The sequence below is a fragment of the Paenibacillus woosongensis genome (genome assembly GCF_030122845.1).
In the GTDB taxonomy this organism is placed as follows: domain Bacteria; phylum Bacillota; class Bacilli; order Paenibacillales; family Paenibacillaceae; genus Fontibacillus; species Fontibacillus woosongensis_A.
In genome coordinates this window covers 2303092-2360762 of sequence record NZ_CP126084.1, presented here as the reverse complement: position 1 = coordinate 2360762, position 57671 = coordinate 2303092, and the positions used below count along the sequence as shown (strand labels likewise).

The following is a 57671-nucleotide window of genomic DNA, read 5'->3' as shown; positions in this document are numbered from 1 at the left end:
TATTGCCTGCAAACGAACGGCTCCTGATGATCGGAGAGCTCTCTCTCGATGGCCTGCTTCGCCCCGTCTCCGGCGTCATTTCTATGGTTGATTTGGCCAAACGGCAAGGCTTTGATGCCGTGCTTCTTCCCTGGGAGAATACGGAGGAAGCAATGCTGCTAGGCGGAATTTCAATTTACGGCTTGAAACATTTAAACGAATTATCGCCTGTTGAAAATGTGCACTCCAAACCGCATTGTCCTTCGGCCCAGACGAAGGAAGGCCCGCTTGTTATATCATCGTTTGCCCACTTAAAATGCTCCAGCAACGAGACAAGCCGTCCGTCCCATACACCGGGCCTCTTGACGGAGGACTACAGCGATGTCTTGGGACAGCTGCACGCCAAGCGGGCCATGACAATTGCTGCCGCGGGAAAGCATAATATTATGCTCATCGGACCGCCAGGCACCGGCAAAACGATGCTAATCCGCCGCCTCCCCTCCATTCTGCCTGAGTTAAGCCAAGATGAAGCGCTGGAGGTGACGAAAATCTACAGCTCCGCAGGGAAATTCAAAGGAGCGGAATCCACACTAATACGCAGCAGACCTTTTCGCTCGCCTCATCATACGATTTCGGCGGCGGGACTCGTCGGCGGCGGCGGCATCCCGCGGGCTGGGGAGGTCAGTCTGGCTCATCACGGGGTTCTGTTTCTCGACGAGCTGCCGGAGTTTGCCCGCAATGCCCTGGAGGTGCTGCGCCAGCCGCTGGAGGAACGAAAAGTTACGATTAGCCGGAGCCGGGCAGCCTTCACTTTCCCAGCAAATTTTCAGCTGGCGGTTTCACTAAATCCTTGTCCGTGCGGATTTTTTGGAGGCCAGCCGCCGCTCCCTCGCTGCACCTGCAGCCCCTATAGGGTAGCTCAATACCGGGAGCGCATTTCCGGCCCTCTGCTGGATCGTATCGACATGCATGTTGAAGTTCCACTACCGGCAAATTGGCTGAACGATAAACAGCCCCTTAGCTCGGAAGAAATGAGAAAGGCAGTGCTTTATGCACAGGAGCTGCAGCAGCAGCGTTACAAAGGGCTGGAGATCTCCAGAAATAGCGAGCTAAGCGGCAAACTGCTGCGGAAATATGCGAGGTTGAACCGGGAAGCAGTGCAGCTGCTGGAAGCCACTTTTCAATCAATCGGCCTCAGTATGCGCGCCTACGACCGTATCATCAAGCTGTCCCGCACGATCGCGGATTTGGAAGGGGCAGACTGTATTTCTGCTGGTCATGTCGCCGAAGCGATTCAGTACCGCCAGCTTGATCATAGAATCGCCGATGCGAATGGATAAATCGGTTTATCCATAAATAAAACATAGCCTTGCCGTCTTCAGAAGGGTTCGAGGAATCTGATCTCTCACCGATGCTATGACAGCAAGGCTATATGGTTTTCATTCTGTGAGACAAAGCAAGCTGCCGATAAATGCGTTCTAGCTTCATAGATGTTTAAGGGCCGCAAGAGGCGGTCTTATTAGAAAGCAGCGGAGATGTGCTCAATGGAAATCATCTCATCCCCTCTCATCTGCACGGCTAGAACGTCGAAGCGAACCTGCTCGTTATATTGCTGTGTCCTATGCAGATATACGGCAGCAGTCTCTCTGATTTGCTTCATTTTACGAGGTGTGATAGATTCCGCCGGCGTCCCGAACTGTTCATTATGTACGCTTCGGCTTCTCACTTCTATGATTACAATTACACCCTCTTGTTTTGCGATGATGTCGATTTCTCCTGAACGGCAGCGCCAATTGCGCTCAAGCAGCTCGTAACCTCGTTCCTGCAAATAGCGGGCTCCGGCTTCCTCGGCCAATCGGCCTCTTGCCTTTCTTCCATCCAAAGGGCGTATGCGCTTGCCATTTGGGTCAATATTCATGGGAAATCCCCTTCTCCGCCATTTTATCTGAACGGTATATAAAGCTAAGTATTTCGGCTACCAGCGTGTACAGCTCTGGAGGAATCTGCTGATCCAGATCCAGTTTGGAGAGTACTTCTACAAGTGCGGCATCCTCCTGTACGGGCACGCCGTGCTCCTTGGCCTTCTCCAGTATTTGATCGGCCAGATAGCCGCTCCCTTTGGCCGCGACGACCGGCGCGTCGCTTTGGGATGGATCGTATTTGAGGGCGACGGCTTTTCTGATTTGGTAGGGGCGCTGATCTTCGCTGCTCTCACTCATATCCGATAATCCACCCCTTTATAGGTCGTCGGCGTATACGAAAACGGGGAACCCGGCTCATTTGCGCCCATCGTTTCAGGTTCTACGGAAGGCAGAAGGCCGCTTTTCAGGGATACCAGCTGGTAACCGGCTGTTTGCAGCGCCTCTTGAACCTCCTCCTCCCTGGACTCGAGAAACTGGCCCGTCGTCTCCGCTTCGGCATAAATTTTCAGCATGACCTTCTTGTCCAGCACCTGGACGTCCAGCATGATCAAGCCAAGCGATTTCATTTGCAGATCGAACCAGAGCCGGCAATTGGCCGCATCCAGCTCCCCTTTGCGGCCGCGGCGTGATTCGATATGAACGGCCGCTGTCTGTTCGCCATCCTCCCCAATGAAGGGCAGAAACAGCGTCACCTGTGCAAAAGGCGCAGTACGATCCGTATTCAGCAGCAGCTGCTGTCCAGTCAGCTGATGAACGAGCTGGCGGGCGGCCTCCTGCAGCGGTGCCGGCACGTCGTCCGCAGCGAGCAATTGCAGCAGTACGCCCTTCAGCGTCTCGCGGGCCGCCGCCTCTGGCAGAACGCCGGCCTGCTGCGCAACGGCCGCGCCATGCGCCTGCGCCCCGGGCGCGGCCTGGCCTGCGCCGCCCGCGGCTGCGCCCGTGCTGGCGGCCTGCAGCGTACCGCTGGCCGCCTCGCCGCGTAGCGCCGCCGCAGGCGCATGGTCCGGCGCGGCCGCAGGCGCGCTGCCGGCCTGCCCGCTGCCGCCTGGCGCCTCCGCGCCTCCGGCGGCAGCCCGCTGCGCCGCGCCTGCGGCTGGCGGCGCCTCCTGCGCGCTGCTTGGCGCAGCGCGCAGCACTTGCTGCTCGTGCTCCGCACCGAGCAGCTTGAGCACGCGTCCCACCCACGGCTCCGCCTCGGGGGCGGGACGCGTCAGCAGCGCGGGCGAAGGCCCTGCGGGCACTTCGCCTTGCGCTTGCGCCTGCGCTGCAGGCGCCGCTGCTGCCGCAGGCATAGCGGCGGCCGTGCCGGCTGCGGCGGCCGGGCTCTGCTGCGGCGCGCTGCTTGCCGCGCCGCGCTCCGCCGCAGCTGCTCCGCCTGGCGGCGATATCGCGGCGCGCAGCTCTTGCAGCACCTGCTGCAGCTTGCCTACCAGCGCTTCAGCAGATGACCCTGCGTTTGGCATTGCAGCCTGTCCACCCTGCGCCGCTTGCCCAGCTGGTAATCCGCCTGACGGGCTGCCAGCCGTTGCCGCCGCCGCATGAGCCGAAAACGACGAAGCATTGCCATCATGAGCCTGGCCTGACACAGCATTGCCTGTTTGAGCAGAAGGTTGGCCAGCCCACGCCTGCCCCTGCGCTTGAGCCGGTACCGCTCGATTTCCAGCTGCCTCCTTGGCCCCATTCCCTTCCGCCGAACGCACTAAATTACTGAGCAATTCCTCCAGCGTGGTTAACAGCTCGTGCAACGGCGGGCCGAAAACAGCCTGGTGCAGTCCCGCCACCGTCTCTCCGGTCAAAGGAAGTCCCCGTCCCAGTGCAATTCCCGCTGCTTGAATCCATTCCGACATCGGCACGGCTTGCGGTTTATGTAAAGTTAACTGCTGAAGCGTGTGCAGACTCTCTTTCGTTAAAGGCAGGCCGCTAGCCCGCATCATCTGCACCAGCTCGCGGTTTGCCGCCGTATCCTCCAGGCCCATAGCGGCCAGGGCGTTCGCTAAAGAAGCAGCGGACATCGGTGCCGCCGTGTTGGATCCGACAGGTTTTAATACGGCCAACCCGTCAGCTGACGGCTGCTGAACCTGCAGCAGCGTCGTTTCTCCTTGGCGAAGCGGCGTCTCCAGAGCGGCGTGAAGCTTCACGCCCTGCACCTGTATGACCGCTTCCTGTCCATCCTCCGAGACACTTAGCACAGTCCCTCTTACGATTTGCCCCGTTTTAAGTTCTAACGCCCGCGGTTCTCCCGGCCGGGAATCTCCCATAAGACTGCGCATCAGCGGTCCGATATTCATGAGCATCCTCCTGTATTTACATCAATGATACGGAAAACCCGCCTTACTCAAGACGGGTCTAGTAAGAAGCGAAAAACGTTGTTCAGTGCGCTTACTTTTAGAGAAGCTTACTTGCCTTTAAAACAACGTCTGTTCCTGTACGAATAAATTGCGCATAAAGCTCTTGCGATGCATGGGTGTCGGGCCAAGAGCCTGTAACCGCTCCCGATGCAGCTTAGTCGCATAACCTTTATGCGCGGCAATGCCGTATTCCGGATATCGAACATCCCACTCGCCTTCGCACAGTCGATCTCGAGTTACTTTGGCCACGATCGAGGCCGCGGCGATAGACTGGCTTACCGCATCCCCTTTGATCACCGCCAGCTGCTCGATATCGACGTCGACCTTCTCCGCATCGATGAGAAGAAAATCCGGCTTAATTGCAAGCTGCTCCACCGCCTGCTTCATTGCCAGGCGCGTTGCCTGCTTGATATTAAGACGGTCAATTGTTTCCGCATCGATGAATCCCGTGCCTACGGCCAGCGCTTCTTTCATAATCATATCGAATAATTTCTCGCGCTTTTTTGCAGTCAGCTTCTTGGAATCATTAACTTCTTCTAATATTAATCCATGCGGTAAAATAACTGCTGCAGCGACGACATCACCGAACAGACAGCCCCGACCGACCTCGTCGATTCCCGCAACATACTGGAACGAGCGCTGCCAATATTCTTTTTCATAAGTTAGTAAATCACTCATTATGCCTCCTTGTATTTGCAAACCCACCGTCCCAACAATACAACAAATCACATAAGCAAATTCCGTTCCGTGTAAGGGTATATCAGTAATATCGGAAATTGCGCTTCAATTATATAGACTTTAGGCAAAATAAAAGGCCGGGGCACTTCTCCCGGCCTGACATAAATTTAAGTTTGGATAAGGAGCAGGATTATCGATGAAAGGCAAAGACAAGTGCTAATCAGCATTAAGAACATGACCGTTTGCTGGTGGGTAAGACCCGCCCGCAGCAAGCGATAATGCACCTGGCTCGCATCCGCCTCGTAAATGGACTTTCCTTGCAGGAACCGTTTGATCACAACAAAGATATTGTCGAATATCGGCACGCCAAGCGCCAATACAGGTATAAAGAGCGATAGTACCGTAGCTTGCTTAAATGCCCCATCCAGCGCGATTACCGCTAATATGAAGCCAAGAAACGTCGCCCCGGCATCCCCCATGAAGATTTTGGCCGGTGGCTTGTTGTAGCGCAGATAAGCCAGCGTTACTCCGACAAGGGTGATTGCCATGATGGCAGAAGTCGACTGTCCTTTGGTTAAAGCAACGATAAACAGGGTAATGGCAGAAATGGCCGATAGCCCGCCGGCCAGCCCGTCCAGGCCATCCGAGAAATTAATGACCGTCGTTACTCCGAAAATCCATAGAATCGTCAGAAGAAACTGCAATATGCCCGGCAGCACCACATATTCTCCGGAAAAAGGGTTGAAAAAACCTGTAAACGAAATGCCCGACGCATATACGATCACGGCTGCCGATACTTGAACGATCAGCTTGGGAAGAGCCGGAAAATCCTTGCCTTTCGTCTTGTACCAATCATCGAGCGTGCCGATAATCAGCAGCAATACTCCGCCGATAAATATCGCCAGCGTCTCCATGTTGAATTCTCTGCCGACAGCTAAATATGTAACAAAAAAGCCAATGAAAATAACATAGCTTGCCGTAAGCGGAATCGGCTCCCGGTGCAGCTTGCGCTCCACATCCTTCCGGGGTTTATCTACGAAATCGAGTCGAAAAGCCAATCTCCCAAACGGAGGAATAAGCAAATATACGATAAGAAACGACATGATTAACGAAATTACGTATATAATGATCAACACCACCATCAAGTATAATCAACAAGATTATACAATCTTAACGGAGGATTGTCGATATTTCTAGGTAACTCGCTGCCCCGGCAGACCGTACTGCGCATCTAACAAAATAACCGCCTTCCCTTGTTGAAAGACGGTCTAAGCATGGATTCAGTATGGGGACTCCAGGGAATATCTTCCTAGCTTTCCGGCCCGAAGCTCGCGCAATAACACGCTGGAAGCTTTCTCAAGATCCACCCTTCCGCCGCTGACCAGACAGCCGCGCTTACGTCCTACGGCTTCCATCACGGCCACGATTTCATCCGGATTCTCAAAATCCCGCGGGGCCTCTTCGAGTTCGAATCGTTCAGCGAGCGGCTCCCAGTAATACTTCGCTAAATATTTTACCGCAAAAAAGGCAATATCCTCAATGTTCAGAATTTCTTCACGGATCGCTCCAGTCATTGCCAAACGGTAACCCACGTTCTGATCCTCAAATTTCGGCCACAATATACCCGGCGTATCCAGCAGCTCCATCTCCGTGCCTACCTTGATCCACTGCTGTCCCTTGGTAATGCCCGGCCGATCCCCGGTCGCCGCAATATTTCGCCCGGCCATCCGGTTGATCAGCGTAGATTTGCCGACGTTTGGAATTCCAACGATCAGCGCCCGGATCGCTCGTGGATTTACGCCCTTAGCCAGCTGCTTCTCGATCTTATCCTGAAGCAGTTCTCTGGCCATGGCCGGAATTTCTTTGACGCCCTGGCCTGTGGAAGCATCTATAGCCACAGCGGCATAGCCTTCTTGCTTAAAATAATCAATCCATTCGCGCGTAACCGCCGGGTCTGCCAAATCCGCTTTGTTGAGCAGGATCATCCGCGGCTTGCCCTGCAGTATGTCGTCAATCATCGGATTGCGGCTAGACAAAGGCAGTCTCGCATCCACCAGTTCTATTGCGACGTCGATCAGCTTCAGCTTCTCCTGAATCTGACGGCGCGCTCTCGTCATATGTCCGGGAAACCACTGTATCGTCATGTCATCACCTCAGTTCCCGTTGCTCCCGCTTTCGGGCATTCATTTATGCTTAATCACTTTAATATCCTTCAAAGGCCAGAACACGAGATCCGCTCTCCCTACAATATCCTTGTAGGGTACGAAGCCGATTCGGCGGCTATCCGTACTGTTGGAGCGGTTATCTCCAAGCACGAAGATATGACCCTCCGGAACCGTGCTCTCTGGAACGAATTCATTCGGGAAATTTCCTTCTGTATTATAAAGCTGATTATTGTTATGCTTCTCATTTACGACATCTTTAATGTAAGTTTCGTCTACGACTTCCCCGTTCACCATAACCGTATCGCCTTCGACCTGAACCGTATCGCCAGGAACGCCGATGACCCGTTTAATGAAATCACGGCCCTGCGAAGGTACATGGAATACGACGACCTCGCCGTGCTTTGGTCCACGGATGTCATAAAGAATTTTGTTAACGATGATTCTCTCGCTTGTATGAAAGTTGGGCTGCATCGACTCTCCATCCACAATAAAAGGAGCAAACAACAGCCAACGGATGACAAGAACCAGTACGACAGCAATTACTATCGCTTTTAGCCACTCCAAAGCCTCGTTTTTTTCTTTACTTGGCGGATCCTGCGCAGCGCCCGATTGACCCGTTTCCGATTGAAATTGCTGTTCCATAGTTCGCAACCTCACTTTGTCATGGAATATGTAGCGTGACGACAGTCAGAAGAAATAGTAAAGGGGCTTGAATAATACAAGCCCCCCCTTGATCGTTAACAAATTAACGACGCACTTCTTTAATTCTAGCTGCTTTACCGCGCAGTTCACGAAGATAGTATAGCTTCGCACGACGCACTTTACCACGGCGAGCCACTTCGATTTTATCGAGTTTCGGGGAATGAAGCGGGAAAGTTCTTTCCACGCCAACACCGTTAGAAATTTTACGAACTGTAAAAGTTTCACTGATTCCGCCGCCACGACGCTTAATTACAACACCTTCAAACAGCTGGATACGCTCACGAGATCCCTCGATAACCTTAACGAACACTTTCAAAGTGTCACCGGAACGAAAGCTCGGAATATCTTTGCGAAGTTGTTCTTGCGTAATCGCTTGTACGATATTCATCTATGACTCCCTCCTTCCACTCAGGTGTTCTTGCCTCTTCCGGAGAACCCATTGTTCTCCCTCATCATCCGCAGAGGACCACCGAATTCACAACAAGAAGAATTTTATCACATTTAACCAGCGTTAGCAAGTTAAATTAAGAGCTTCTGACACCTTAATCAATAAGGATAGTTTCTGCATTTTTAAATAGGACAAGCCACTTTCATTCACTAAATAAAATTGTAGAGGATTCTAACCTATCGCTTGTATTTTTTATTCATTATTGACCTTTACCTTATCCTAAACTGAAATTCTTCATTTCTATATTTGTGTAATCTTTAATGTTGTTCGGCTCGCTCTTCCAAAGAAGTTAGATTTAATGCAATGGCTTTTCCTTGAATTCGTCGAGCCAATAATTATAATATTCATTCTCCCAAGTTGTCCCATCGTAGTATTCAACCTCTTTTACACAAGAAAGGACAGTTTTAATTCCTAGGTTCTCATGAATAGACCAACCTTTGCCTTTACCGAATGTAGCATTCGTTACTATGTTAACATTCTCCGCATATCCTTCATAAGCATAATCGCCTTCAGATGAGTATTGATTTCTGATTTTCACCGGTAATCCATTAGAATCAAATCCCAAACTAACAACCACCATATTCTTAACTGTCTTATTAGATTTGTTTCTAACTATTACTTGAATCATATCAGGATACAACGCTTTATATTCGGTACTCTGGATTGTAATACTTGCTTTTTCTACAATAACCTCTTGTTTATTTTTTGCTTCTTGCATCTTTATTTTTCTTTCATTTTCAATTTGCTCTTCTTTTTTCTTTTCATAGACAGATTTTTTTGCGATTAAATCAGAATCATTTTGCATGACGCTTAATCCTTGATTTATTTCATTTAGTGCTTCTTCAAATTTATTATTGGAAGCGGCTTTTTCAGCATTTTTAAGAATAATATTCTTATATTCACTCGAAGATTTTTCAATTAAATCGTTCGCAATTTCATAATTCTTGGAATCATCCTCTGAAACTTTTTTTAATTCAACAAGTGCATCTTTAATATTATTACTTTTTATTAGTTCATTACCTGCTTTAAATGCTATTCTGGAATCATTTAAAGAGATTATTTTATTCTGAACTTCAGAAACTTTAGAAGTAAGTAATTTCGTTTTCTCTATAGTATTTATTTTGCTTATGGCATTATCAAAATTAATTTTCTCATTTTCAAAATCTTGCTGGATTTTAATGAGGTCCGATTCAAGATATGTTTCCACCTCAGTTTCCCTTTTTGTGTTTCCTTTGATTTCCTTATTGTAAATATCTATTGCATCCTTATAACTACTTTCTTGAATAGATTTCTTAAATGTATGTATAGGATTGCTATTAACCAAATATAGTACACCTGCAACCAAAATAACTACAGCTAATGAACTTGATAAATATAACCATTTTCTGTTCTTCAAAGAAAACATTTTCCGATTATTATTACTAACACCGATTTTTGACCCGCACTTGTTACAGAATAAACTTTCATCAGATAACTCATGACCACAATTATTGCATTTTGTCATGTACTACAATCCCTCCAACCTAATATTTTCCATTATCATATCACTTACGACAAATTAGGTCTATGGAATTATGCAAATAACAGAGTAGTAGTCCATAGAAACTATTTTAATGTAGCGATCATGACTTTAGAATTCTTCTTTTTTCTATTTTTTCAGTTCATATAAATGGAGTATGTTGCAGCCCCTCATTTTGTCATTGAGATGATGGGTATATTTATTAATATGTTTAAAATATGAATTAGTTAATGTAATTCTCATTGTCACTTCTCCTTCTCCTAAACGCATAGGATTATCGTTCCGACACATCGCATTTAAAAAAGTGAATGGTCACTCGTTTGCCGACAATATTTCAACATTCGTGTAATGTGATTAAGTTGAAACACTTTAATTGTAATATCTTGAATTTCTGGTTGTTCGGTTGCTTCCTTTATCGTTTTGACAGAAAAGCAGATACTTGTTGACGGTATTATTCGTTGCGCTTCCATATTGAGAAGTTCCTCTTTGGCGGTAAACTGCTGAATTTCGTCCAGTGATCGCTTATACCAATCTAAGGCATAAGATGAAACGTTCTTTACTCCGCAATAAAATCCTTTGATGCAAATTTAAGTAAAAAAAAAATCACACCCTTCTGGATTTAATAATCCCTTAGGTTGTGATTTGCAAGTGCAAAAATGAGTCTCGGGTTGACCGCTATATAAAGTTACCTTTAGATAGTGACCTAAACCCTTAATGTAAAGGATTAATCGGAGTAGCGGGATTCGAACCCACGGCCTCACCCACCCCAAGGGTGCGCGCTACCTGACTGCGCCATACCCCGATTGGATTAATATATGTATATGACAGGGTTAAGCAATGAAGACCTGAACCTAGTAAAATCCCCTCATACATGAGAAATATTAACATACTTCACAGGTTAATGTCCAGTATGCATACAGCCCTAAAGACAAAGAGCGTTTGCAGTGACCATTCTCACTGTAAACGCTCTTATTATGGTCGGACTTATCACCCTATCATCAATCATATGGCAAGTTCTCGTTCAATAATTCAAATTCCGCGTCTATGGGGTCAATTAAGTATTCACTTAACATTCAAGTACCTCCTTCGCTGCAAAAGCTAATTCCGGCGGCCGGCGTAAAATTCAAGGATATCGTCTACCGTCAGCATACGATCGTCTTCTCTTTTTCCATGATCTTGAGACTGCTGTTGCTCATTCTGCTCTGTCTGTTCCATGAAGCTCTGCCTCCCAAACGAATAATCGTGATTAGGTGCCTCTAGTTATTTAACCAGAAGCTTCAACCCTGAAACAGTACTGCCCCATCATATGATTTGTTTTCCAGTAAGAAATATACGTGCATATTCATCATATTCGGCATTCGGCAAACAAGTGTCAGTCCTGCATAAAAAATTAATGAATTGTTTACTTTTTCTAAACCTTTTCCATACCTGGTTTCATATACAATAGAGTGGCAAGTTATTGAAAAGGGAGAGTCATTATGCATCGGTTTAAGAAATATGCTTTGATTTCGCTAGCCTTCATCATCATCCTTTACGCTGTGGCTGTAGCCAATCCAGGTACCGTCCTCTCGCGCAAAGCCTGCAGCTCTTGGAGCTTGGTCAAGGATCAAGCTTTTGTAATGACTCACCCTCGTCAGGACGGCAGCCAGAAGCTTCCGGCCAATTTCTTGATCCAGCCCGGCACCGCCGAGCAGGTTCCTGTTCTTATGTATCATTACATTACGCCACAGGCCAACAACGATCAACCGGACAACAATTCGATCATCACCCTGGAAGCCTTCGAGGAAAATATGAATTACTTGCACGAGCAAGGTTACTATACGGCGACTATGGAGGAATTGGAGCAGTATGTGCTTGGCAAAACGTCCCTGCCTGCCAAAACCGTAGTAATTACGTTCGACGATGGCTACCAGAACAACTATATTTATGCTTATCCTATTTTGAAAAAATACGGCTTCCAGGCGACCATCTTCGTCATCGGCAGCAGAATACAGCAAGAGACATCGCCATTTGATCCGGCCAAAAAGAGCTTCCTCTCCTTTGAGGAAATCAAGGCCTCTTCTGACGTATTTGAATACCACAGCCACACGTATGACCTGCATCACAAAGGGTTTAAGAAATGCGGGCTGGATTATGCCACGGGATTAGATACAAAAAGCCTGACGGCCGATATCGCCAAAATGAAGGAACTTGGCATCGACAGTCCGTATTTTGCCTACCCTTTCGGCGAGAAAAGCACGCAAATGGTTTATTCGCTGCAAGAAAACAATTACCGGATGGCCTTTACCGTCCTCCAGGGCTTCGTTAAACCCGGCGATTCTCTCATGAGGCTCAATCGCCTTACGGTGACCACGGCAACCGATTTTGCGGAGCTGTTGCAAGGCGGGCATTAAGAGAAAATGTTGATCAGCGTTCTTTCCAAGAATACAAAACCACGATCAACCGCCAATTTACAATACAAAATGACCCTCGCCGCTGGCGAGGGTTTTTTCGGATGTTTTCTCCATTAAATTTCTATTCCTCATGCTCCGCTTGGATTTCATCCAGCCATTTCTGATCCTTTGGCGTAAGCTCGGCATGCTCCAGCAAATCGGGACGGCGCAGCCATGTTCTGCGCAGCGCCTCTTTCCGGCGCCAATCCGCTACGTTCGCATGATGTCCGCTAAGCAGAATATCCGGCACCTTCCAGCCCCTGAACTCCACCGGTCGGGTATAATGCGGATATTCCAGCAGCCCCGTGCTGAAGGAGTCGGTGACTGCGCTGGTCTCGTTTCCAAGCACGCCCGGCAGCAATCGGACGACGCTGTCGACGACAACCATCGCTGGCAGCTCCCCGCCCGTCAGAACGTAGTCCCCAACCGACAGCTCATCCGTGACCAGATGCTCCCTGATCCGTTCGTCATACCCTTCATAATGTCCGCAAATAAAGATGAGATGCTCCTCCTCGGCCAGCTCCTCCGCTTTGCGCTGCGTGAAGCTCTCGCCCTGCGGACACATCAGGATAATTCGGGGAGCCGGGGCATCCGCTGGCTTGCCGGACAACAAATCTTCGACCGCCCGAAAAATCGGATCAGGCTTCAGCACCATTCCTCCGCCTCCACCGTACGGCGTATCATCCACCGTACCGTGTTTATTTCCAGCATAATCACGAAAATTAACCGGATTTAAAGAAACGATTCCCTTGTCCTGAGCTTTGCCGAGAATGCTTGTTCCAAACACGCCCGTGAACATCTCCGGAAACAGTGTCAATACATCCACTCTCATGCTTACAGCAGTCCCTCCATAAGATGAACTTTAACCAGCTTCGCCTTCACGTCCACGTCAAGCACGACATCATCTATAACAGGAAGCAGGAGCTCCTTGCGGGAAGGCATTTTGACCACCCATACATCATTTGCACCCGGGCGAAGAATCTCTTCTATGACGCCAAGCTCTTCCCCTTCTTCATCAATGACGCGGCAGCCGATGATTTCATAAAAATAATACTCGTTATCCGGCAGTTCAATGGACTCCTCTTTGCTGACCTTCACATCAAACCCCTTGAATTTTTCAACCTGATTGATATTGTCGTATGCTGTAAAACGAACGATGAACGTCCCTTTATTAGGACGTGCAGAAGCCACAGTGACTTGAACCTGTTCCCCGGTTTCCGGATGAACCAGGATCAGCTGGCTTTTCGGGGCGAAGCGCACCTCCGGGAAATCCGTGCTGGAAATCACCTTCAGTTCTCCGCGGATGCCGTGTGTATTAACTATTTTGCCAACTGACAGCAATGAATCCGACATAACATCCTCCTTGATAAAAAATTTATCGCTTATTTCCTCATAACTCTATTTCCGGCTTCAGCTTCAGCATGTACGAAAAAGGGCTAGGACAGTCATCCTAACCCTCTTTCGTATATTTTTAAGATATGATATCCACGGTGACCCGCTTATCCATCTTAACGGCTGCCGATGCCACAACCGTGCGGAGCGCCTTAGCGATTCTGCCCTGCTTACCGATCACTTTCCCCACATCGTCAGGATGCACGGACAGTTCGTACACAATCAGGTGTTCCTTCTCTACGACCTCCACACGGACATCGTCCGGATGATCAACAAGAGCCTTCGCAATAACGCCGACTAATTGTTCCATAAAGGGACCCTCCGAATCAGCAATTATTTCTGCTGCTTAAGCTCATGAAATTTCTTCATTACGCCTGCTTTGCTAAGCAAGTTGCGAACAGTATCAGATGCTTGCGCACCGTTTTGAAGCCATTTCAACGCTTTCTCTTCGTCAATGTTTACTGCTGCCGGTTCAGCAACCGGGTTGTAGTAACCAATTTCCTCGATAAAGCGGCCGTCACGCGGGGAACGGGAATCCGAAACCACGATACGGTAGAAAGGAGCTTTATGAGCACCCATGCGTTTCAAACGAATACGAGCTGCCATGAAAATTCACCTCCTTCAAAGAATCAAATCAATCCTATCCTTACGGCTTAACGGAATGGAAACCGCATTCCTTTGCCGGCTTTGGCCTGCATTTGCTTCATCATTTTGGAGCCCTTGCCTTTCGGCCCCATCATGTCGGAGAACTGCTTCATCATCCGGCGCATTTCATCGAACTGCTTGATCAGCCGGTTCACGTCGGCGAGCGTTGTGCCACTGCCTGCAGCGATACGCTTGCGTCTGCTGTGGTTGATCATATCCGGATTCTGCTTCTCTTCCTTGGTCATGGAGCGGACGATCGCCTCAACACGGCCCATCTGCTTCTCATCGACCTTGATATCTTTCATCTGCTTCATCTTGCCCATGCCGGGAATCATGTCCATAATCTGGTCCAGAGGCCCCAGCTTCTTGACCTGTTCCATCTGCTCCAGGAAATCATCGAACGTAAACTCGGCATTGCGCATTTTGCGTTCCATTTCCTTCGCTTTCTCAGCGTCGATATTCGACTGAGCCTTCTCAATCAGCGAGAGCATATCGCCCATGCCGAGAATCCGTGAAGCCATCCGCTCTGGATGAAACGGCTCAAGCGCGTCAATCTTCTCGCCAAGCGCCGCAAACTTGATCGGGCAGCCGGTAACGGCTTTGACCGATAATGCCGCACCGCCGCGGGTATCGCCGTCCAGCTTGGTCAGCACAACACCTGTCAGCTCAAGCTGCTGGTTGAAGCTCTCGGCCACGTTAACGGCATCCTGACCGGTCATCGCATCAACGACAAGCAGCACTTCATCCGGCTGCGTCACCTCATGAATCTGGCGGAGCTCTTCCATCAATTCCTCATCAACATGCAGGCGTCCCGCTGTATCGATGAGCAGGTAATCATTGCCGTTGTCCTTCGCATGCTGCAGCGCCTGACGGGCGATTTCCACCGGGCTGTTGCCTTCCGGGAGCGTGAATACGGGCACCTTGATCTGTTCGCCAAGCACCTGCAGCTGCTTAATGGCAGCTGGGCGGTAAATGTCCCCGGCCACCAGCAGTGGGCGATGGTTGCCCTTCAGCAACAGCTTGGCCAGCTTGGCCGAGGTTGTCGTCTTCCCGGCACCCTGCAGGCCCGCCATCATCACGACGGTCGGCGGACGGTTGCTCTTCGCCAGCTTCGCTTGACTGCCGCCCATCAGCTCGGTCAGCTCTTTGTTAACAATATCAATAATGACCATGCCCGGCGTGAAGCTGTCCATCACTTCCTTGCCGACGGCCTTCTCCTTCACCTTGGAGATAAATTCCTTGACCACTTTGAAGTTGACGTCCGCTTCTAGCAACGCGAGCCGCACTTCTCTCATAGCTTCGTTGACATCGTCCTCCGATACCTTGCCTTTGCCGCGCAGCTTACTGAATACGCTCTGCAATCGGTTCGTTAAACCTTCAAAAGCCATCTTCGGTCACCTCCGCTTCAAGGATTGAATACTTTCAAAATGAATACTTCCGGCAAGCCGACGGAAGTCGGCTTATCTTATCATAATTGCTCAGCCTGGTCGAGCAAGTTCCTTGCTTCTTCTTTATGTACGGCGGGCAGCTCGCTACCTGCGATAATTTCTCCCAGCCGGACAAGCACAGCGCTTCGTTCCTCATGCTTATGCAGCAGCCTGAGCTTCTCCTCATAAGCTTCCAGCATGCCTTCAGCCCGTTTGATATGCTCATAAACAGCCTGTCTGCTGATTCCGAACTCGGCGGCAATTTCGCCAAGCGAGAAGTCATCGTGGAAATAATATTTAAGGAACGTCTGCTGCTTCTCTGTCAGCAGCTTCTCATAGAAATCAAACAAAAGGTTGATCCGGTTCGTCTTCTCAAGCCTATTCTCCTGACTCATATGGGCACTCCCTCCGTCAAGGAAAAACACTTTACAGCGCGCATCAACGTTCTTTATGATACATAATCAAAAGTGGGATGTCAAGTACTTTCCCTTAACATATGATCAACGCTTGGGCTGCGAGCATTTTTCAGCAGAAAAACGTGCGAAGCCGCTGTCGTTCTTACGGACAGCGGCTTCGCCGGAGTATGGATTTATTTCATGATCCACAACTATTTATGTCTTACCATTTCGGCAGCAGGTACAGTAAAATAGCGAAGAAATGCGTCACACTGCCCCCGAGCACGAACAGATGCCAAATCGCATGATGGTAAGGAAAAGCTCGCCACACATAGAATATCGTGCCCAGTGAATATAGTACGCCTCCGGCTACCAGCAGCACGATCCCTTGCGAAGGCACTGCAGCCGTAAGCGGTCCCCAGGCGATAACGATCAGCCAGCCCATTATCAAATAGAAAAATGTGGACATGAACAAAAATCGTTTGACGAAGAATGCCTTAAACAGCACGCCGAGTATGGCAATGCCCCAAATTACCCCGAACAGGCTCCATCCAAGCGGTCCGCGAATCGCCACAAGCAAAAATGGCGTATACGTACCGGCGATATAAAGGTAAATCGAGGAATGGTCGAAAAATTCGAACAAATCCTTCACTTTGCCTTCCTTGAAGCTGTGTACGAGAGTAGAGCAAACGTACAGCAGAAGCATGGTAACCCCATAAATTGTAAAGCTGACTACATGCCAGGCCGTCCCCTTCAAGCTCGAGAATACGATGAGCAGAACGAGCGCGGCCACGCTAAGTACAGATCCAATCCCATGGGTGATGGCATTGGCGATTTCCTCCCTGCGCGGATAAGTATGCGTATTAGCCATACTGTATCGCCTCCTATCCTTTTAATATGCTTCTCTCTAATCTGCCGTTACTCGCCGCTGGTTTCCGCGGCCTCTTCCTCTTCCTGTATCAGGCCGGCAAACAGGCCGTGGACGAATTGCTCAGAATCGAATTTCTGCAAATCCTCCATTTTCTCTCCAAGACCTACGAACTTTACCGGAAGGCTCAGTTCTTGACGAATTGCAACAACGATGCCGCCTTTGGCCGTGCCATCAAGCTTCGTCAGTACAAGCCCGGTCACACCGCTCTTCTCGCCGAACAGCTTCGCCTGGCTGAGCGCGTTCTGTCCGGTCGTGGCGTCCAGCACCATCAGCACTTCATGAGGGGCATCGGGAATCTCCCGCTGAATGACCCGGTAGATTTTGTTCAGCTCCTCCATCAAATTCGACTTGTTCTGCAGGCGCCCTGCCGTATCGCACAGAAGAATATCCACGCCGCGCTGTTTCGCCGCCTGCACGGCATCATACATAACCGCCGCCGGATCGGAACCGGACTGCTGCTTGACCACGTCTACGCCGACGCGCTCGCCCCATACCTCTAGCTGCTCGATCGCACCTGCACGGAACGTGTCTCCCGCAGCAAGGAGCACTTTCTTGCCCTGCTGCTTGTAATGGTGAGCCAGCTTGCCGATCGTAGTCGTTTTCCCGACGCCGTTGACGCCAACGAACAGAAAGACGCTGATTCCGTTGGGGTTCAACCTCATCTCATTATCCTCATCGCCGCGCAGCAGCTCTGTGAGCTTCTCGGACAGAATCGGCTGCAGCTCCGCCGCGTCCTCGATCCGCCGTTTCTTCACTTCACTGCGCAGTTCGTCAATCAAGGTCATCACGGTATTTACGCCGACATCCGCCCCGATTAATATTTCTTCCAATTCCTCGAAAAATTCCTCATCGATCTTCTTGCGCCGGATGACGAGATCGGCTACTTTCTCCACGAAGCCTTTGCGGCTTTTCTCAAGCCCGTCCTTAAACTGCTTCGTCACCGCCTCCGTCTTGGAGGCGATGCTATCTTTTAATTTTTTAAAGAAACTCATGAGGTTCCTCCTTAAGTAATCATCCCTGATCCAATATCAAGCTATAATCTCCCTGCTTTAATTATGCCACGGCTGGGCCGCTCAAGCAATTTCCACCGTTTCCTCATCCTCCAGCTTGACGGAGACGAGCTTGGACACCCCGCCTTCCTCCATCGTGACCCCATAGAGCACATCCGCCTCTTCCATCGTCCCTTTGCGGTGCGTCACGACGATGAACTGGGTTTGCTCGGAGAATTCGCGCAAATACTGGGCGAATCTTGCCACGTTCGCTTCATCCAGCGCCGCTTCTACCTCGTCAAGCACACAGAACGGCACCGGCTTGACGTGCAGGATGGCAAAGAGAAGGGCCATTGCCGTCAAAGCCCGCTCTCCCCCGGATAGCAGCTGCAGGTTCTGCAATTTCTTGCCCGGCGGCTGGGCTACAACGTCAATCCCGGTCTCAAGCAGGTTATCCGGATCAATAAGGACCAGATCCGCACGGCCGCCTCCGAACAGTTTGGTGAATACCGTGCCGAATTCGCGGCGAATCGCATCGAATGTCGTTTTGAAGCGCTTGGACATTTCGTCATCCATTTCCTTGATGACCTGGTACAGCGTCGCCTTGGCTTCCACAAGGTCATCCTTCTGCTCGCTGAGGAACTGGTAGCGCTCAGAGACACGCTCATACTCGTCAATCGCTCCCAAATTCACTTCTCCCAGAAGCATAATTTGGCGTTTCAGCTCTTTGACTTCCGCCTGTGTCTGCGGCACATCCTCTGGAACGGCGTAACGCTGCTTCGCAAGCTCAAAGCTGAGCTCATATTCATCGCTCAGCTTGTGCAGAATGTTGTCGAGCTCCACATCCAGCCGATTCGCTTGAATCTCCGTCTGGCGAAGCTGCTCTTCGACCGCCTTAAGGCCGACTCTCTGCTCCTTGGTTTCACTCTCGCCATCTTCCAGCTTCTTCACCAGCACGCTCCGCGAAGCGCGCTCCATATCAAGCTGCTCGCTAGTGCGCTCCTTCTTCAGCTTGAAGTCGTTCAGCTCTTCCCGCTGCTTGACGCTTTGCAGCTCATTTTGCTTCAAGTCGGCCTCGATCGCTTGTAATATACTGCGGTTCTGCTCCAGTTCCTTCTTCTGAATCTCAAACTCTTCCTGCGAACGCTGCAGCTGTTCGCGGAGGGAATGACACTCCTGATCGAGCTTGCCCTCGCGTACTTTAAGTCCGGTCAATTGATGCTGCAGCTCTTCCTTGACGGATTCATTCGCTTTGCGGGCAAACTCGGCAGCTTGAATCGACTGCCGAATCGTCTGTTCTTCCTTTTCCAGGTCCTTCAGTCTCGTTTCCGCAGAGGCTTTGCTCTTCTCCAGCTCCCCGAGCTCCTGAACATAGTGCCCCTTCTCCTGCCCGTAGAGCTCGAATTGCTCGGAGACGTGCCTCCACTCATGCTCTACTTGCTTCAGTTCACTCGTTTGAGACTGCTCTTCCGTACGCTTTCTGTCGCCAGCTTCGCGCAGCTTCTCCAACTCCTGCTCGCACTGCTTCATTTGACCGCGAACATCATTGAGTCCGCTTCTTAGCTTCTCCAGCATATCCTCGCTTTCGCGAATATCTGCGGCGAGCTGTTCGAGCTGGCGCTTTCGCCCTAACAGATTGCTATTCTTGCGATGCTGGCTTCCCCCGGTCATCGAACCGCCGGCATTAACGACATCGCCCTCCAGCGTGACAATCCGGAAACGGTATTGGCAGCGCGCCGCCATCTTGTTCGCCCGTTCCAGGTCGCTAGCGAACACGACATTGCCCAGCAGGCTGCCGACGATGTTCGCATAGCGGGGGTCGTGGCTGACAAGCTCAGCGCCGATGCCGATGAAGCCCTCGGCTTCTTCCATCGTCCTCTTATCCGCTGCGGACATCTGCCGGGGACGAATGACATCGAGCGGCAGGAAGGTGGCCCGTCCAAGCTGGCGCTGCTTCAAGAACGCGATCGCTTGCCGGGAAACGGCTTCATTCTCCATGACGATATGCTGCATCGCGGCTCCAAGCGCAGTCTCGACAGCAAGCTCCAGCTTCTCCGGCACCTGGATCAGCTCGGCTACGGCGCCGTGGACGCCCCCTAGCAGCGATTTACGCGAGGCCTTCAGCACTTCCTTTACCCCTAGGGCAAAGCCGTCGAAGTCCTCCTCCATCTCCTTCATCGTATCCCGGCGAGAAATCAGCGCTTCCCGCCGCTGCTCCCATTTACGTATGTTCGCAGAGCTTTCCTCGGCCAGCTTCTGCAGAGACTGCTGCCGCTCACTCTCCGTAATGTAACGGCTGCGCAGGTCGGAGATTTCCTTGGCAAGACGCTCCAGCACCTTCTCAAGCTCGGTTTTTCTGCCTTTCAGCCGCTCCAGTTCATCCCGCCATTTTGCGCCTTCTTCCTCCGACCGGTCCATCCGGCGCTGGACGCTTTCCTTCTGTTGATCGGCATAGCGGATCTCATTGCGTGCTTCGGCCATTTGATTCATCGTTTCGAGCAATTGCCCCTTGAGCGCTTCCTCCTGAGCCTGGCTGATCCCGCCGGTAACGCCCACAAGCTTCACTTCCTCGGCCGACAGCTCGGTTCTGAGCTCGTTCAGCTGCTTCTCAGCCTCCGCAAACTTCGCGGACAGGGCATTCAGTTCTTCCGCACGCTGTGCATAGCGCTCTTCATTGACAGCAAGCGACTGGCGCAGCTGCTCCCGGTTCTGAATCAGGTTCTTCTCGCGCTCCCGCAGCACCTCGCCGAAACCTTCGCTCTTCTCAAAGCTCTCGCTGTACTCCAGTAGCTGCCCCTGCAGCTCATCGATATGCTCCTCCAGTTGGCGAAGCGCCAACCGGTCGCTCTCCAGCTTAGCATCATGAGCGGATACGATTGTCGATAGCGCAAGCTGCTCCTCCTGCAGTTTGGCCAGCTTGTCGTTCGCCTCGCTCCAGTTCTCGTGGATTTTCTCGATTTGGTGGACATAGAGCGATATTTCCTTATGCTTCAGCTCCTCGCGGAGCTCTTTATAACGGAGCGCTTTCTCAGACTGCTCCTTCAAAGGGCCGATTTGGTCCTCAAGTTCACTGACAAGATCGTGAATACGCAGCAGGTTTTGTTCCGTATCATCGAGTTTGCGCCGTGCATCCCGTTTGCGGCTTTTATATTTCACAATCCCGGAGGCTTCCTCAAAAATCCCTCTTCGATCCTCGGAACGCGTACTTAAAATTTCTTCAATCCGCCCTTGCCCGATAATCGAATAAGCTTCCTTCCCGATCCCCGTATCCATGAACAGCTCGGTAATATCCTTCAAACGGCAGGATTGCTTGTTGATCATATATTCGCTGTCCCCGCTGCGATGAACCCGGCGGGTTACGGTAACTTCGCTGAAGTCAAGCGGAAGAGCTTGGTCCGTATTGTCGAGGGTTAATGAGACTTCTCCATAATTCACCGCTTTACGTGCGTCGCTGCCCGCAAAAATGATATCCTCCATCTTGCCGCCGCGGAGCGATTTGGCACTCTGCTCGCCCAGCACCCAGCGTATGCCATCGGAGATGTTACTCTTTCCGCTGCCGTTGGGGCCAACTACAGCCGTAATGCCGCGCACGAATTCCATTTCCGTTTTGTCGGCAAAAGATTTAAATCCTGATAACTCGATTCGTTTCAAAAACATACCTTCACGATCACCTCTACCAACTATTGTAACATACAAAAAAGCTTATGGGGACAAGCAAAAAGCCCCCGTGCAGCAAGCAGCGGGGACGATCCTTAAAACATCATATGACTGTCATTCATTCAAAGATTTCAAACGTTCTAGCGCCACTGCGGCAGCCTGCTGTTCAGCTTCCTTCTTGGAACGTCCAGTTCCCTGCCCCAGCGCCCGGCCATCCATGGATACCTGGGAGACGAACTCCCGTTCATGAGCCGGTCCACGCTCCTCGATGATACGGTACTCCAGCACGCCCATGTTGTGATGCTGGGTGAGCTCCTGCAGCTCCGTCTTGAAATCCGTCGTCTGCAGCTTCCCGTTAAGCGTGAACTGCGTGAATACATGCTGATGAAGGAAAGCATTAACAGCCTTCAACCCCTGATCCAGATAGAGGGCGCCGATGAACGACTCGAACACATCAGCCAGCAGCGCCGGACGAGTACGTCCGCCGGTTAATTCCTCTCCCTTCCCCAGCAATACGTATTTGCCGAACTCCAGGCTTTCGGCAAACTTCACAAGCGATGGCTCGCATACGATGGCTGCGCGAAGCTTGGTCAGTTCTCCCTCTGGACGATCCGGAAACATCCGATACAAATGCTCGGATACCGTCAGCTCCAGGACAGCGTCGCCCAGAAACTCCAGGCGCTCGTTATCCTGATTCTGGCTGAACCGATGTTCATTCACATATGATGCATGGGTAAAGGCCTGTTTCAACAGCTGTCGGTTTTGGAATACAATTTGAAGTTTGTGCTGTAACTGCTTCAGATCTCCACTCAACAGACTGACCCCTTATGCTTCAAATTTCTTCAGAACGATAGTGGCATTGTGACCGCCGAACCCGAAGGAGTTGGACATAGCTACATTGACATCTGCGGCTCTCGCTACATTTGGCACGTAATCCAAATCGCATTCCGGATCCTGGTTCTCCAGATTGATCGTTGGTGCAATTTTGCTGTTCTTGATCGTCAGACCGCAAATAACGGCCTCCACGCCGCCCGCTGCGCCTAGCAAATGACCTGTCATCGATTTCGTCGAGCTGACGGCCACTTTGCGCGCATGCTCTCCCAGCGCCTCTTTGATTGCGATCGTCTCGGAGCGGTCGCCTGCAGGAGTTGACGTACCGTGGGCATTGATATAATCAACCTCACTTACGTTAATGCCCGCTTCGCGAATCGCCATCTCCATGCATCGGCGCGCTCCGTTTGGATCCGGATCGGTCATATGATGCGCATCAGCGCTTAACCCGTAACCGATCACTTCCGCATAAATTTTCGCTCCGCGCTTCTGCGCGTGCTCCAAGGACTCCAGCACGAGAACCCCCGAGCCTTCGCCCATGACAAAGCCGTCGCGTCCCGTATCGAACGGGCGGCTTGCTCTCTCAGGCTCATCATTACGGGTCGACATCGCCCGCATCGAGCAGAATCCGGCGAGACCGGTAGGTCTGATCGTTGCTTCTGCGCCGCCGCAAATCATGACATCGGCATCGCCACGCTGAATTAATTTATACGAATCGCCAATGGAATGAGTTCCGGTCGCGCACGCCGTTACAGCTGTACTGTTTGGTCCTTTCGCACCGAACAGTATTGACACGTGGCCGGAAGCCATGTTCGCAATCATCATCGGAATGAAGAAAGGACTTACGCGTTTTGGGCCTTTTTGCAGCAAAATGTTATGCTGATCTTCCCAGGTTCCCAGTCCGCCAATCCCCGAACCGATAATAACGCCGACGCGCTCAGGGTCAACCTGCTCACCAATCACGAGGCCGCTGTCTTTAATAGCACTCGTAGCCGCCGCCGCTGCAAATTGAACGAAACGGTCCATCTTGCGCGCTTCCTTGCGGTCTACGTAATCTTCGGCATTGAAGTCCTTTACCGAAGCGGCGATCCGGGTCGGATATTCGCTAACGTCGAACGATTCAATCGCGGATACCCCCGATTTTCCCGCCATGAGATTATTCCAGAACGTATCCAAGTCTTGACCGAGGGATGTAACGACTCCCATACCGGTTATTACCACTCTATGCTTCAAACACACTCACCTCGTCTAGATCGCATGTGCAATACAGTAATGTAAATAACTAATGTAAATCTGATGATTTGCTAAGATGAGGAGAAGTCCCGCCTACAAAGGAGGTACGGGACTTTGAATGACATTAGGTATGAGATTGTATGTAGTTTACAACTTCACCTACGGTCGTAATCTTCTCAGCATCTTCATCTGAAATTTCCAAATCGAATTCATCTTCGAGTTCCATGACCAATTCGACTACATCCAGCGAATCAGCACCCAGGTCATCTTTGAAAGACGCTTCAAGCGTCACTTCAGCTTCATCTGCGCCGAGGCGATCCACTACAATGCGTTTTACGCGCTCCAATACATCGGACATCCGGTTCACCTCCTCCTTCGTATTATACGAAAATTAAAATCAAAATGCCATAGAAGCGAGACTCGAAATCACATATACATCCCGCCGTCTACATGCAGAGTCTGCCCCGTCATATATGACGCTGCGTCGGAAGCCAGGAATACCGCGACTTTCGCGATTTCTTCCGGCTGCCCAAGACGTGCGAGCGGAATATCGCTGAGCAGATTCTGCCGCAAATCTTCCGGCAGCTGATCTGTCATATCCGTCGCAATGAATCCCGGAGCAATGCAGTTCACCGTAATGTTCCGGCTAGCCAGCTCGCGGGCGGACGATTTCGTAAGGCCAATTACACCCGCCTTGGCCGCCACGTAGTTGGCCTGTCCGGCATTTCCTAGCACGCCCACTACAGACGAAATGTTGATAATACGGCCCGAGCGCTGCTTCATCATTGGACGGGTAACCGCTTTGATGCCGTTGAATACGCCTTTGAGATTCGTCTCGATGACGGCGTCGAACTCTTCTTCTTTCATCCGCATAATTAGATTATCTCTAGTAATTCCAGCGTTATTCACCAGAATATCGATTCGGCCCCACGTATCCAAGGTCTGCTTGACGATCGCCTCGAATTGAGCGCTATCCCCGACATGCCCTTTGACAGCGAACGCCTGAACGCCGAGAGCCTCGATTTCGGCGACGACGCGAGCCGCCGCTTCCTCATTGCCCGCATAATTGACGGCCACGTTTGCCCCTGCTTCCGCAAGCGCCAGCGCAATAGCGCGTCCAATGCCGCGAGAGGCCCCCGTAACCAGAGCTGCCTGACCACTAAGCAATTTCGTCATTGTACTCTCTCCTTTCCTAGGATATACTGAGCCGTTACAGTACTGGACCGCCTATCGCAAGCTACAGCAGCGCGGCTGCCGTCTGCTCCAAGCTCTCCAGGCTATTCACGTTATACGTTGTTACGCCTCGGTTAATTTTCTTGATCAGCCCGGTTAATACGCTGCCGGGGCCGATTTCCACGAAGGTATCTACGCCCTGCTCGATCAGCCAAGCAACGCTGTCCTCCCATAGAACCGGCGAATATACCTGCTCTACAAGCAAATGGGAGATCTCTTCTCCGCGCTGAACCGCAGTGGCCGTAACATTGGCAACAACGGGGATCGAAGCATCAACGATCGAGATCTGCTCCAGCTTGCCGGCCAGTTTCTCCGCTGCCGATTTCATGAGCGACGAGTGGAACGGGCCGCTAACTTCGAGCGGAATCGCCCGCTTGGCGCCAATTTCCTTGACACGCTGGACGACGGCATCTACGCCTGCTTTGCTGCCGGAAACTACGATTTGGCCCGGGCAATTGACGTTCGCCAGCTCAACCAGGCTTCCGCCAGCTGTAATGTCAGCGCATAAGGCGGCTAGTGCCTCGCGCTCCCCGCCAAGCACTGCAGCCATTGCGCCTTGGCCGCCTGGAACGGCTTGCTCCATGAACTCGCCCCGCGCCCGTACGGTTGCGACGGCGTCGCTGAAGCTGAGCGCTCCAGCTGCCGTAAGCGCGCTGTATTCCCCGAGACTGTGTCCCGCTACGAAGTCCGGCTTGATTCCTTTCGCCGCAAGAGCCTGATATAACGCTGCGCTAGTCGTCAGCAGCGCAGGCTGCGTATTTGCCGTCTGCTTCAATTCCGTATCCGGGCCTTCAAAAATAAGGCGAGTCAACGGAAAGCCAAGAATCTCATCCGCCTGCTCGAACAGCTGCCGGGATTCCGGCACAGATTCATAGATGTCCTGACCCATTCCTACGCTTTGCGAACCTTGACCCGGAAATACAAATGCCAGCTTACCCATAAATTCGTCAGCACTCCTTCACTCTATAAAAAGCATGCAAAGAACGTAGTTACGCTCTATCGCATCATAATCCATAGTATGATTACCAGACAAGCACGGATGCGCCCCAAGTGAGGCCGCCGCCAAAACCTACGAGAAGCAAGGTGTCGCCTTCCTTCACACGGCCTTCCTCCACAGCTTCCACAAGTGCAAGAGGAATCGATGCCGCCGAGGTATTCGCATATTTATCCACGTTTATGACGCATTTCTCCTCCGGTAGATCAAGCCGCTGCATAGCGGATTGAATAATGCGGATGTTCGCCTGATGCGGAACGAACAGATCGATTTCGCTCTTGTCCTTGCCGGCTTTGCGGAGCACTTCCTCCGTCGCCGTTCCCATGACGCGAACGGCAAATTTGAACACTTCCCGGCCGTTCATGTAAATGAAATGCTTGCCGCTGCGTACCGTCTCTTCAGACGCCGGGCAGCGCGATCCGCCGCCTTCAAGCTTGAGCAGCTCTCCCCCCGCTCCTTCGGCTCCCAGATCAAAAGACAGGAAACCTCTGCCTTCCGGAACCTCGCCGAGCACAACCGCTCCGGCCCCGTCGCCGAACAAGACGCAGGTGTTGCGATCCGTGTAGTCTGTTATGCGAGATAAGGCATCCGCCCCAATAATCAGGGCATTGTTGTACATCCCGGTCTGAATGAAGCCGTTGGCCGTAGCGAGGCTGTACACAAATCCGGAGCAGGCCGCGGACAAATCAAAAGCTGCCGCTTTCTTCGCTCCGAGCTTCTCCTGCAAAATGCAGGCTGTGGACGGAAACGTCATATCCGGTGTGATCGTCGCCACAATGATCAATTCGATATCTTCAGCGGCGAGTCCTGCCGATTTCAAAGCCTGGACAGCCGCCTCGTAAGCCAAATCCGAAGTCGCCTGATCCGGAGCCGCAATGTGACGCTCGCGGATTCCCGTCCGCGAAACGATCCATTCGTCGTTCGTCTCTACCATCGTCTCCAGTTCGGCGTTCGTTAACACCCGTTCAGGCACGTATTTACCTGTTCCGATAATGCCTACTGAACGTGATTTCATCATTCTACCACTCGCTTCCCGCTGATTTCCTGTGCTATGCTCTCCGTCAGTCGACTCTGAATTGCTGTTCTGGCCTGCCTTACCGCATTCTTGATCGCTTCGCCATCGGAGGAACCATGCCCCTTAACCACAAGTCCGCTGAGACCAAGGAGCGGAGCTCCGCCGTGTTCCTTGTAGTCGAGCGTCTTCTTCATTCCCCGAAGAGAAGGCATTAACATGGCAGCGGCCAGTTTGTTCTTCAGCGATTTGGAGAACTCCTGCTTCAAAATCGAGAATATCGTACCCGCCGTGCCTTCCAGCGACTTCAGCAAAATATTGCCCGCGAACCCGTCGCAAACCAGCACATCGCAAGCGCCCGTCAGAATATCGCGAGCCTCTACATTGCCGACGAAATGAATTGGAAGCTGCTGAATGAGCGGATAAGCCGCCTTCGTCAGCTCATTGCCCTTCATTTCCTCTGTGCCGACATTCAGGAGGCCGACGCGCGGACGGCTGATGCCATGCACCTTCTCCCGGTAAATGCTGCCCATCAGGGCGTACTGAGCCAGATGCTCCGGCTTCGCGTCCATGTTGGCGCCCAGATCAAGCGCCAGCACCCCCCGCTCGTCCACCGTCGGAATCATCGGAGCCAGCGCCGGGCGCTCGATTCCGTCCATCCGTCCTACGACGAGCAGACCCGTCGTCATCAGCGCGCCCGTGTTGCCAGCGGAGATCATCGCTTCGGCTTCGCCTTCGCGCACAAGCCGGCCCGCCACGACCATAGAGGCGTCTTTCTTGCGGCGCACCGCGCGCACAGGCTCATCATCCGCCTCAATGACCTCTGAAGCATGATGAATATTCAAATTGGCAGGCACAGCCGAATCCTTCAGCAGCGGTTCGAGCTGCGCCTGGTCACCGACGAGAATAATTTCGATATCATTCCATTCCTTGGCTGCGGCAAGGGCACCTTCGAGCGTACTCTTCGGCGCGTGGTCTCCACCCATGGCATCAATGGCGATTCTCATGCTGACTTCCTCCTTCGTTATTGTCCTCTACCGCGGAACGGTAAATGACGAAGTTCCCTTGGAACACCATCTCTTCGCCAACGTAGGTGAACACTTCGACCTTGGCCTTGCCCTTGTTGCCGGAAACTGGACGAACATATGCTTTGGCGATGCACTTCTCGCCCAAATGAACCGGACGGATAAACCGGATATCCGCCGAGAATGTGAGCGCAATCTCATCGTTAATGACTGCTACGGCCAATGAATTGGCCTGCGCAAAAATATGATGTCCCCGCGCGATGCCCGTCCGTGAAAAGACATGTTCCTTGCTTATTTCAAAAATAGATATTCCGCTCTTATCCAACTGCAAATCGACGATTTCACCAATAACCTCATGCAGCGGCAATGAACGCACCTGGTCATAGGATCGTTCCGCCATCAGCTTCATCCGCTCGCGCAGCTCAGGAATACCGAGCTCCATCCGGTCGAGCCGGATCGTCTGGATGCTCACCTTCAGCTGCCGGGTCAGCTCCTGATCTGTGACGAAAGGATTCTCTTCGATCAGTTTGACGAGCTGCTGCTGCCTCGCCCTCTTGGGCAAACGTTCGATGGGTAACACCCCCGAGTAATCACTTTTTTTATGTAAAACGAACCTCTTCGGTTTAGAACCTGGTACTAAGATAGAGTATAAAACATCTCCCTGCAAAAATAAAGAGAATTCATAATCCGTCCTGCAATTTCCATATCCAGCAATAAAAAACAGCACTCCGTGGAGTGCTGTTTAGGAGATATTATCTGGAATTAACCTTTGATAACTTCTCTTGCTTTGTATGTTCCGCATACTTTACATACGTGGTGAGCAAGCTTCAATTCTCCGCATTGTTCACATTTTACCATGCCCGGCACAGCCAATTTGAAGTGCGTGCGGCGTTTGTCGCGGCGCGTCTTGGACGTTCTCCGTTGAGGTACTGCCATGGTTCCCACCTCCTTAATGAAGTCAACCTTATTACGGTGTCACATTGTAATCTCATTTTTTGAAAAAGTCACCTAGCGCTGCCAGCCGCGGATCGATCCGCTCGTTCTTGCAGCCGCAATCCCGTTCGTTCAAGTCCGTTCCGCAGCTGGGACAAAGTCCCATGCAGTCTTCCTTGCAAACGGCAGCATATGGAAGATTGAGAAGCAATGCCTCTTCAATATATGGATTCAAATCCACCTGATCATCGGCAATCAGCCGGATGTCATCTTCTTCTTCATTCTGCCCTTCTTCTACGGGGGTGTCAATGCGTTTGAAGGTTTCCTCAAATTCGATATCGACTTTATGCTTCAAAGGCTTAAGGCAGCGGGAGCAGGACATGTCCATTTCCGCGGACAGCGTGCCTGTCATCTCAACTACGTTCCCTTCCGCGTACACAGCTGTCAAGTCACATACAAGCGGACTCATGCCGTGAATGTCATTGCGCCCTTGGACGACATGACTCATATCCAGAGCATCATGCAGCTGCTTCGGCCCGTCGTGAGAGGCCATCTGGCGAAATCTAAAATCCATGAGTATCACTCCAAACAAACAAAAATTATTATACCGATTTTAAGTAAGTTTTGTCAACAGCAAACCGGGAAACATTAGCTGCTGTCTCACCTATATTACACATACCCGCGCAAAACGTCCATGCACATGCTGCCAGAAACGCAAATCGCGTTTTTTAGCGGCCGTTATCGGCCGTTCATAACGAAATTGCCCGGCGCAGCAAAAGCCAAAAAGCTCTATTTTCTTCAAAATGCCCTGGCGAACATGGTATAGTCATAAATTATAAGCCTGTAAAGGTGGTATGCAGCATTGAACGTCGTTGGATTAATCGTTGAATACAACCCGTTTCACAACGGGCACGCCTATCATATGGCTGAGGCGAAGCGGCTTGCCGAAGCAGAAGCGGTCGTCGCCGTCATGAGCGGCGACTTCCTGCAGCGGGGCGAGCCCGCGATCGTAAGCAAGTGGGCTCGCGCCGAAATGGCGCTGCATGCCGGCGCCGACCTCGTGCTGGAGCTGCCGGTCGCCTATGCGGCCCAGCCTGCCGAGTGGTTCGCGCACGGCGCCGCAGCGCTGCTGGATGCGACGGGCATCGTGTCGCATCTGTGCTTCGGCAGCGAGGCGGGCACGCTCGCCGAGCTGCAGCCGCTCGCCCGCCAGCTGGCGGGCGAGAGCGGCGCGCTCAAGGCGGCGATCGCGGAGGAGCTCGCCACCGGGGCGAGCTACCCTGCGGCTTACGCTGCCGCTGCCGCACGCAGCGTGGCCGCCCCGCCGGGGGCGGCCCTGGCTCCGCTGCCGGCGCAGCTGCAGCGCGAGCGCTGCTGGAGCAGCCCAACAACAGCCTTGGGCTGCACTACCTCATCGCGCTGCAGCGGCTCGGCAGCGCCCTCGCGCCGCTCACGGTGCGGCGCGAGGGCGCCGGCTACCGCGACGCCGTGCCATGCTCCGCGAGCATCGCCAGCGCCACCGCCATACGCGAGCTCATTGCGGGGGAAGGCGGCCTTAGCGCCGCCACTCCCTACATCCCGCCCTATACGGCGGAAATTCTCGCCCGGGAATTCCGCTCCGGGCGGGGCCCTGTCACTTGGGAGAGCTTCGCCGCTCCCTTGTTCCATCGCCTGCTGACGAGCTCACGGGAGACGCTGGCTGAGCATCATGAAGTGACCGAGGGCCTGGAATTCCGCATCAAAAAAATGCTGCCCCAGCTTAACCAGCTGACCGTTGAGGAGCTTCTGGAGAAGCTCAAGACCAAAAGGTATACGTACACAAAACTGCAGCGTATGCTTCTCCATATTTTGCTGCAGCACGGCAAGCTTGCGATGGCGCCGGAGGCGCTGGCCCAAGGCCCAGGATATTTACGGGTACTTGCCTTCAGCAGAAAAGGCCGCGAGCTGCTCAAACGAATGAAGGCCAGCGCATCCCTGCCTATCGTGACCAGGGCGGCCGCCTTCTCCCATCCTGGCCTGGAGCTCGACATTCAAGCTGCAGCAGCATATGCGAACGCCATGCCTATCCGGAATGATTCCGAAATATTCCGGGACTTCCGCCAGCCGCCGATCACGATCTAGTTACGTGCCCGGCGGCGTTTTTACGGGCAAATCCTGTAAATACCGCAGCGCATCCTGAACATGCTTGACCGGGACCAGCTTCATCGACGTGCCGATTTCATCCGCCTTAGCCTTGGCATCCTTATAATTCGCTTCCGGCACAAAAAATATTTCCGCCTTCTCCCGGTGAGAGGCGACGATCTTGAACTGCACCCCGCCGATCGAGCCGATTGTCCCGTCCTCGGTAATCGTTCCGGTTCCAGCGACCCGATAGCCTTTGCTAAGGTCGCCCGGGGTCAGCTGGTTATATATTTCGAGCGTAAACATGAGCCCCGCAGATGGGCCGCCGATCCGGGTGTCGGCAAATTTGACTTCCTTGCTCTTATCCGCGGGCATGACCTTGCGGATCTCGCCAACGCTTACACCGAGACCGGCCTTGGGCAGCGCCTCATCCTGCCCGATTTCGACGAGCTCCACCTGCTGGCGGATTTCTTTGCCCCCGCGGCTCAGCACGACCTCAGCCAGATCGCCTGCTTTCTTGCCCTGAAGCAGCGCCGGGAGATCCTCAAACCGCTTTACCTTATGCCCCTCAAGCTCGGAAATAATATCCCCGGATTGAAAATCCCCCTTCGGAGCAAGTATCTTGGACAAGCCCACGACGAACACGTACTCAGGCACGATTTCATATTTTACGTTCGCCAAGTTGTAGGCCGCCATAATGGCATTCGATTGCGAATTGCTCATATAGAACTGCTGCTGCGTTGCATACTCCTTTTCGTTGCGGTCCGGCTCTTTGCGTACGACCTCAGTGTGGGCTTGAAACTGCGAGGTTGCCAGCATCGCCAGATTAGCATAACTTACGGATACGGTCGTCAGCATGAACGTCCCCTTCTCCTCCGGATCCCCGGAAGGGATCGTTACCATCGGCTTGATTTCCTCCGCTGTGCCCGGCTGATTGATCATATATGGCGTAGGCATATAAACAACCACATACACCACAATGGCAAGCGTAATCAGGTATAACCCCGCTTTTATGACTGCTGATCTGGATTGACGCATCTCTTTGCTCCCTCTCTTTTCACCAAGCGGTGTAACTGATGGTCTTTCAACGGACAGACGAGCATAGACATGTACTAGCCTTTCATATGCTCATAAAGAGGTGAATTCGCCCGATGAATCACGAAAGTTCTCAAAACAGCGGCTTGCTCTCTACGATTCTGCTGGGAATGACCGCCGTCTTGCTAGTTATCTGTATTATTTATGCTCCTAGCCAAGCTTTTGAAGCTTCGAGTCAAGGGCTCGCTCTTTGGTGGAGAATCGTCTTTCCCGCCTTGCTGCCTTTTCTCGTGCTTTCGCAGATCCTCATGGCAACGGGATACGCCCACGGGCTCGGCTCATTCATCGATCCGGTCACCCGCCGGCTCCTCGGCCTGCCGGGCACGCTGGGCTGGGTGCTTCCCCTTGGCATGACTGCGGGATTTCCTGCAGCCGCGGAAGCAGCAGCCGCTTTATATAAACAAGGCAAGATCACCGCATATGAAGCGGAGAAATTGGCGAGCTTTTCGCATTACTGCAGCCCCGTGCTCATCGTCATTGTTGTAGGCACCGCTTATATGAAGCAGCCTGAACTGGGGCTGTTTCTGCTCGGCATACACTGGGCATCGGGCCTAAGCGCCGCAGTAACCATGAACTGGCTCTCCTTTGGCCTTAAGCGCAAGCAAGCAGGCACGGGCCCGGATTCAGAACATACGGGCAGCCGTTCGGCTGAATCGCGGTGGAAGCTCGCCTTGCGCCAAATTGAAGAAGCGCGGCGCGAAGACGGCCGCAGCTTCGGCAAGCTTCTTGGCGATTCTGTTGGCTCGGCCGTGCAAACATTGATGGCGACGGGCGGATATATGCTCATTTTTGCCGTCATCATACAAATCGCTTCCTCTTGGCTGGCGCCGCTCCTATCGCCATCCCTGACAGCCAAGCCGATCGCCGCCCTGCTTGAAGTGCACCTTGGATCGTACGCTTTAGCCACGACCGGCTTATCCTCTCCTCTGCCGGCAGCCCTTACAGGCGCCTTGCTCGGCTGGAGCGGGCTAAGCGCCTACTTGCAGGCACGAGCAGCGCTGAAGCCGACCGGGCTTAGCGGCGTTTTTTTTCTGATCAACCGAATCATTCACGGCATCTATGCCTATGTATTAACCCTCTTGCTTTGGAAGCCGATCGCTGTAATGATGCCGCTGCCCTTCCCCGCCAACGGCAGCCTGAACGGAACCGCAGCATGGGTACCGGGGGAAGGCCTGCCGCTGATGAAATGGAAAGTCTTCTCAAGCGTCGTCTCCTGGCAGCTGTGCATGCTCGGACTGCTGATCATGCTCGTTTTGTTTGCCGCTTTTCTATGGTCAAAGCATTTCAGGACAAAACGCACTTCCTGACAAGACCATGACACTGGCGCTGGCCTCAAGAAAATTTATGCTTTAGCAGGCTTGGACTGAAACTTAGTCTTGAGCGCCTCTTCAACTACCGGCGGCACGAGGTCTGACACATCTCCTTGGAAGGTGGCGATCTCTTTGACAACACTGGAGCTTAAATAGGAATATTTGGGGTTGGTCATCATAAAAATTGTCTCTACCTGGCTGTTCAGCTTGTGGTTGGTCGAGGCCAGCTGCAGCTCATATTCAAAGTCCGTTACGGATCTAATGCCGCGTACGATGACATGGGCTTGCTTGTAGTCCATATAGTTAACGAGCAGATCCCGGAAGCTGTCGATTTCCACGTTAGGCACATGCTGCGTCGCCTTTAGAAGAAGCTCTTTTCTCTCCTCGACCGTAAATAGAGGATTTTTGCTTGTATTGTTCAGTACGGCCACGATCAGCCTGTCGAACTGGCGGGCGGCACGCTGAATAATATCCATATGCCCTTTCGTTACCGGATCGAAGCTGCCAGGGTAGACCGCGATCCGAAGCTCATGTTGTTTCTCCATGGTGATGCTGCTCCTCCTTCTCCATCAAATCCGATTCCGCCCTGTTATCTTTATCATAGACGTAAATCGTAATTCCCGTCTCTCCATAATCTGTTTTGCGAATCGTTCTAAAACGGCCAAAATGATCCTGATATTCGAAGGAAGATTCGTACTCGAGTACGAGGATCGCCTGATCCTCCAGCAAGTTGAGCTCGTCCATTCGCTCCATCAGCTTGTCCCCATGCTTCAGCCGATACGGCGGATCGAGGAACACAAGATCAAAAGACGCCCCCCGTTTGGCCAGCGTCTTAAGTGCTCTTTCCGCGTCGTTCTTGTACACTTCCGCCTGCTCAGCGAGTCCCGCGGCCTTTAAGTTTGCTTTTACCGTTTCTACGCTTTTGTAGTCCAAATCCACGAAGATTGCTCTATCCATGCCCCGGCTCAAGGCCTCGATTCCCAGCCCGCCTGTGCCGGCGAATAAATCAAGCACAGTGCCGCCCTCGAAATAAGGGCCAATCATGCTGAATAGAGCCTCCTTGACCTTGTCTGTGGTTGGTCTAGTGCCCATGCCGGGAACAGCCTTTAGCTGCCTGCCCTTCGCGCTTCCCGAAATTACTCTCATCGATATTCACACCTTATTCGGATTACCTGTTGCCCATGCTTTTTACATGGTATGTCGATATCGTACCACAATCAATGACAGATTGAAATTTGCAAAAAAACTGCTGCTATATCAGCATGTTTTCTTGAAAGAAGACGATAGATGCTTTCTTAACAATTTTTTTATCCCCCAGGTATAAATCGAACGAACCGGGACAAACTTTAAATATCGACATCACAAATGTCGTAGACAACCGCGGAGAAGACTTACGTTTCCCCATAAGCTCTTCGTCCGGTTTCTCCTCTCCCATGATGGGCGTCCCGCGAGGGGCGCCCGGACAAAAGCCTTTGTAGCGTAGAATTCTACGAGGGTTTTTGTCCTTTTTTTTGTGGGTTGGGGACGTCAAAACCTTGAATGATCCTACAAAAAAAGTCCGAAGTTATTATTCGGACTCTTATCGGGCTCTAGGGTGCTTCCGAGTCAAATAGCTGCACTCTAAAATCGCCAGACCCTGGCATATCGTGAAATTTCAAACGCTGATCTCCAGCAACATAACTATACTCGTTCGAACCTGCTTCCGCAGGATCACCTAAGGCGACCATGCTCTGTTCCAGTACATCCTTTTTGAATTCCCCCAAAGCAATATAATGAATCGTATCGACGGCATATTCGGCTACTAGCTCCAAATTATTCTCCAGATACCATATACACACTTTTGAGTCGACCTCAAAACTTTCGTCCGGTTCACCCAAAACGGAAATAGCCTCGCTTATATTCATACCACGCGTTATGCCATGAATATAAAATAAATTATCTTTTCTAACGATCTGCAGTGGATTGTTTAATACCTTTGCTTCGATTAATTTAATAATTTCTGTATGCGTAGCATCAGGAATAAAATCACCGTTTAACAAATCCTCTGCAGCCTGCATAAGTACAGAAAGGGATTGTTGTTCGAGGGAATCACTGCTTGCAGCGATGCGTTGATTCAAGGCTGGTATGTAAGTGTTCTTGTAATAATCGGGGTAATTGGCGCTAGCAAGCACGAACTCCTCTTCATTTATGTCGAACTCGTAAACATCGTCCCAGCTTAACGTGGGTGCATGGCTATACTCAGGAAAATCCAAACTGTATGTAATGATAAATTCATTGGTACTGTTATGATCTATGTCTAAGGCTTGAGGCTCTGGAATATTGCTTACGACTATATTATTGACTCTGCCTTCTTTACCGTAAGTAATGGCGAAATCACCTTGCCCATTATTGTCGTCATATGCGGCAAATGAGGTGTCAAGAATCCCTTCCTTGACCGCTTCAGGTGTAGGAATGTGATTAACAACGTCCATCATTTCCAGCTGAACTTTCGTGGAGAAAGTAAAATTGGTTGCGTACCCCCAACCGAAAATTCCTGTCACCAGCAAACCGCCTGCAATGAATGGTAGTGAATGCTTTATTTTTTTCGCTAATTTTTGTTTTCTTAACGCTGATTCGAGCTCCCTTTTCTCTTGTAACCTTCTATCCTCCTCCATCTGTTCCTCATAAAAAGCGTTCAAACGGCGTATAATCGTTTCTTCATCGCTATATTCTGCAAGTACGTATTGTTTTAATCTATCGCACCTCCTGCATTTGGATTGAGCATTAACATTTAATCTTCCACAGACGCAAAGCCAGTGACCGTTGAGATCTTTAGCGTAGTTCTTTACATCTTCTCCATCTCGACTCTGAACAAATTCCAAAAAATTTTTATTTTCGATTTTTGTCAATTCGATCTTGATGGATTCAGAAGCGCCTTTGGACCACAATGTATTGTCTTCATATAAGATTTTCACGACGTCAACTTCAATTTTTCTGGTGTTTTGGAAGCCGGATAATAAAATCTTTTTATCCGTCGCTCGTTTCCGGTTGGGGCGCAGGCCCTCTTCATATTCGACTTTGCATTCAAGTTTGTTGGCATCGCCGCCTACCGGATCACCGAACTGATCATAGCAGTGAATAATTACTTTTAAACCCTTAACCGCTTTTGGAGATAAATTATGAAAAGTCATTAAACAATAGATCTGAGAATTTGTTTTACTCGCAAACAATTTGTAATCGATTAACTCGACTGGACAATCTAAATTTACTAGCATATGGCATGACCCTCCGAATTAATCATTTAACAATATAAGCTCATCATCTTCAGGTTCTTTATTGGATTTCATATTTAATCTGTGCAACTGCTCGATAATTTCCGATAAAGCGATGAAGAATAGTCCGGATAAAAACCCTGAGACCCAATACACAAATGTCACTAGCCATAACCTTTCATCATCGTCGTCACCAATTATAATACCTGCAATTATCCCGGCTGCTATAACCGAAAGGCCAGTCCAAAGAAGTACAACGGCGATCTTATTGTTTTTACTAAACAAAGTTCTCACCACCCCGTTACAATATTTTCTTGGTTTTAATCTGTTTAAAACAACCTTACCAGCAGAACAACAATTGCAATGACAGCTGCCAGGATCAACAAATTGCTAATTTGCCGCCAGAGCCCCAGAACACCGGTGGAATGAAGCTTTTGCTGGTCAGCGTCAAACTTAAGCTTAGCGGCGTTAGGGTTCGTATAAGCCTGAAAATTCTGATCGTGCTCATTTCCATTCATATCATATCTTCACTCCTTTTAAGAGCTTCCTTTATGGAATATTGTACCACACGCCGCCTTGTTTGCCCCTTGCGAATGCAGCGACAAACAATAATCCGCCGGGCAATGCCCGGCGGACCTGCGTTACTAATACTTCAGCTGCAAGATTAGATCCAAGCGCGGGAAACGATAACCAACAGAATGAACAGTACAAGTATTACCCCAGTTGAAGTCCACAGTCCTGCTCCTCCAATTTCGCCCATAGGGATACCTCCTTTGCCTCTGAATAATATAAATATATTCATAGGCATGGTAGGAGGTTTGGGCAAGCTGTAAAGCTGTATGCTTATCCTGCATCCGGCTTGTTGAACAATCCTCTGCGGTACATGATCGTAATTAATCGGTAGAAATCATAGCTGCCTCGCTCGGGAGACTGGATCAGCGGATGCTTCTTGTCGTAATTTACGGCGGACTTCACCGCTTCTTTGGCCCAATCCGGCGTCTTCAAATTGGCCCGCTTCTCAAGCTCCGCGATTCGATTCGCCTGCCCCTTGCAAACAATAGAAAAAGTTTCTTCCTACAGTACATGATGCTGCAAAGGGGAACGCTTGGACATCACGGCCTATTTTACTCCATAACCCGGTCAGGGTCGGCCACTTTTTCGATTTTACGTTCGATTCTCGTGTCGCTGCCCAGATATATTTCTCCACAGGTAAAAGCTGCTCATCCAGCGAATAGACGAGCGGAGTTCCTGTCGGAATGTTAACCTGCATGAGCCGCGCTCAGGTTGTCCAGATATTTGACGAGCGCCCGCAAACTGTTCCCGTGAGCAGCGATAATCACTCTTTTACCTGCCAGAATTTGCGGTTTGATCTCGCGCAGCCAATAATCTTCTACCCGCACAATTGTCTCCTTCAGGCTCTCCGTTACTGGAATGAACTGGTCCGGCACATCCTTATATTTCGAGTCGTACCTGCTGCTCCCCGTATTTCTGAGCGGTCGTCAGCTTGCTGAGGCCTTGCAGCGCTCCATAATGCCGTTCGTTTAGCTGCCATGTTTTATAAGCAGGAATCCACAGCAAATTCATCTCGTCCTGAAAAAAATACAACGTCTTGATCGCCCTTCTCAAATGAGAGGTATATGCAATATCAAAATCGAATTTATGCTCTTTCAGCAGCTTCCCCGCCTCTTTAGCTTCATCGCCCCCTTTGCTCGACAAGTCCACGTCCGTCCAGCCGGTAAATAAACTTGATTTATTCCACTCGCTCTCGCCATGCCGCACAAGCGCAAGTCTATGCATAATCTATCTCTCCTTTCCAGGTTATGTTCTATGAATATCTTAACCCTATCGGGGAAACCTAACCCTGTTTCTAATTACCATAACCTATGAGGAGGATGTACCAGCATGAATCAAAACCTAAACCATCAAATTCGTCAAATCGAACAAACCATTCAGCAATTGGAACAACAAACCCGCCAAGCCTCGGCTATGTATCAGCAGCTTCTCGAGCAGGAGCAGCAAAACGCGATGCAGCTTGAAGAAATCGCCCAACGCGAGCGTAAAACTGCTCAAACGATTCAGTCTGCACTGCAAGGTCATCAAACGGCAATGCATCAATACCAGCAAATTTCGCAGCTGGCTGGGCAGCTCGAGAACATCGTAGGTTCCGGCGTGTCCCATTTCAGCAATCCTTCCAGCTTTGGTCAATCCGGAATCGGCCAACGTTCCATTGGCGGACAGAGCTTTGGCCAGCCTAGCTTTGGACAGCAAGGCTTTGGTCAGCATAACTACGGACAGCAAAGCTACGGGCAGCAAGGCAGCTTCGGTCAAGGGAACTTCAGTTCATCCCCCTCCGGTTCTTCCATGGGCCAAATCGGACAAGTGGGACAAGGGCAAGGTTCCCAAACGCGCAGCTACCAATAATAATAAGACTCAAAAAGGCAGACCAAGAAATCTTGATCTGCCTTTTTCTATTCTTTCTCCCGCCTGCTGCCTCACCAACTACCGCTGCACATCTTTCGTGGTATAATTGGAAAATAATCTTACCCACGGAGGAGAACATGAAATTTCTAATTCTCATCATTCTTTCCTGGCTTACAGGAAATGTATTCCTTTCTTTGCTTATATTTCTGGGCATTTTGTACTTTCTGGACAGGCGCTTCGTCGGCATTTTCCCCAGCTTCACCAAGCCGTTTCGCAGAACGCGCCAAATTGCCCGCTTGAAGCAGCAGCTAACCGTTAACGCCTTTGACGTCTCTTCAAAACGGGAGCTGGCTAGGCTTCTGCTAGATCAAAGAAAGTTCAAAGAAGCCTATAATCTTCTTCAAGAAGCCAAATCCTCATCCGAATCCTCAGCAGAGTTCTGGAGTGATTTGGGCGAGGCCCAGTTGGGAATGGGCCAATTGGAAGAAGGAGAACAGCATGTTCTTCAGGCTCTAGCCATCAATGAACGCGTCAAATACGGGCAGCCCTACCTTAGCCTGGCCTTCGCCTTCCGTGAGAAAAATCCGGAAAAAGCGCTGCAGTACGCCAAGCAGTTCGGCGAACATTATTCCTCTTCCAGTGAAGCGTATTATTTGCTAGGCAGCCTATACCAGTCCTTGAACCGGACGGAAGAAGCCAAGCGCTCCTGGGAGGAAGCGATTGCGATTTACCGGTCTCTGCCCAGATACAAGAAACGCGACGAACGGAAATGGGCCTGGAGAAGCTATTTTAAAAAACTAACCCGATAATCAGAATGTCCTGGCCCTCAATTTATACTTTTCAATAGCTTCTTCATCTGAAATAGGCATACACGGAATTTCGCCCATGTATGCCTATGATTTGTTCTCCCGATTACATGAAATCTTCTTCGTTCTCTTCCGTCTCGTAAGTGCAGCGAAAATATTCCGGTCCTCCGGGATACTTCGTAAATCCGGTCACCTGAAAACCGATGCTGCGGAAGAAATCAGCGCTGTCCTCATCGGTCTCTGCCAAAACGACAGCAGGCCGTTCAAGCACCATAGCATCAAGAATGATCCCCCGGCCGTACCCCATTCCCCGGTCCTCCGGGTGAACGGCTAGATGCAGCAGCTCCAGCACGCCGTTGTCTCCGCTGCGGTAGCCGATAATGCCGATGTACTGTTCTTCTTCTTCGTAAGCAAGCAGCTTGCAATCGCTGTCCGCTGCATACTGCTTCACCGCTTGGCTCAGCTCCTCCTCATCGCCATGAACCGCATATTCAAGCAGCTCCCGAACTTCTTCGCTGGCGATTCGCGGTTTAACGTCTATAAGCATGCCAAGCACCATCCTTCCTACTTCTCAATAATCTCCGTGCGTCCGTCGTCATAGCCAATGATGACCGTGCTAGCGATGCCCACAAACAAGCCGTGCTCTACAACCCCGGTCGTTGCCTTCAGTTCATCGCTCAGCTTGCCCGGCGATTCGATCTTGCCGAAAGCCGCATCGGCGATATAGTTGCCGTTATCCGTAACATAAAGCTTGTCGCCGTTCATCCGCATTTCAATCGGCACATTATAACGGCTCTGCAGCAGGCGAAGTGTCCATTCGTAACAAAAAGGCACGATTTCAATCGGCAGCTTGAATTGCCCCAAATGTTCCACCCTCTTATTGCTGTCGGCAATAACGACGAACCGGTCGCTTTGAAGCGCTACCAGTTTCTCCCTCAGCAAAGCGCCGCCGCCACCCTTAATAAGAGCCATATCCGGGTCTGCTTCGTCCGCGCCGTCAATCGCGATATCTAACCGGTCAACTTCGGCCGCAGGAATAAGCGGAATATTATATTTAGCAGCGAGTTCTTCCGAAGCTTTGGATGTAGCGATCGCCCGAATGCGAAGCCCGGCTGCGACCATTTCGCCGATTTTCTCGATCGCGTAATATGCCGTCGATCCCGTCCCGAGTCCAACCGTCATCCCTTCCTTTACCAATTCTGCTGCACGGTAGCCCGCCGCTTGTTTTGCATTCATGGTTACCCCTCCTGGTCATGTCCCTGTCTATGATATAGCCTGTTCGATAAAAATCACGATTACATCATACCAAACTATGAGGCAAAAAAGAACAGCAAGTCCATGATGAACCTGCTGTTCCGCAATAAAAGTTCTCAGTTCTCGATCGCGGCTTGGATGCCGGAAAAAGAAGCATCTTCGACCTCTTTTCCGTTGACGAACACTGTCGGCGTTCCACTGACCTGATAATGCTCGACGATCATGAGGTCTTTTTTGACATTGGCGCTGTATGTCCGGTTGTCCAAATCCTGCTCGAATTTCTCAATGTCCGCTTCGGGAATATAGGTGCGCACCAAATCGAGAATGAACGACTTCGTTGCCCAAATGTCGTCCTTTTTTCCTTGCAGCTCGCTCATCTTCGCATGATATGTCCAGAAATATGTTTGGTTCTGCTGATACAGCGTCTCACCAGCTAATGCTGCGAGATTGGAGTCCGGCGCCAAAAAAGGATAGTCGATCATATACAATACAGCTTTGCCCGTGTCCAGGTATTCCCGCTTCAGCTCCGGAAGAACCTCCTCATTCCATCTTTTGCAGGCCGGGCATTTGTAGTCAGAAAATTCAACAACCGTTACCGGAGCGTTCCTGTCGCCGATGTAGGGCTGCTCCACTTCATTAAACCCAGCTGGACTAAATTCAACCGAAACCTGGTCGAAATCAGGAAACTCCGTTGTCGGTCTGCTATCCTTCAGGCTAGTGAAGATTACGATTGCTACAGCCAGCACAGCTATTGCACCAAGCGTTACAATGCCAAGCTGCCGATTGTTCTTCTTCATCACTATTCCCCCTCGCTTTATCATCGAATAATCATGGATTGTTCGATTGTACAAGGATTGTACACAGCTTAACGAGGCGGATATATGATAATTCTAACAATAGACAAGTCTATTTATTGATAAAATGTGAATATTTTGCATTTTAAGGCTGGTGAGCGGGACGAGGCGCTTTTTTCATTTGGCCTTGTTCATTATCTGCTTCCGGCTTGACCAGCGTCATCAGCAGAATTACCGCCACAAGCGACACGCCGGCGATCACAAAGAACAGCGTCATATGCCCTGCTTTTATGAGCAGCGATACGATCGGCGGCCCTAATGAAACACCGATGAAACGCATGCTTCCATAGATAGACGTAATTGTGCCGCGCAGGGCCTTCTCTATCCCTTCCGTGATGAGAGCATCGGAGCTCGGAAGAACTATGCCGATGCCCGCGCCGCACACGATCAGACAAGCGATAACAAAATAAATATTGTTAAAAAAGCCAATGCCAAAAAGAGCACCTGTGGACAAAACCAATCCTACAACCCCGCACCACTTCATCAACGTCTTGTCATTGCCGATTTTCTTCCCCGTAAAGTAGGCGGCAAGGCACAGCGCAGCAAGCGGGATCGCCAGCACCAGCCCCTTCAATACCCCCTCCAGTCTATGCTTGGCCTCAAGCTGCTCGGATAGGTAGAAGAGCACGCCAAACACCAGGAACATGCAAATACAGCCGATGGCAAAAATAGCGTAAAGCCAGCGCCCCTTCTCATGGAACAGCTTCTTCACCGTCTTCAAGAATTCGCCAATGGGCTTGGCCTCTTCCTTCCGTTCCGGTTCCTTAACCAGGAAAATGACGAGCAGCAGGGAAGCGAGGCACAATACAGGAATCGCCAAAAACGGCACGTACCAAATCCAGGCGCCAAGCAATGCCCCCAGAATCGGACTGAGCACCTTGCCAAACGTATTGGACGTCTCGATGATTCCAAGGCTATGACTGACCTGTTCGTCATCATCAAACATATCGCCAACAAGGGGGAGAACAATGGGAAAAGCACCCGCGGCGCCGATGCCCTGCAGCAAGCGGCCGCCCAGAATGATCCAGTAAACCGTCGTCCCCTCCGCAAACCAACTGGCCACTCCAGATAATGCACCGCCGATACCGGCGATGATCAGGCTTGGAATGATGATCACTTTCCTGCCGAATTTGTCGGAAAGGTAGCCGGCGATCGGCACGAGCAAAATCGCGACAACCGCGTATACCGTAATGAGCATGCTGACCTGGAACGATGAAACCTGCAGCTTGCGGGAAATTCGGGGCAATATCGGAATAATCATTGAACTGCCTAAAGTCATGATCAACGGTATGGAAGCTAGGGCGAACAAATCGCCTTTTTTGTTATCCATCCTTACTTGGCCACCTTTCAACACACGATATACAATGTTAGTGTGGTTGAAAAGTGAAAATATATTCGGCCTGTCCTGCCTAAGCCTGGATATAGGCCGACGGGTCGCTCTCCGTAATGAATCGGCTTGGCTCGCCCGCCGAATACACATGCAGCAAATGCATCGCTCTCGTACAAGCGGTATAGAACAATTTGCGCTCTGCTTCTTTGGTGTAGTTGCGGTTTGAACCGTCATAAATGAGCACAGCGTCAAATTCCACACCCTTTGCCAGATATGCAGGTATAATATGAATCCCCTTCTCGAACGAGAGCGTCGTTTTTTTGATCAGCTTGGCGGGCAGAGCCTGGGCCAGCATTTCATGCACCTGCTCGCTCTGCTCAGCCGTTTTGCAGATGACCGCGATCGTCTCGTAGCCGTCAGCCCGCAAAGACAGAAGATCCCGCTTGATCTCGCGATCCATGTCTTCCCGGTTCTGAAGCACTCTTACGAGCGGCTTCTCGCCTTCGCGGTTGAAGGGAACAATTTCCTCGCCTCCGGCGATCATCCGTTTCGTAAATTCGACGATTTCGCGAGTGGACCGGTAGCTCTGCTTCAGCACGATAAGCTCGCTTTCCGCCGTGCCATACAGATCGGTCAGCGTCGCCGACTGCTGCAGCACCGAGGCATGGGCGTAAATCGCCTGATTCAGGTCGCCGAGTGCCGTCATGCGCGCCCGCGGGAACAGCCTTTTGAGGAAGAACAGCTGAAACGGCGAATAATCCTGGGCTTCATCAATGATGACGTGACGAATGTCCGTATTCGAGTGAAAGCCTAATACAAGCTCCTTTAAATAAAGAAATGGCGTAATATCCTCATAGAACATTTCACCCGCCCGGATTTTGTCCACGGTCTGCCGTCCGATCTCGCGCCAATCCTCCGGCAAATCTTCCAGCCCCAGCTCAGCTGCAATTTCCGGGTGATCGAACAGCTGTGTATACAGCGTCGTAACGTCGACGAAACGCAATGTCTTCACCCATCTGCGCAGCGGCTTCAATCGATCGCTAACGACCATCCGCCCGAGAATTTCCTTCTCGTCTTCATAGTCGTTAAACGAAGTACCGGCTCCCCGCTGTTTCCGGCGCATTCTCTGATAGGCCCGCTGATAGTCCTCCGCATCAAGAAGCTGGATCTGCTCCTCGACCCAAGGGGCATCCAGCTGGCTTTTCCCGAACGCGGCAAGCTCCTTCAGCAGCCATTCCTTCAACAGTTCACAACGGTTCGCCAAGGTAATCGCCGGATCGTAATCATAGAATTTTCGGGCAATCTCCTCGGCATCTACGACGGTCTGGCCTTGGAAGCGGATCGGGCGGAATTTCATCCCCTTCTTCTCGAGCCATTGTTTGTAGCGATTCACCGCATCCAGATACAGCGAGGACGATTTATAACGTATGCCGCTGATTCTATGCTTGTAATCCTCATCCTCCGTCCCGGTCAGCACGTATTCGATTTGCACGAACGGGTCCTCCAGCTGAAACTCCCGGCCCAAACGATGCTCCAGATATTCCTGAAACGTTGTCTGCTGCATATTCTCTTCGCCGAGCTCCGGGAGCACGGTAGAGACATAGCTGTTGAACATCGGATTGGGGGAGAAAAGAATCATTTGGTCGGCGTTCAAACGCTCCCGATGCTTATACAGCAAATAAGCAACCCGCTGCAGCGCGGCCGAAGTCTTTCCGCTTCCCGCCGCTCCCTGAACGATCAGCATCCGGCTGTAATCGTTGCGGATAATCCGGTTCTGCTCCTTCTGAATCGTGGCCACAATGCTCTTCATCTGTGCGTCCGAGCTTCGGCTCAGCACCTGTTGCAGCATTTCGTCGCCAATCGTTACTCCCGTATCGAACATAAGCTTAATGACTCGCCCATGAATGACGAATTGGCGTTTCAGCGACATCGTGCCTTCGATTTGCCCAGAGGGAGTCATATAAGAAGCAGAACCCGGCACACCGTCATAATACAAATTGGAGATCGGCGCGCGCCAATCATATACGAGAAACTCTTCGTCCCCCTCCTCCAGCAGGGAGGCAATTCCTAGATAAATCGCTTCTTCCTCGCCGCCTTCCTCGGCAAAATCGATGCGGCCGAAATATGGGGACTGCTTGAGACGCTTCATTTTTCCCAAAGCCGCCGAAGCATGAAGATGACTTCTCTCCCGGTCGGATAGAACCTGCGATTGCTGACGCAAGCTCGTCGAAGTTTCGCCAACATCATCCGCTTCACTGAAGTTGACGGTAACCTCGTCCCAGAAGTCCCGGCGCATGCCGACCACATCCTCCCGGACCACCGTCACCTCCGACTCCAGCCTGCGAATGCGCTTCTCAATTTGATCGGCAACGTATTCTACTCGCTTCTGCTCTTCCTGCCAAGCCTTATCCGTTCTATCCAAAGATGATCGCTCCTCTACATTAACTTAATAATAGCGGCCCTGCCTATGATGCCGGCTTCGGTATATCGGAATGATCCGCCAGGCGGTTCAGGCGCTGCAATTGGTGCCCATATTCATATATTTGCGCCGAAACGATGGATAATCGAAGAATGCCCTCCCGCTGCTCGGCATAAAGATCCAGCATACTCCGCTGGAACTTGTCATTCTCCTGTTCGAACAGCTCCGCTTCTCGGGTGTTCGGTTTCAGCTTCCCCTCAAACTTCAGTATAATATGCTCATGGAATTTGATAAGCCTCTCTAGATGCAAATCGAAGGCCTCGTTGTCCTCCGTCGAACGATCCGCCTGAAAGTAATGCTGTTCGATGGCGTCCAGCACCTCATAGCCTTTTCGAAGCGTCCGTAATATTTGTTTATATACGACGAGCTGGCGGCTCTTGCTGAATTTGGGGGCTTTCAGTTTCTTCTGGTCTTCCTCCATCATTTTATACGTATCACCAATCGAATTTATCGTGTCTTCAAGCTCGCGCTTCTGATTGCGGAACACGCTTTCCTTCATTTCGCTGGATATCGCCGTGCGAAGTAGAATGGATAATTGCTCAAACGTCTTCTTGGTCTGGCTATCGTACTGCACCCTTGGTTTCGGCGGAAATACGAGAATATTAATGAGGAATGCGGAGACGATACCGATCAATATGAGCGTAAACCGGGTAATCGCGAATTCCCATTGACCTGACGCCTCCATAACCGCAACGACCGTTACGAGCGTAACCCCGATCGTCTCGTTCATCTTCAGACGAATACAGATCATAATGACAAGGATGCATACAAGTCCGACCGCAATCGGTTCATTCGAGAACATTGCTCCTCCTGCCATAGCGAGCACCGCACCAAGCGTATTCGTCTGCAATTGATCGAGCAAATACCGCCAGGAGCGGTATATCGTCGGCTGCATCGCAAAAATAGCAGCAACCGCAGCGATAACAGGCGAGGACAGGCCAAACCAGAAAACTACATAAAGCGCCAATGTTACGGCAAGTCCGGTTTTGAGCATTCTGGGTCCAAACGTCACACAAACTCCTCCTGTTCCCTTTCCGTTCCTTAATTCATTTTACCCAATTCCTCGTTGGATTCAATTTTTAGGTAATTTTAAGATAAGCTTTTGTTTTTTGGTCAAAACTACATGAGAGAAAGACCCAATCATTCTATACGATGAGGTGAAAAATGTCTATGAGACACATACGCAAACTACTGGAGAAAGGTTTCCTGGCGGCCATCATAGCGATTGGCGGATATGCCGCTGTCGCTGAAACCACGGTGGCCTATCAGGAACCAACGCCGATTCCCCAAGCTTTACCAGAAGGCGGAAAGGAGCAGCATCAGCCTCGCCATCATCACAAAGGCCATTTCCGGGGCGGGCATATCGTCAAGGATACGGCTGAACTGCTGGGCGTTGAGCCAAAGGTGCTTATCGAAGATCTGAAGCAAGGCAAATCCCTGCTCCAAGTCGTCCAAGCCCGCAAGGGCTGGAGCGAGGCTGAATACGTACAGAAGCTGACGACAGTCGTTACGGGCCATATCGATAAAGCCGCTGCCGAAGGCAGGCTAAGCCCGGAAAAGGCGGCAACAATGAAAATGGAGCTCCCTGTCAAGCTGAAAAAAATCGTTAACCGTACTTGGAAAAGCTCAAGCAAAGAACATCCCGTGACAGATTATCGCAGCAATAACACGATTCTATGGCACAAAGCAGATTAGCTTAAAGTGATATGCTCCCCCAAAAAATTAAGCCTGTTACTGAAAGGGGAGCATTAGCCTAAAAAAGAACATAGCTAAACGGCCTTTAGTCCGATGAAAATCAGGACAAAGGCCGCTTAATTAACTTTATGATTTGTAAATGTCTAACGGACATAGGTTCCGCTATATCGCTAAAGTGGAGTGAAAGTGAGTGGATTGACTCAGAATAAAGTGCTTCTCTGTCCCTTAGCCATGTAAAAATGGAGTATCCTCCCCAAATAGCGGATCTCATGTCCATTAGCAGCTTCTAAGCTCTCGGCACTACGCAATTATCCAGCCTCTTGGCACATCAAGCCTCGCAGCAACTGTGTTGCTAGCTCTACAGTGTTCAATTACCCCATACCGCGGCTGGACCAAGCTGCTTTTCCCATAATTGCTCAGCCATTGAGCACAAGAGGCGCTTCATTATGTCGTTCTCGTTTTGCAAAACCCGTTCCAGTTCCGATGGCAAGAGAACCGTCCTGGATCAGCGCCCCGCTCCTTTGACGGCGGCTTTCTTCCGCTTTTTCGGTTTGGCGGCTCCATTTCCCACCGGAACCTCTAATATATCCAGGAGGAAGATGAACACCGGCACGCCGACGATTAGCCCCCAAACGCCAAAGAAATGCTCCGATACGAGCAAAATCATGAACGTATAGAATATCGGCAAATGCGTCTTGTTCGACATAAATTTCGGATTGAGGAAATAAGCCTCAAAAGCATGGACAACCGCGATCATGACAAGGACATAGACGATTTTGACGAGCCCGCCAATTTTGAAGGCAATCGCACAAAGCGGAATCAAGGAAATAATAACGCCCATCACCGGAATCAGTCCGAGGATAAAAATCATAATGCCGATGGCCACCAGGTTCGGGAATCCGAAAATCCACAGAAAGATCGTGGACAGGATGGCATTCACGGTAGCAATCAAGAATTGAACCTCGATCACTTTGCCAAAGGAAGCGACGAATTTCTTGCCGAAATACTCCAGCTCATTAAACAGGAACCCCGCACGGCTCTCTTTGAATCTGGCCGTAAAGTTCGTGACCTTCTCCTTCTCCAGCAGGAAGAACAAGCTGAGTATAATCGCAATGAAAAGATTCAAGCTCCATTTCCCGATATCAGATACGGTCTTAAGTAGGAAGTTAAAGCCGTTGCCAACATACTTGGACAGATCAATCTCTTTTAACGAATCCACTAGGAAATTCAGCAGGACGTTGTCAGGCAAATTCGTTGGGGGATTATCATAGAACGAAATGACCTGATTGACAAGATCGTTGAACTCATCCAGAAATACAGGCAGATAGTAATACACGGTCGTGACAAGCAAGGTTAGTATTACGGCATATATAAATAGAATCGTTATGCTCCGGTTGATTTTGACGACTTTATCAACATTGCGCGTAATGAAATTATGCAGACGGTTGATCAGATAGGTTAGGATGAAGGTGATCAGCAGCATGTTCAGCATGCTGCGCGAAAAGTAGAGGACCAAAATGACGAAAAACAAAGCAAGAAACCTGCGGAAACCCGCAATTTGAAATAGCTCTCTAAAAAAAGTCATTATAAGCGACCTGCTCCTTTGATAATAGACTAACTAGCGATGTATCAGGAATTACGGCATCTTCCGAACGAACTTCCTTGAATTAATCTTAAGTCAGCATACCAGTGAAAGCAAGTAAGCGAGAACTGTTTTTTCGTAAAATTACTGTTAACAATGCAAACAGTCCTGTCCACATGAAGCTGGACAGGACTGAAACAGATGATTACTTGAACAACACGGGCTGCACGCAGACCGGCTTCGATACATTCGCAGTTTGTCCCGTAAATTCCAACTTGCCCGTACTCTTGTCTATACGGAATACGGCCAAATTATCCGAATCGCGGTTAGCCGCTACGAGATAATCGCCTGCAGGGGTCAAAGCGAAGTGACGCGGATGCCCGCCTTCGCTGGAAATATGCTGAACCAGGCTCAGCTTGCCGCTGCCTTGATCGATGGCAAATACGACGATGCTGTCATGGCCCCGGTTGGAGCCGTACAGGAATTTCCCGTCTGGGGAAATGGCCACCTCCGCCGTCGTGTTCTCCCCGGCGTAGCCTTGCGGCAAAGTCGGCACCGCGTCGATCGCCTCAAGCGTTCCTGCGTCCGCATCAAAGGCGAACAGCGTAAGCGAGGAATTGACTTCATTGATCGAATACAGCCACTTGCCGTTCGGGTGGAAAGCAAGATGGCGTGGTCCCGCGCCCGGCGCCGTTTTCGCTTCGCTGTGAAGCACCAGCTTGTCGCTTTGCTCATCAAGCCGATACACGAATACTTTGTCGAGCCCTAGGTCGGCGACGAGAACATAACGGCTGTCCGGGGTGAACAGCGCGGAATGCGGATGCGGCCGATCCTGCCGCACCGGGTCCGCGCCTTTTCCTTCATGCTGCCGCTCGTCCGTTTGCTCGCCGGCTAGCCCGTCACTCAGCAGGCGAACGAGGCCCACATTGCCTCCATGATACCCGGAGACGACGACATAGCGTCTCTGCGGTTCAAGCTCGATATGCGATGTAGACGGCTGCAGCGTAAGTATCCGGTTCAATTCCGTCAGAGTGCCCGCAGCCGGATCAACTGCAAAGCTCGCGACCTCGCCGATCCGCTCGTCGCTAGACGTCTTCGTCTCCGAAATGGCATACAGCTTCCTGCCGGCGGCATCCACTTTTAGAAAGGTCGGGTTCTTCAGTCCGGCAGCCTCGCCAAGACGAGTCAGCTCGCCAGTCGCAGGGTTCATCTCCACCACGTAAAGCCCCGGATCAGCAGCTTCGGCATAGGATCCTATGTATAACAATAGTCGTTGTTGTTCTGACACGATGGTCACACTCCTTCTCTATAACATCTTGTCTTCCTATTCTTCCGTACTTTCAGGCAAATGTCCAGTCCGGCAATTGCTGGAAACATTTAAAATTTAAGCCTAAGTACTACACAAACCGCAAAAAATATGGTATACTGCAAGCGCTTCCACAACATCATCTAAAGGGGGATTTTGGAATGATGAATGTCGGACTAGAGGAGAAGAACGTCTACGAGGCCCTCGATCCACATGACGCTTATTTCTTCAAAGTAGGAGGTCATGGCTTAGTTTGTTTCCACGGCAGAAACTACAGTATAAAAAAGAGACTATCTGCTGACCAAACCTCAAAACTAATCTCAGACCCCTCTTTCTACCGCGTAAGCACCAACTGTTATGTCAACCTGAACAAGGTGACGGACATCCAGGACAACGTACTGCTATTTAGGGATCATATTCATGGCATCAAGACGATCAATGTGCCAAGAAGAAATTTGGAGCAGATCAAGCGCCTTCTTCCCGAGCGGAACGAAAGTGTAGCTGAAGTCGGGTAAACTGCCGCCGTTCCATCAGACCCAAACAAAGAAGCAGCCTGACTTCCCGTTTTGACGCGGGAACAGCGCTGCTTTTTTGCTATGCTATATTGTTTCCATAAGCCTGGCGGCCTGCTGCTAGATGATTACTTCGCCGCCGTCTTCACATACAATCTTGCGGACTCCTCCCAAATTTCGCCTGGCTCCAGGCTGAACAGCCCGATCTCTTCGGCCGGCAGGCCGACATGAGGCGCATTCACCAAATTGATCTGCGGTTCAGGGCAGAAGAAGCCTTCCTGGCCTCCGTTGTTCCAGATCATCCACTGCTTGTAGGATGTTCCTACGTCGTACACGAGCGTCAGGTCCAGCTTGGAATCCGTCAGCTCCATGCGGTTTCTGCCGTTTTGCGGCACTGCGGTATAATGATTGTCCAGAGAAGTAAAGAAAGGATACACCCCTTCCTTCTTCATCGCTTCTTCCTCAGCGCTCAGCGGCATATGTTTCCCTGTCGGCAGCATCCGTTCGTTCAGTTCCCACCGCTCGCCGATCGTGAATTTCATCTTGTAATCACTGGCCTTGCTTTCCGGTGCGAACGGAGCGTTAACAGCAGTATGGAAGGCCAGCAGACAAGGCATCTCGTTCCCGCCATCATTGCGTACGAACACATGCTGCGCCAACCCATGCTCACCCAGCCTATATTTCAGGCGAACGGTAAATTTGAACGGCAAGTAACGATAGACCTCGTGCGCTTCATCTACGCTAACCTTGGCGACAACGTAGCTTTCCTGCTGGGTGCTGCCAAACTCCTCAACCTCCCACGGAATTGTATGTAGGAACCCGTGCAGGTGGTTGCCCGTAGCCTCCTCGTTGACCGGGAATTGGTAGGTCGTGCCTTTCCAGGGAAACCTGCCGTCCTCATAACGGTTTGGCGGGAAAAGAACAGGAATCCCGTATACACCCGGATTGGTGCGGAATGCATCCATCTCCGATTCAGCCGGCTCACGCAGAAAGCGGAAACCGCTTTCGTTATCTCGAAAAGCGATCAGGTTCCCGCCTACATTCGGAACAAGCACCGCTTCGTATTTTCCAGCCTGCAGCCATATGGCCTTTTCGCCTTGATACATGCCTTCATATGCTTTGAGTTGCGTCATTTGATTACTCTCCCTTCAATAATTAAGCAGGTAATAACAGTATCTATCAAACCGGAGTTCACATCAAGCATCGCGCAGAATTCGCCGGCCAAGCACCAGCGCCAGAATGATCATCGCCGCAGCGACACCAAGCTGCATCCCGAATACCTGAATCCACCGCGGCCAATCTGCGATCCATTCATAAACCTTGCCTCCGAGCAGCGGTCCGAAGAAAGCGGCAACCCCCGTAATCGCGGAATACATGGCCATATACATCGGCCGTTCGCTTTTCGGCGTATCCCCGATCATGAAATTGAACGCCAGCTGGTTAAAACCCCCGACACCAACGCCGAACAGCATATGGGCCGCAAACAGCACCGGCAGCTGCGGCAATACTGACAGCATGCCCCAGCTCATGATCGAGACTGCAATAATCGGCAGCGTCCAGTACAGCAAGCGCTTGTTGCTGTACCTTGCATTCAGATTTCCCCAAATATAGAAGCTCGACATCATCGTCAGCGTTTGCGAGACGTTAAGCAGGGATATCGTCTGATAGTTAATTTTCAGCAGCTCGAGCATCACGTAGGAGTATAGCGGCACCACCAGGTTTTGCATGAACAGGAAGCTGGCCAGAAACAGGGTTGCTTTGATAAAAGATTTGTCCTGCAGCGGCTTGCGCAGCATCGGCAGAAATTTGCTCTCGGCGGAACGCTCGAACGTTACATCCGGATAGAACATGAAAATAATGATATTGGCGATAATACAAACCCAAACGATAATATACAAATACAGAAAGCCCTGGCTTTCCGGAAACCGGTCCAGAATCATGCCGCCGGTAAACATCGTAAGAGTTCCGACTGCATTCAGGAGCGTGTTCCTGATGCCGAAATACCGGCCCCGTACACGTGCGGGCACTATGTCGCTGATCAGCGAATTCCACAGCATCCCTCCAACTGTGTTAAACAGGCATGCCGTGACATAAAATGCGATAAATGCGCTAACCCAATACGGTTTAGGGAACAAAAACGGGACAAGCCCCGTAAACGCCCATAAAATCCGGTGTATGGCAATGAATAATACCAAAGCCCATTTCCGGCTCGTCAGCCGCTGAATCAGAAACGCCACGGCGATTTGAGCAATATTCACAAAGGTCGTAATAGCCAACACGAACCCCAGCTGTCCGGACGTAGCTCCTAAATAAAGCAAATAACCCGTCAAAAATTGACCGCCCAGCAGGGTTTGAAATATGACAGCGGGAAAACCTTCCCAGGTCGCAATAGCTAGGTTTCTACGCTGGAGAGACGTTTTGCGTCGCGTATAAAACTTCAGTTTCAAGCTCTCCCTCAATGGTGACACTCCTTCAAATTCCTATTCCCCAACCGCAGACCCATCCAAATATTCGGCAAATCACTCCTTTTTACCGTGTTAGCAGCCAAATTTCCATTCGTTCCAAATTAACAGTATAATAAATACATGGGTTTCTTTCCATACACTTTCTATACATAATGAGGAGAAACAGAGGAGATTTTGGCATGGACGAATTGAAAAAGGCATACGAACAGCTCGGCCTGTCCGAGAACGCTTCCAGAGAAGAAGTAGAACAAGCTTTCGACATGGTGCTGCGCAAATCTCGTTCCCGTAAAGGAGGAAATGAAGCGAACAGCGAATACGAGCGCTCGCTGCGGGCCTACAAGCTGATTACCGAGCATGAGGATCAGCGCAAAATTGAGCAAATGAGCCGGGACAGATTCGCCAAATGGGGAAAATTCGCAGGAACGGCAGAGAAAATCGACGACTTCTTCCGTGTTTATAGAACGCATGTCATCGTTGGGATCATTGCGGTCGTCGTGCTGATTTTTGGTATTAACGCCTTCGCGGATTACCGCGCGGAGCAGAAACGAATCGCAGCACTGCCCCCTCTTGATCTATCCATTTTGTTGATTGGCAATTTCGCGGTAGATGAAGCGAATAACGGAGAAGAAGCGCTGGAGCAGGCAATACTCAAGCAATTTCCCGAATGGAACCGTGTAGATTTGCAAATCACTTACGTCCCTGAGCAGGGCGAAATGGTCTACCGGCAAAAGGCAATGGCCGTCATCGCAACTGAAAAACCTGATTTATATGTTATTGATAAGCCGACCTTTGATTGGATTTCCGGCGGCGGCGGTTTCAAGAACCTCCAAGCGGAGAGCGAAGGTGTACTAAGCCCCGTGCTGCCTGATCATGCTGCGCTTCGCGCGCAGGCAGAAGAGGATCCGGAGCTCCAAGTATATGCCATTGATCTGACATCCAGCGAGCTGGCAGACCAGCTCCCGCTATTCAAGAAAGAAATGATCGCGGCGGTAGGCTGGAATGAGGAACGGTATGACAATGTGATATTATTCATCAAACGTTATCTGGAACATATGAAATAGCAGGAATCATCGGCACGGGGCGGCTTCGCGCTTCGTGCTTTTTTTGTCATGCTTTTTACGATTGATTTATCTTTGGGCTTCATTTATGATAGTGTCATAAACGCGCGTTTACAGAAAGAGTGATGAATATGCGCAGCGAAGATATCGCTAAGTTGGCCGGGGTATCGCGCAGCACCGTATCCCGCGTCATCAACAATTACCCAAACGTCCCGGAGGCTACCCGGGCCAAGGTGCTTGAGGTCATTGAACGGCATCATTACGAGCCGAACAGCTTTGCCCGCGCCCTCGCCGGCAAACGTACCGATACGATCGGCCTGTTTGCGATCAGCATGAATGAGAAGGAAAATGCCCGTCGAATATACCAAAACAGCTACTTCGCCCCTATCGTCGACTTGGTAGTCGACACGGCCAACGCCCGGGGGTTTTACGTGCTGATTCATACGGTCTATTCACGGAACGATTTTCAAAAAGTAAAGCAGGCCTTCCAGCAGAAACGAATCGACGGCGGCATTCTCGTCGGCACCCAGAAGGACATCGAGCTCGTGCGGGAAATGGTCGGGCAAGGCGCCCCGCTCGTCCTCATCGATTACGACATTGCGGAAATTACGGCTGAACGTCTCGACAAGCATCATTTAGCCATTATCAATTCGAACGACTACGAGGGCACGGTGGAGGCGATGGAATATCTCATTGGGCTTGGCCACCGGCATATCGGCATCATTCAGGGACGGATGAATACTTACTCCGGCCGCGAGCGCTACATGGCCTACGAGGATACGCTGCGCAAGCATGATCTGCCAATCGTGAAGAGCAGCATCCTGCAAGGAGATTTCCTGAAGGAGCAAGCGTATGCGGCTGTAATGAATCTGCTGGATTCCGGGGAAGAACTGCCAACCGCCCTGTTCAGCTCGAACGACGACATGGCGATTTCAGCGATGGAGGCCTTTGCAGAGCGGGGCATCTCGGTTCCTGACGACCTGTCCATCATCGGCTTCGACGATGTGCAGCTGGCCTCCCGCGTCCATCCCAAGCTGACTTCGGTCAGCCTACCGATCGAGGAAATGTCCAAAGCGGCTGTAGATTTGATAATCCGTATTTGCAGCGGCGAGCAGACGGGCTTCAGCACACTGAGCTTTCCGACACGGCTGGTAACGAGGGATTCTTGCAGACCGCTGGCGCCCTAGCAGCTTTATCAAAGTAACACAGGCTCCTCTCCATCCTTAGAGAGGACGTCTTTTGCAATAAAATAAACGCGCGTTCACAAATGAAAGGAGCCATTATTTATGAAATTCGGAACATTTGACGATCAACGCAAGGAATATGTCATTAACACCCCGCAAACTCCTTATCCCTGGATCAACTACCTTGGCAACGAGGAATTTTTTGGACTGATCTCCAATACGGCCGGAGGGTACACGTTCTACCGTGACGCCCGGCTGCGCCGGATTACCCGCTACCGCTACAACAACATTCCACTGGATACGGGCGGACGCTACTACTATCTGTACGATAACGGCGATTTCTGGACGCCGGGCTGGATGCCGGTCAAGCGCGAGCTTGACTTCTATGAATGCCGCCACGGACTTGGCTATACCTCCATTACCGGGGAGCGGGGCGGCATCTCGGTGACACAGCTGGCTTTCGTTCCACTTGGCTACCAGGGCGAGGTGCACCGCCTTACCGTCAAGAACACGGGGACCGAAGCCAAAGACGTATCCCTCTTCTCCTTCGCCGAATTCTGTCTCTGGAACGCCCAGGACGACATGACGAACTTCCAGCGCAACTTAAGCACCGGGGAAGTCGAAGTGCAGGATTCCGTCATTTATCATAAAACCGAATATCGCGAGCGCAGAAACCATTATGCCTTCTACTCTGTCAACCGCCGCATCGACGGCTTCGATACGGACCGCGAATCGTTCGTAGGCCTGTACAACGGTCTTCATGAACCGCAGGCCGTCACTGCAGGCAAAGCAACGAATTCGATCGCTAGCGGCTGGTCGCCGATCGGCTCCCATGAAGTGAAGCTGTCCCTCGCTCCAGGTGAAGAGCAGAGCCTCATCTTCATTCTTGGCTACGTCGAAAACGAAGAGGATGAGAAATGGGAAGCTCCGGGCATCATCAACAAGAAACCGGCGCTGGCGATGATCGAGCAGTTTGCGACTGACGAGGATGTCGATCGTGCCATGCAGGAGCTTGCTTCCTATTGGGACGGCCTGCTGTCCAAATATCAAATTCAAAGCGACGACGATAAGCTGAACCGGATGGTGAACATCTGGAATCCGTATCAGTGCATGGTTACGTTCAACATGTCCCGTTCCGCCTCCTATTTTGAATCCGGCATCGGACGCGGCATGGGCTTCCGGGATTCGAACCAGGATTTGCTCGGCTTCGTTCATCAAATTCCGGAAAGAGCCCGGGAGCGGATTCTCGATATCGCGGCCACTCAATTCGAGGACGGCAGCGCTTATCACCAGTACCAGCCGCTTACGAAAAAAGGCAACAACGAAATCGGCAGCGGCTTCAATGACGATCCGCTATGGCTGATCCTTGGCACGTCCGCTTACATTAAAGAGACCGGGGACATGAGCATTCTTGACGAGCAGGTCCCGTTCGACAGCAATCCGGACAATACGGCCACCTTGTTCGAGCATTTGAAGCGCTCCTATTACCATGTCATCAACAACCTAGGTCCTCACGGCCTGCCGCTGATCGGCCGCGCCGACTGGAACGACTGCCTCAACCTGAACTGTTTCTCCAAGGAGCCGGGCGAATCGTTCCAGACGACGGCCAATATTGAAGGACGTGTGGCGGAATCCGTCTTTATTGCCGGACTGTTCGTCTTCGTCGCTCCCGATTTTGTGAAGCTGTGCCGTCTCCGCGGCTTGGAAGAAGAAGCTTCCACAGCTGCAGCCCACATGGAGGCGATGCGTAAAACTACGCTGGAGCATGGTTTCGACGGCGACTGGTTCCTGCGGGCATATGACCACTACGGCCAGAAAATCGGCAGCAAGGAGAACGAGGAAGGCCAAATCTTCATTGAGCCGCAAGGCATTTGCGTGATGGCCGGCATCGGAGTCGAGGAAGGTCTGGCTCAGAAGGCGATGACTTCCGTTGAGGAGCGCTTGGATACAAAATACGGCATCGTTCTGCAGCAGCCGCCGTATTCCAAGTACTACCTGAACCTGGGCGAGATTTCATCCTATCCTCCTGGATATAAAGAAAATGCCGGTATTTTCTGT

General features: G+C 51.0%; 58 protein-coding genes, 1 tRNA gene and 2 pseudogenes (2 of these 61 only partly in view). 12 read left to right on the top strand and 49 right to left on the bottom strand.

Translation table 11 applies throughout. The features are described 5' to 3' along the window. Positions 1–1319: the 3' portion of a YifB family Mg chelatase-like AAA ATPase gene (locus tag QNH46_RS10750; RefSeq protein ID WP_283928081.1), read on the top strand. 286 nt of this gene lie to the left of the window's left edge; 1319 of the gene's 1605 nt are visible here — the last part of the coding sequence; its start codon lies beyond the left edge, outside the window; the stop codon is at positions 1317–1319. Between the two features lie 179 nt (positions 1320–1498). Here the strand turns inward: QNH46_RS10750 and QNH46_RS10745 are convergent, their stop codons facing one another. The 10 genes from QNH46_RS10745 to QNH46_RS10700 all read right to left on the bottom strand — a co-directional run bounded on the left by QNH46_RS10745 (position 1499) and on the right by QNH46_RS10700 (position 10563). Next, positions 1499–1897, bottom strand: a complete 399-nt coding sequence (locus QNH46_RS10745; RefSeq protein ID WP_283928080.1) for a YraN family protein — start codon at positions 1895–1897, stop codon at positions 1499–1501. Next, positions 1887–2198: an EscU/YscU/HrcU family type III secretion system export apparatus switch protein gene (locus QNH46_RS10740; protein WP_155610890.1), complete on the bottom strand. Its 312-nt coding sequence runs from the start codon at positions 2196–2198 to the stop codon at positions 1887–1889. Before QNH46_RS10740 ends, QNH46_RS10745 begins: the two co-directional genes overlap by 11 nt. Continuing rightward, on the bottom strand, positions 2195–4189 hold the full coding sequence (locus QNH46_RS10735) for a TP0910 N-terminal domain-containing protein (RefSeq protein WP_283928079.1): 1995 nt from the start codon (positions 4187–4189) through the stop codon (positions 2195–2197). Before QNH46_RS10735 ends, QNH46_RS10740 begins: the two co-directional genes overlap by 4 nt. Positions 4190–4306: 117 nt before the next feature. Then, positions 4307–4927: a ribonuclease HII gene (gene rnhB / locus QNH46_RS10730; RefSeq protein ID WP_283928078.1), complete on the bottom strand. Its 621-nt coding sequence runs from the start codon at positions 4925–4927 to the stop codon at positions 4307–4309. A 167-nt stretch (positions 4928–5094) separates the two neighbouring features. Beyond that, the gene (locus QNH46_RS10725) at positions 5095–6069 is read right to left on the bottom strand and encodes an MraY family glycosyltransferase (protein WP_283928405.1); all 975 of its coding nucleotides are present in this window, start codon (positions 6067–6069) and stop codon (positions 5095–5097) included. A gap of 138 nt (positions 6070–6207) precedes the next feature. Next, positions 6208–7071 (bottom strand): ribosome biogenesis GTPase YlqF, encoded by an 864-nt coding sequence (gene ylqF / locus QNH46_RS10720; protein ID WP_283928077.1) that lies wholly within the window; start codon positions 7069–7071, stop codon positions 6208–6210. Between the two features lie 39 nt (positions 7072–7110). Beyond that, a complete protein-coding gene (gene lepB, locus QNH46_RS10715) occupies positions 7111–7734 on the bottom strand; it encodes a signal peptidase I (protein ID WP_213588638.1) in 624 nt (207 codons plus the stop codon). Between the two features lie 103 nt (positions 7735–7837). Further along, on the bottom strand, positions 7838–8182 hold the full coding sequence (gene rplS, locus QNH46_RS10710) for a 50S ribosomal protein L19 (protein WP_155608904.1): 345 nt from the start codon (positions 8180–8182) through the stop codon (positions 7838–7840). A gap of 355 nt (positions 8183–8537) precedes the next feature. Next, positions 8538–9746 (bottom strand): DUF5780 domain-containing protein, encoded by a 1209-nt coding sequence (locus QNH46_RS10705; RefSeq protein WP_283928076.1) that lies wholly within the window; start codon positions 9744–9746, stop codon positions 8538–8540. Between the two features lie 743 nt (positions 9747–10489). Continuing rightward, a tRNA-Pro gene (locus tag QNH46_RS10700) sits at positions 10490–10563 on the bottom strand. Positions 10564–11239: 676 nt separating this feature from the next. On the opposite strand from QNH46_RS10700, the gene QNH46_RS10695 reads away from it, so the two are divergent. After that, positions 11240–12154 (top strand): polysaccharide deacetylase family protein, encoded by a 915-nt coding sequence (locus QNH46_RS10695; RefSeq protein WP_283928075.1) that lies wholly within the window; start codon positions 11240–11242, stop codon positions 12152–12154. 121 nt (positions 12155–12275) lie between these two features. On the opposite strand, the gene trmD is transcribed toward QNH46_RS10695, so the two are convergent. From trmD to QNH46_RS10600, 19 genes are all read right to left on the bottom strand, one after another. Continuing rightward, positions 12276–13025, bottom strand: a complete 750-nt coding sequence (gene trmD, locus QNH46_RS10690; protein WP_283928074.1) for a tRNA (guanosine(37)-N1)-methyltransferase TrmD — start codon at positions 13023–13025, stop codon at positions 12276–12278. Between the two features lie 2 nt (positions 13026–13027). Then, the gene (gene rimM / locus QNH46_RS10685) at positions 13028–13546 is read right to left on the bottom strand and encodes a ribosome maturation factor RimM (protein ID WP_283928073.1); all 519 of its coding nucleotides are present in this window, start codon (positions 13544–13546) and stop codon (positions 13028–13030) included. 118 nt (positions 13547–13664) lie between these two features. Then, positions 13665–13895, bottom strand: a complete 231-nt coding sequence (locus QNH46_RS10680) for a KH domain-containing protein (RefSeq protein WP_019638108.1) — start codon at positions 13893–13895, stop codon at positions 13665–13667. A gap of 23 nt (positions 13896–13918) precedes the next feature. Continuing rightward, positions 13919–14191: a 30S ribosomal protein S16 gene (gene rpsP / locus QNH46_RS10675; RefSeq protein ID WP_019638109.1), complete on the bottom strand. Its 273-nt coding sequence runs from the start codon at positions 14189–14191 to the stop codon at positions 13919–13921. A gap of 47 nt (positions 14192–14238) precedes the next feature. Next, positions 14239–15618, bottom strand: a complete 1380-nt coding sequence (gene ffh / locus QNH46_RS10670) for a signal recognition particle protein (RefSeq protein ID WP_213588645.1) — start codon at positions 15616–15618, stop codon at positions 14239–14241. Between the two features lie 80 nt (positions 15619–15698). Continuing rightward, complete coding sequence (locus tag QNH46_RS10665; RefSeq protein ID WP_283928072.1) at positions 15699–16052, bottom strand: putative DNA-binding protein; 354 nt, start codon at positions 16050–16052, stop codon at positions 15699–15701. Positions 16053–16275: 223 nt separating this feature from the next. Continuing rightward, on the bottom strand, positions 16276–16923 hold the full coding sequence (gene trhA, locus QNH46_RS10660; protein ID WP_213588647.1) for a PAQR family membrane homeostasis protein TrhA: 648 nt from the start codon (positions 16921–16923) through the stop codon (positions 16276–16278). 47 nt (positions 16924–16970) lie between these two features. Next, positions 16971–17975, bottom strand: a complete 1005-nt coding sequence (ftsY, locus tag QNH46_RS10655) for a signal recognition particle-docking protein FtsY (RefSeq protein ID WP_283928071.1) — start codon at positions 17973–17975, stop codon at positions 16971–16973. 81 nt (positions 17976–18056) lie between these two features. After that, positions 18057–21629 (bottom strand): chromosome segregation protein SMC, encoded by a 3573-nt coding sequence (smc, locus tag QNH46_RS10650; RefSeq protein WP_283928070.1) that lies wholly within the window; start codon positions 21627–21629, stop codon positions 18057–18059. A gap of 114 nt (positions 21630–21743) precedes the next feature. After that, entirely contained in the window at positions 21744–22442 is a 699-nt protein-coding gene (gene rnc, locus QNH46_RS10645; RefSeq protein ID WP_283928069.1) for a ribonuclease III, read from the bottom strand. Between the two features lie 12 nt (positions 22443–22454). After that, positions 22455–23693 carry a beta-ketoacyl-ACP synthase II gene (gene fabF, locus QNH46_RS10640; RefSeq protein WP_283928068.1) on the bottom strand — a complete coding sequence of 413 codons (1239 nt, stop codon included), beginning with the start codon at positions 23691–23693 and terminating at the stop codon, positions 22455–22457. 124 nt (positions 23694–23817) lie between these two features. Beyond that, positions 23818–24051, bottom strand: coding sequence for an acyl carrier protein (gene acpP, locus QNH46_RS10635; RefSeq protein WP_019638123.1), 234 nt, complete (start codon positions 24049–24051; stop codon positions 23818–23820). 68 nt (positions 24052–24119) lie between these two features. Continuing rightward, positions 24120–24869 (bottom strand): 3-oxoacyl-[acyl-carrier-protein] reductase, encoded by a 750-nt coding sequence (gene fabG, locus QNH46_RS10630; RefSeq protein WP_155608917.1) that lies wholly within the window; start codon positions 24867–24869, stop codon positions 24120–24122. A 61-nt stretch (positions 24870–24930) separates the two neighbouring features. After that, positions 24931–25866, bottom strand: a complete 936-nt coding sequence (gene fabD, locus QNH46_RS10625; protein ID WP_283928067.1) for an ACP S-malonyltransferase — start codon at positions 25864–25866, stop codon at positions 24931–24933. Positions 25867–25948: 82 nt separating this feature from the next. Beyond that, positions 25949–26938, bottom strand: coding sequence for a beta-ketoacyl-ACP synthase III (locus tag QNH46_RS10620; protein WP_213588653.1), 990 nt, complete (start codon positions 26936–26938; stop codon positions 25949–25951). Continuing rightward, a complete protein-coding gene (plsX, locus tag QNH46_RS10615; protein WP_283928066.1) occupies positions 26935–27939 on the bottom strand; it encodes a phosphate acyltransferase PlsX in 1005 nt (334 codons plus the stop codon). Before plsX ends, QNH46_RS10620 begins: the two co-directional genes overlap by 4 nt. Further along, positions 27923–28519, bottom strand: a complete 597-nt coding sequence (gene fapR / locus QNH46_RS10610; protein WP_055108504.1) for a transcription factor FapR — start codon at positions 28517–28519, stop codon at positions 27923–27925. The genes plsX and fapR overlap by 17 nt, the downstream gene beginning before the upstream one ends. A gap of 200 nt (positions 28520–28719) precedes the next feature. Further along, entirely contained in the window at positions 28720–28893 is a 174-nt protein-coding gene (gene rpmF / locus QNH46_RS10605; RefSeq protein ID WP_055108505.1) for a 50S ribosomal protein L32, read from the bottom strand. A gap of 52 nt (positions 28894–28945) precedes the next feature. Beyond that, on the bottom strand, positions 28946–29464 hold the full coding sequence (locus QNH46_RS10600; protein ID WP_283928065.1) for a YceD family protein: 519 nt from the start codon (positions 29462–29464) through the stop codon (positions 28946–28948). 348 nt (positions 29465–29812) lie between these two features. On the opposite strand from QNH46_RS10600, the pseudogene QNH46_RS24590 reads away from it, so the two are divergent. Next, positions 29813–30139: pseudogene (locus tag QNH46_RS24590) on the top strand (nucleotidyltransferase family protein); the annotation flags it as partial. Next, on the top strand, positions 30049–31011 hold the full coding sequence (locus QNH46_RS10595; protein WP_430691929.1) for a nucleotidyltransferase family protein: 963 nt from the start codon (positions 30049–30051) through the stop codon (positions 31009–31011). The pseudogene QNH46_RS24590 and the gene QNH46_RS10595, both read left to right, overlap by 91 nt. Here the strand turns inward: QNH46_RS10595 and QNH46_RS10590 are convergent, their stop codons facing one another. After that, on the bottom strand, positions 31012–32049 hold the full coding sequence (locus QNH46_RS10590) for a SepM family pheromone-processing serine protease (RefSeq protein WP_283928064.1): 1038 nt from the start codon (positions 32047–32049) through the stop codon (positions 31012–31014). Between the two features lie 113 nt (positions 32050–32162). Between QNH46_RS10590 and QNH46_RS10585 the strand changes: the two genes are divergently transcribed. Then, positions 32163–33413 (top strand): nucleoside recognition domain-containing protein, encoded by a 1251-nt coding sequence (locus QNH46_RS10585; RefSeq protein ID WP_283928063.1) that lies wholly within the window; start codon positions 32163–32165, stop codon positions 33411–33413. Between the two features lie 35 nt (positions 33414–33448). Here QNH46_RS10585 and coaD read toward each other — a convergent pair whose 3' ends face one another. The 9 genes and pseudogenes from coaD to QNH46_RS10540 all read right to left on the bottom strand — a co-directional run. Further along, complete coding sequence (gene coaD / locus QNH46_RS10580; RefSeq protein WP_283928062.1) at positions 33449–33961, bottom strand: pantetheine-phosphate adenylyltransferase; 513 nt, start codon at positions 33959–33961, stop codon at positions 33449–33451. Next, the gene (rsmD, locus tag QNH46_RS10575; protein ID WP_283928061.1) at positions 33945–34562 is read right to left on the bottom strand and encodes a 16S rRNA (guanine(966)-N(2))-methyltransferase RsmD; all 618 of its coding nucleotides are present in this window, start codon (positions 34560–34562) and stop codon (positions 33945–33947) included. Before rsmD ends, coaD begins: the two co-directional genes overlap by 17 nt. Positions 34563–34668: 106 nt before the next feature. Then, positions 34669–34851, bottom strand: coding sequence for a hypothetical protein (locus tag QNH46_RS10570; protein ID WP_283928060.1), 183 nt, complete (start codon positions 34849–34851; stop codon positions 34669–34671). Positions 34852–35005: 154 nt separating this feature from the next. After that, on the bottom strand, positions 35006–36586 hold the full coding sequence (locus QNH46_RS10565) for a hypothetical protein (RefSeq protein ID WP_283928059.1): 1581 nt from the start codon (positions 36584–36586) through the stop codon (positions 35006–35008). A gap of 102 nt (positions 36587–36688) precedes the next feature. Beyond that, entirely contained in the window at positions 36689–36952 is a 264-nt protein-coding gene (locus QNH46_RS10560) for a hypothetical protein (protein WP_283928058.1), read from the bottom strand. Positions 36953–36996: 44 nt separating this feature from the next. Then, complete coding sequence (locus QNH46_RS10555; protein ID WP_283928057.1) at positions 36997–37185, bottom strand: hypothetical protein; 189 nt, start codon at positions 37183–37185, stop codon at positions 36997–36999. 146 nt (positions 37186–37331) lie between these two features. Beyond that, entirely contained in the window at positions 37332–37427 is a 96-nt protein-coding gene (locus tag QNH46_RS10550) for a dihydroorotate dehydrogenase (protein WP_155608945.1), read from the bottom strand. A gap of 83 nt (positions 37428–37510) precedes the next feature. Further along, positions 37511–37672, bottom strand: a complete 162-nt coding sequence (locus QNH46_RS10545) for a hypothetical protein (protein WP_283928056.1) — start codon at positions 37670–37672, stop codon at positions 37511–37513. Positions 37673–37862: 190 nt separating this feature from the next. Further along, positions 37863–38464 (bottom strand): annotated as a pseudogene (locus QNH46_RS10540) (2,3-bisphosphoglycerate-dependent phosphoglycerate mutase); the annotation flags it as partial. Between the two features lie 105 nt (positions 38465–38569). On the opposite strand from QNH46_RS10540, the gene QNH46_RS10535 reads away from it, so the two are divergent. Further along, positions 38570–39088 carry a hypothetical protein gene (locus tag QNH46_RS10535; RefSeq protein WP_283928055.1) on the top strand — a complete coding sequence of 173 codons (519 nt, stop codon included), beginning with the start codon at positions 38570–38572 and terminating at the stop codon, positions 39086–39088. 137 nt (positions 39089–39225) lie between these two features. Continuing rightward, positions 39226–39897, top strand: a complete 672-nt coding sequence (locus tag QNH46_RS10530; RefSeq protein WP_283928054.1) for a tetratricopeptide repeat protein — start codon at positions 39226–39228, stop codon at positions 39895–39897. Between the two features lie 103 nt (positions 39898–40000). Here the strand turns inward: QNH46_RS10530 and QNH46_RS10525 are convergent, their stop codons facing one another. From QNH46_RS10525 to QNH46_RS10500, 6 genes are all read right to left on the bottom strand, one after another. After that, entirely contained in the window at positions 40001–40441 is a 441-nt protein-coding gene (locus QNH46_RS10525) for a GNAT family N-acetyltransferase (RefSeq protein WP_283928053.1), read from the bottom strand. Between the two features lie 17 nt (positions 40442–40458). Next, entirely contained in the window at positions 40459–41130 is a 672-nt protein-coding gene (rpiA, locus tag QNH46_RS10520; RefSeq protein WP_283928052.1) for a ribose-5-phosphate isomerase RpiA, read from the bottom strand. A gap of 134 nt (positions 41131–41264) precedes the next feature. Continuing rightward, positions 41265–41945, bottom strand: a complete 681-nt coding sequence (locus QNH46_RS10515) for a thioredoxin domain-containing protein (protein ID WP_283928051.1) — start codon at positions 41943–41945, stop codon at positions 41265–41267. A 142-nt stretch (positions 41946–42087) separates the two neighbouring features. Continuing rightward, the gene (gene bcbE, locus QNH46_RS10510) at positions 42088–43332 is read right to left on the bottom strand and encodes a bacillibactin exporter BcbE (RefSeq protein WP_283928050.1); all 1245 of its coding nucleotides are present in this window, start codon (positions 43330–43332) and stop codon (positions 42088–42090) included. A gap of 79 nt (positions 43333–43411) precedes the next feature. Then, a complete protein-coding gene (gene helD / locus QNH46_RS10505) occupies positions 43412–45754 on the bottom strand; it encodes an RNA polymerase recycling motor HelD (protein WP_283928049.1) in 2343 nt (780 codons plus the stop codon). Positions 45755–45797: 43 nt separating this feature from the next. Continuing rightward, entirely contained in the window at positions 45798–46823 is a 1026-nt protein-coding gene (locus tag QNH46_RS10500; RefSeq protein ID WP_283928048.1) for an FUSC family protein, read from the bottom strand. A 158-nt stretch (positions 46824–46981) separates the two neighbouring features. Between QNH46_RS10500 and QNH46_RS10495 the strand changes: the two genes are divergently transcribed. Then, the gene (locus QNH46_RS10495; RefSeq protein ID WP_283928047.1) at positions 46982–47506 is read left to right on the top strand and encodes a hypothetical protein; all 525 of its coding nucleotides are present in this window, start codon (positions 46982–46984) and stop codon (positions 47504–47506) included. A gap of 505 nt (positions 47507–48011) precedes the next feature. Here the strand turns inward: QNH46_RS10495 and QNH46_RS10490 are convergent. Both QNH46_RS10490 and QNH46_RS10485 read right to left on the bottom strand, forming a co-directional pair. Continuing rightward, positions 48012–49091 (bottom strand): AI-2E family transporter, encoded by a 1080-nt coding sequence (locus QNH46_RS10490; protein WP_283928046.1) that lies wholly within the window; start codon positions 49089–49091, stop codon positions 48012–48014. A 202-nt stretch (positions 49092–49293) separates the two neighbouring features. Next, on the bottom strand, positions 49294–50376 hold the full coding sequence (locus QNH46_RS10485) for a lactonase family protein (protein WP_283928045.1): 1083 nt from the start codon (positions 50374–50376) through the stop codon (positions 49294–49296). A 179-nt stretch (positions 50377–50555) separates the two neighbouring features. Between QNH46_RS10485 and QNH46_RS10480 the strand changes: the two genes are divergently transcribed. Further along, the gene (locus QNH46_RS10480) at positions 50556–50909 is read left to right on the top strand and encodes a LytTR family transcriptional regulator DNA-binding domain-containing protein (RefSeq protein WP_283928044.1); all 354 of its coding nucleotides are present in this window, start codon (positions 50556–50558) and stop codon (positions 50907–50909) included. Between the two features lie 125 nt (positions 50910–51034). On the opposite strand, the gene QNH46_RS10475 is transcribed toward QNH46_RS10480, so the two are convergent. Continuing rightward, on the bottom strand, positions 51035–52039 hold the full coding sequence (locus tag QNH46_RS10475) for an aldose 1-epimerase (RefSeq protein WP_283928043.1): 1005 nt from the start codon (positions 52037–52039) through the stop codon (positions 51035–51037). A gap of 63 nt (positions 52040–52102) precedes the next feature. After that, complete coding sequence (locus tag QNH46_RS10470) at positions 52103–53365, bottom strand: MFS transporter (RefSeq protein WP_283928042.1); 1263 nt, start codon at positions 53363–53365, stop codon at positions 52103–52105. A gap of 185 nt (positions 53366–53550) precedes the next feature. Here QNH46_RS10470 and QNH46_RS10465 point away from each other — a divergent pair, with 185 nt between their 5' ends. The 3 genes from QNH46_RS10465 to QNH46_RS10455 all read left to right on the top strand — a co-directional run. After that, entirely contained in the window at positions 53551–54432 is an 882-nt protein-coding gene (locus QNH46_RS10465) for a molecular chaperone DnaJ (RefSeq protein WP_283928041.1), read from the top strand. Positions 54433–54560: 128 nt separating this feature from the next. Next, the gene (locus QNH46_RS10460) at positions 54561–55616 is read left to right on the top strand and encodes a LacI family DNA-binding transcriptional regulator (protein WP_283928040.1); all 1056 of its coding nucleotides are present in this window, start codon (positions 54561–54563) and stop codon (positions 55614–55616) included. 99 nt (positions 55617–55715) lie between these two features. Continuing rightward, a protein-coding gene (locus tag QNH46_RS10455; protein WP_283928039.1) for a glycoside hydrolase family 94 protein crosses the window boundary here: on the top strand, positions 55716–57671 show its 5' portion. The gene runs 480 nt beyond the window's last position; the window shows 1956 of its 2436 coding nt (coding positions 1–1956); it begins with the start codon at positions 55716–55718; its stop codon lies off the right edge, out of view.

Bases quoted from the DNA above. Each gene is read 5' to 3' on its own strand.
- QNH46_RS10745 (WP_283928080.1), bottom strand. From the start codon at position 1,897: ATGAATATTGACCCAAATGGCAAGCGCATACGCCCTTTGGATGGAAGA.
- QNH46_RS10740 (WP_155610890.1), bottom strand. From the start codon at position 2,198: ATGAGTGAGAGCAGCGAAGATCAGCGCCCCTACCAAATCAGAAAAGCC.
- QNH46_RS10735 (WP_283928079.1), bottom strand. From the start codon at position 4,189: ATGAATATCGGACCGCTGATGCGCAGTCTTATGGGAGATTCCCGGCCG.
- rnhB (WP_283928078.1), bottom strand. From the start codon at position 4,927: ATGAGTGATTTACTAACTTATGAAAAAGAATATTGGCAGCGCTCGTTC.
- QNH46_RS10725 (WP_283928405.1), bottom strand. From the start codon at position 6,069: ATGGTGGTGTTGATCATTATATACGTAATTTCGTTAATCATGTCGTTT.
- ylqF (WP_283928077.1), bottom strand. From the start codon at position 7,071: ATGACGATACAGTGGTTTCCCGGACATATGACGAGAGCGCGCCGTCAG.
- lepB (WP_213588638.1), bottom strand. From the start codon at position 7,734: ATGGAACAGCAATTTCAATCGGAAACGGGTCAATCGGGCGCTGCGCAG.
- rplS (WP_155608904.1), bottom strand. From the start codon at position 8,182: ATGAATATCGTACAAGCGATTACGCAAGAACAACTTCGCAAAGATATT.
- QNH46_RS10705 (WP_283928076.1), bottom strand. From the start codon at position 9,746: ATGACAAAATGCAATAATTGTGGTCATGAGTTATCTGATGAAAGTTTA.
- QNH46_RS10695 (WP_283928075.1), top strand. From the start codon at position 11,240: ATGCATCGGTTTAAGAAATATGCTTTGATTTCGCTAGCCTTCATCATC.
- trmD (WP_283928074.1), bottom strand. From the start codon at position 13,025: ATGAGAGTGGATGTATTGACACTGTTTCCGGAGATGTTCACGGGCGTG.
- rimM (WP_283928073.1), bottom strand. From the start codon at position 13,546: ATGTCGGATTCATTGCTGTCAGTTGGCAAAATAGTTAATACACACGGC.
- QNH46_RS10680 (WP_019638108.1), bottom strand. From the start codon at position 13,895: ATGGAACAATTAGTCGGCGTTATTGCGAAGGCTCTTGTTGATCATCCG.
- rpsP (WP_019638109.1), bottom strand. From the start codon at position 14,191: ATGGCAGCTCGTATTCGTTTGAAACGCATGGGTGCTCATAAAGCTCCT.
- ffh (WP_213588645.1), bottom strand. From the start codon at position 15,618: ATGGCTTTTGAAGGTTTAACGAACCGATTGCAGAGCGTATTCAGTAAG.
- QNH46_RS10665 (WP_283928072.1), bottom strand. From the start codon at position 16,052: ATGAGTCAGGAGAATAGGCTTGAGAAGACGAACCGGATCAACCTTTTG.
- trhA (WP_213588647.1), bottom strand. From the start codon at position 16,923: ATGGCTAATACGCATACTTATCCGCGCAGGGAGGAAATCGCCAATGCC.
- ftsY (WP_283928071.1), bottom strand. From the start codon at position 17,975: ATGAGTTTCTTTAAAAAATTAAAAGATAGCATCGCCTCCAAGACGGAG.
- smc (WP_283928070.1), bottom strand. From the start codon at position 21,629: ATGTTTTTGAAACGAATCGAGTTATCAGGATTTAAATCTTTTGCCGAC.
- acpP (WP_019638123.1), bottom strand. From the start codon at position 24,051: ATGTCCGATGTATTGGAGCGCGTAAAACGCATTGTAGTGGATCGCCTC.
- fabG (WP_155608917.1), bottom strand. From the start codon at position 24,869: ATGACGAAATTGCTTAGTGGTCAGGCAGCTCTGGTTACGGGGGCCTCT.
- fabD (WP_283928067.1), bottom strand. From the start codon at position 25,866: ATGGGTAAGCTGGCATTTGTATTTCCGGGTCAAGGTTCGCAAAGCGTA.
- QNH46_RS10620 (WP_213588653.1), bottom strand. From the start codon at position 26,938: ATGATGAAATCACGTTCAGTAGGCATTATCGGAACAGGTAAATACGTG.
- plsX (WP_283928066.1), bottom strand. From the start codon at position 27,939: ATGAGAATCGCCATTGATGCCATGGGTGGAGACCACGCGCCGAAGAGT.
- rpmF (WP_055108505.1), bottom strand. From the start codon at position 28,893: ATGGCAGTACCTCAACGGAGAACGTCCAAGACGCGCCGCGACAAACGC.
- QNH46_RS10600 (WP_283928065.1), bottom strand. From the start codon at position 29,464: ATGGATTTTAGATTTCGCCAGATGGCCTCTCACGACGGGCCGAAGCAG.
- QNH46_RS10590 (WP_283928064.1), bottom strand. From the start codon at position 32,049: ATGCGTCAATCCAGATCAGCAGTCATAAAAGCGGGGTTATACCTGATT.
- QNH46_RS10585 (WP_283928063.1), top strand. From the start codon at position 32,163: ATGAATCACGAAAGTTCTCAAAACAGCGGCTTGCTCTCTACGATTCTG.
- coaD (WP_283928062.1), bottom strand. From the start codon at position 33,961: ATGGAGAAACAACATGAGCTTCGGATCGCGGTCTACCCTGGCAGCTTC.
- rsmD (WP_283928061.1), bottom strand. From the start codon at position 34,562: ATGAGAGTAATTTCGGGAAGCGCGAAGGGCAGGCAGCTAAAGGCTGTT.
- QNH46_RS10570 (WP_283928060.1), bottom strand. From the start codon at position 34,851: ATGGGAGAGGAGAAACCGGACGAAGAGCTTATGGGGAAACGTAAGTCT.
- QNH46_RS10565 (WP_283928059.1), bottom strand. From the start codon at position 36,586: ATGACTTTTCATAATTTATCTCCAAAAGCGGTTAAGGGTTTAAAAGTA.
- QNH46_RS10555 (WP_283928057.1), bottom strand. From the start codon at position 37,185: ATGAATGGAAATGAGCACGATCAGAATTTTCAGGCTTATACGAACCCT.
- QNH46_RS10550 (WP_155608945.1), bottom strand. From the start codon at position 37,427: ATGGGCGAAATTGGAGGAGCAGGACTGTGGACTTCAACTGGGGTAATA.
- QNH46_RS10535 (WP_283928055.1), top strand. From the start codon at position 38,570: ATGAATCAAAACCTAAACCATCAAATTCGTCAAATCGAACAAACCATT.
- QNH46_RS10530 (WP_283928054.1), top strand. From the start codon at position 39,226: ATGAAATTTCTAATTCTCATCATTCTTTCCTGGCTTACAGGAAATGTA.
- QNH46_RS10525 (WP_283928053.1), bottom strand. From the start codon at position 40,441: ATGCTTATAGACGTTAAACCGCGAATCGCCAGCGAAGAAGTTCGGGAG.
- rpiA (WP_283928052.1), bottom strand. From the start codon at position 41,130: ATGAATGCAAAACAAGCGGCGGGCTACCGTGCAGCAGAATTGGTAAAG.
- QNH46_RS10515 (WP_283928051.1), bottom strand. From the start codon at position 41,945: ATGAAGAAGAACAATCGGCAGCTTGGCATTGTAACGCTTGGTGCAATA.
- bcbE (WP_283928050.1), bottom strand. From the start codon at position 43,332: ATGGATAACAAAAAAGGCGATTTGTTCGCCCTAGCTTCCATACCGTTG.
- QNH46_RS10495 (WP_283928047.1), top strand. From the start codon at position 46,982: ATGAGACACATACGCAAACTACTGGAGAAAGGTTTCCTGGCGGCCATC.
- QNH46_RS10490 (WP_283928046.1), bottom strand. From the start codon at position 49,091: ATGACTTTTTTTAGAGAGCTATTTCAAATTGCGGGTTTCCGCAGGTTT.
- QNH46_RS10480 (WP_283928044.1), top strand. From the start codon at position 50,556: ATGATGAATGTCGGACTAGAGGAGAAGAACGTCTACGAGGCCCTCGAT.
- QNH46_RS10475 (WP_283928043.1), bottom strand. From the start codon at position 52,039: ATGACGCAACTCAAAGCATATGAAGGCATGTATCAAGGCGAAAAGGCC.
- QNH46_RS10465 (WP_283928041.1), top strand. From the start codon at position 53,551: ATGGACGAATTGAAAAAGGCATACGAACAGCTCGGCCTGTCCGAGAAC.
- QNH46_RS10460 (WP_283928040.1), top strand. From the start codon at position 54,561: ATGCGCAGCGAAGATATCGCTAAGTTGGCCGGGGTATCGCGCAGCACC.